Raw genomic sequence first — 57,671 nt, forward strand, 5'->3', positions numbered from 1 at the left:
GGAAAATCCCTAGAACCCCATTGTGATACTTGGTAATCATTCCCCCCACGAAATTTATTGCCATTAACTGAAGTAATAGCACGTTTTAACTGATGGTATGCTTCACCTCTGTTCAAGGCTTGCTGGACGTAATGACGCAACGTTGAATTATCAACATACTCCAAAACATAAATAGATTTAATTAAACGGTCGTACTCATGCAATGCTGACAATCTTCGGCTCTTGCCGTTACTCAACTTTCTAATGATTGTGCTTTGAGTGGTGGTTTTACGACTCAATGAACAAACAATATGCTGAATATTGTCCCATTCTTCAGCAATTAGCTTATGATTAATATCTTTCTTTAATTGAATACGGCCTCCGTTCTCTTCAGTCACTTCAAATAGCTCAAAAAACACCTTTTTCATTTTCGCGTATCGAGGGGCGAATGTGTAACCAAAGAAATCTAATATAGCGAAGTTAACATTATTGGTACCATGCGTATCGGTCGATAAGGTATTAGGCTGTATATCTGAAGAGTTGTTATAGAGTAAGTCAAAAGCAAAGTGACCTTCATATTCGTTAGCGCCAATGACTTGCGTACTCACCGGAACATGACGTGGTCAACCAAAATTGACCAACCCAGTTAAGCTACTTTTTTCAATTTCTTCATGTCCGCCTCATATTGATTTGAAATTTCCATACTTTATCTAATTCATGTTTTTCTAAATTAGCTAAAATGCAACTCAGAAATGTCCAGAAGTGAGTTGTGTGGTGTCGAGTGGAGATTGTACGATTAAGCCCCTAAGTAATTAGTCCGTCAGTCTCCCTCGGTAATCAAATTAGTACATCTTAGCGATCAAATTGGTAAAAAATTAGACATGTAGATGAATGCCCACCTTAAAAAATAGACAGCGGGTTGGGCTGGGTGATTTTTCTGGTGTTAGACGCCAGCAACCCATGCGGCAGAATGGTTGCTCACTTACTCGTCTATTTTTAGCGGGAATTCTTAGCCAACTGTATGAACTGTATGCGGATTTGAGCAGTCGAGTGATGCGCACTTTGGAGGAGATGGCACCACGAGTAGAGGTTTACTCCATTGACGAAGCGTTTTTAGATTTAACCGGTATTGAGTCTGTCCTATCCCTTGTCGAGTTCGGACAACAAGTGCGAGAGCGCATAGGCCACTGGATTGGGATCACCGTCTGTGTAGGCATTGCACCGACTAAAACACTCGCCAAGCTGGCTAACCATGCCGCCAAGAAATACCCCGCCACTCAGGGGGTTGTAGATCTAACCAATCCAGATCGGCAACGTCGATTGCTCGCATTAGTCCCGGTTGATGATGTTTGGGGCGTTGGTAGACGGCTTTCTAAGCGTTTAAATGCCTTGGGTATCAGCACAGCCTTAGACCTCGCCAATGCCTCACCTAGAGCCATCAGAGACCAGTTCTCGGTGGTTTTAGAGAGAACCGTCAGAGAGCTCAATGGTGAGTCGTGCATTGAACTTGAAGAGATCCCACCAACTAAGAAACAAATTGTCTGTAGCCGTTCATTTGGCGTAAAAGTAACGCACTTTGAATTGTTACGTGAGGCCGTATGTGAATACGCAACCCGCGCCACTGAGAAGCTACGCAAAGAACAGCAGCAAGCCAAAGTGATGACCGTGTTCATACGTACCAGCCCCTTTAAGGACAACGAGCCGCAATACAGCAACTCTGCATCGGGTGAGTTGCTGATCCCCAGTTGCGATACTAGGGATTTTATCGAGCTGGCCAGTCATTTACTCAAGCGGATATGGAAGGATGGTTTTCGTTATGCCAAAGCGGGCGTCATGCTGTCTGACTTTTACGATCCTGGCATGTTTCAGCCAGGACTATTCGATGACGTATCGATCCGCTCTAATAGCCAACAGTTAATGTCTGTATTGGACACCATTAACCAAAGTGGTGCCGGAAAGGTTTTCTTTGCTGGACAAGGTACGAAGAAAGATTGGTCGATGAAGCGAGAGCATTTATCTCCCGCTTATACAACACGCTGGGACCAGTTGCCGCGAGTGAAGTAGCGCCGAGAATTCAGTAGGCATTCACTCTGCGACGCAGCATGTTGAGCTTATCAACCTGGCGTCGAATATCACTGAAAAATTCCTCTTTCTCCATGGCCAGCGCTAACTCCCATTCTTTGGCCAAACCTTGGCAGTCCAAAAATGAGTATCTCAGCTTCGTCTTTGAGATACGCAGTCCTTTACTAAAGACTACGCGCTTGCCTCGTTGACCGTGAAAGCTGTTGATGTACCACTCAATGCCAAAGCCATACTTAAAGTCTCTGATACGGACACCAAGCAGCCCCCAATCTTTAAATGGCTCATTTTCACGAACCTTGTAATGGGTAACCCAAAAGTCATCAACTTCAGCTCGTGCCAGCGCTTTTAGCCTGTCCGTTTCTTGCTGAAGTAAATCTGATATCTCTGCTTTCCATTGTTCATTGACGATTTCTACCAAACCAATTTCCCCATCCAATTAACCCCAAAAGCCAAAACCACTATCCGTTTGGCTTTTGGATCGAAACGCCAAACGTAAAACTGCCGTAACAATCGCTGTTTGGCGTCTCGATATAAATCAACTCGCGCAATCCCATACCTGACAAGGGATGCAGCCCGATTTCACTTAAAAACGCCTGAAAAGACGTATCGTCATGAAGATACAAACCGTTTGGCGAGTTCAGGCCAGAAGGCAAACGACGTTTGGCGTCTCGATTTTTTTGGCTTAGTCATCCGCCGCCAAACAGAGCCTATTCTCATACTTTTGCGAAAATGCAATAGGCAGATAGATGAAAGGATTTGTCACCTTTCTGCCCACCGCCAGTGCACCGAATCCTGATAATGACATTTGAGTGAACCGCCAGAGCACTTGGAAATGCCCAAGCGTGACCTGAGCGGTTAGTTGAAAACCGTTAGAGCACTTTGAGTGCACAGGAGATAAGTATGTTTGTACTAGGCGTAGATATCGGTTACTCGAACCTGAAGCTGGCAATTGGCCAATCAGGCAGTGAACCGAAAACTATTATTCTGCCTGCGGGGGCCGGTCCTGCGGATCGTATGCCGGAGCGTATCGGTGGAGGCGATGATGAAACTTGTTTGTATGTGTCTGTCGAGAATGAGCGTTGGGCCGCTGGTGTGCCTGCTGGACGCCTTCAAGGTTGGGAACGGGAGCTTCACCCAGAATATCCCACCACAAAAACCTATAAGGCGCTTTTTCATGCCGCCTTGTTAATGGCTGAAACAGAATCCATCGATTTGGTTGTCACTGGATTACCGGTTTCCCAGTTTCATGAACCACAACGTAAGTCAGACCTTGTGAAGCGTTTAAAAGGTATTCATCAAGTAACGCCTAAGCGCAGCATCACCGTTCATGACGTCAAAGTGCTGCCGCAGCCTGCCGGTGCCTATATGGATCTGGTTCAAACAGGTGGAGATTTGGGCTTGATTGAAGAAGGTCGCGTCGTCGTCATAGATCCAGGCTTTTTTTCTGTTGACTGGGTTGCCCTTGAGGCCGGAGAAATTCGCTACAGCTCATCAGGAACCAGTCTTCAGGCAATGTCCGTGCTACTGGAAACCATTGATAAGCTGATTTCGGAAGATCATGGTGCCAAAGTGGGTATGGATCGACTTGAAAAAGCCATGAGAACCGGCGACTTGCAGGTGCTGCTATTTGGAGAAAAAGTCGATATTTCACCTTATCTGAATGCTGCAATGAAAAAGGTAGCGCCTGTTGCTCTTACAGCCATGCGCCAATCTATGCGCGACGAAAGCATCAATGCGGACTTGGTATTGATCGCCGGAGGTGGAGCCTTGGCTTATAAGGAAGCGGCCAAGGAGATTTTTTCACGAAGCAAGATCATCGTGCCGGAACAGTCTGTTTTGGCGAACGTCCGAGGCTTCTGGTTTTATGGGGCCTGATTATGAGAGTTGTCGTCAACATTCCCCCAGGGAGCCACCCTGAACTACTCAAAGAATTGGAAAAGACGCCGCCACGGGAACGCGCTGAGCGTCTGCGGATGCTGGCCACCTTTGGGTTAATTCACATGAGCCAACCCAATCTATCCACGACATCTGCACCGGTGGATGGCCATGCACCAGATGGTGAAGTGACTTCTATGAGTACAGCGCCAGAACCCAAAGCAGAATCACGTAAACAATCATTAAAATCAAAACTAGGGCTGGGCTTATAACATGGCGTTATCAGTTAGCTGGCTCGATGCCAGGTTAAATAAAGAAGCAAAAGAAACCGTAGTAAAAGCCGACCGAGATGGGCTAAGTGCTCGGGTATCACCCAAGGGCAAAATTGTTTTTCAGTTTCGTTATCGTTTCGATGGCAAGCAACAACGGGTAGACATAGGTACTTACCCACTTATGAAGCTTGCTGAAGCCAGGAATGAGCTAGATAGGTTAAGGGCAGTACTTGATCAAGGCCGAAACCCCAAGCTCTACCTACAGCAAGAACGGGCCAAGTATTCTGCCAATCAAAGCTTCGAATCGATTTTTCGAGACTGGATAGACTCTGCCGGTAAGCAAGGGCTAAAGGAGAAAACGTGGCACTACCAAAAACGCAGCAGTGAAATATATTTGCTGCCCCGACTTGGTAAGTACCCATTAACTGACATCAATGAATTGTCCTTAAGAAACTGTCTTCGTGAGGTTTCGGAAGCGTCTCCGTCAAACACAGAACGTCTAGTGTCTGTGCTGCATAAGTTTTATGACTGGCTGATAGATGAACAGATTTTGGAAATTAACGCTGCCGCTGGGATCACTGCAAAGAAGGTCGGCGGTAAGAAAGGCAAACGAACTCGGGTGCTAAATGACAACGAGATCAGGATACTTTGGCGCTATTTGCATGAGTCAAAAATCACTGAGAAGAATCGCATCTACATAAAACTGCTTCTCTTATTGGGAGGGCGCAAGGGCGAACTCATTCAAGCTGAAAAGCATCACTTTGACTTGCAATCTGCAATGTGGACAGTGCCCATAGAGATCCGCAAACAAGGTGAGAAAATTGGAGCGCCGATCATGCGGCCATTGATTAAGCCAGCTATTGAGCTGATTGAACTAGCGATGCAGATGAGCAAATCAACTTACTTGTTTCCCGCGAACGGACAAGAAGAGCTTGCCACAAATGGCTTTGATACCACTATTCCTAACAATGTGAAAATCTGGGCTCGCAGATCGCTTAGTGTTGAGATGGAACATTGGTCTATGCATGATCTTCGCAGAACGATGCGAACGCGAATGTCAGCCATCACCACGCAAGAAGTTGCCGAGTTGATGATTGGCCACAGCAAAAAAGGGTTGGATGCTATCTACAACCAATATCAGTACCTGGATGAAATGCGTCATGCTTACGACGTTTGGTATCAACAGCTAGAGACCATCATCGAGCCGACAGGCTTTTCATTCAACTGGCGTTTCGGACAATAAAATAAAAGAAAGAGGCTCAGTCCTCTTTCTTCTCATACTCCTCCAAGTCTTCAATGTGCCACAGCTTGTTTCGTGTATTTCGGTTGATGCGAGGTTGCGGCAAGCTGCCATCTTTTATTCTTCGCCAGAGCGTCGTATAGCTAATGTGGTAACGAGCCATCACTTCGTAAGATGTTAGAAAAGGGGTTGCCTGGTGCGCTACTGCTGTCATCTGCATTCTCCTGAAAATCAATGTAAAGCTATCATCGCCTGATTCATCACTAGTTGATGGTCAGAAAGATGCATGATTTGTTCAGAAGATCAGCCTTATCAAAACACAAATGTTGCTATTAGGTACTTTTCAGCTCAAACCTATGAATAACAAGGGCTACAAGGCGGTTTGTGTCATGAATAGCAATCAACATGCCTAACGAGAAAAATTTGTACACACTGTTTGTACACTCGCAACGATGACACATCAAAAACCACAATGACGAACCCTTTAAATTCATAAGCTTACAAACATAAAACTAGAGATGATCGCATTTATTCCGCTTTTGTAATGTCGAAACCAAAGTACCAAAAGCAGAAGGCACTTTCTTCATCAAACCCAGTAACCACAAGGCCTACAGCCAGATTTGTGTCATGGAATTTTCGCCAAAGGCCTCTAAAACGGAATTTGTACTCAAGTTTGTACACACTTTCCGAGGTTACGCTTGAACATCATTGAAAAGCAAAGAAACGAGAAAAAGACAAAAAGCCTTTAAATTCAGTACGTAGAGATGTGATTGTGGTGTGCAATGAAAGGTGGTTTTAAGCGTTGAAAGGCTGGGCGGCATCAGGGTGAGAAATGATCGCGAAAGTTCTACGTTTAGACACTTCGCCAAGAAAAGTGGTATTTGACATCAAAAGTTCTTCTTCTGTCTGGTTACCAGAAGGTAAAAATCAGTTAGCCTGACTCTTCTGGGTGTTCGATTCAATTTTGCGCGGTATTCTCTCTTATATTCACGTGGGGGGCAACTTCAACGGCAAAAATGACACTTTAGCCTCGTCATTTAGGACAAGAGGTAAAAGTAACGCAGGATATGAGCTATAAGTATAAGTAGTAGAGGGAACTCAATTTGACGATGCATAAAAACAAAAGAATACATTCTCTTGCTGTTAGGCAAGCAAAAACTGTGTTTTTGGTTTCAGTCATGCTCGGAGTCTGCTTTAGCTTGTATCACATCATCGTCGATCTTCATCAGGAACAAGATCGGATAGAAGACTTTTATCAAGTTAAACTGCTGCAGAACTACTCCAATGCCAGCCAAGCCGCGTATCACTTAAATTCATTATTAGCCGAGCAAGTTGCTTCGAACCTAATGATGGATAGCGCTATCTATAACGTAAAAATCATCGATGACTTTGGCGATACCCTGACTCACAAAGTCAAAAATCCAGCCACTCAAGGGGCATTCACCCGGTTATTGGCCGATTATCTAATCCCAGAAAACCCGGTCTACACCACCGAATTGCACCAGCCAAATTCGCACATCGTTGTCGGAACGCTGAGTTTTTCGGTCAACGGCAACAGTATTGCCAACGCGTTTGTCGCCAAGACCAGCAAAGTGTTGTTATTCGATTTGCTGCGGAACATTATCCTGACCTCTATCCTACTGCTGTTCTTCTACCAGAAACTATCTAAACCACTGGTAACCTTGATGAACTGGGTGAAATCGCTGCAGGATTATAAAAATCATCTGCCTCCACCAGCTCAATATCGTGATGATGAAATTGGCCACCTTGCCGAAACCATCCATACCTTATGGCGTGAACGTGAAGCGGCGGAAGACAAACTCAATCAACTCGCCTACTACGACTCATTAACCGGATTGGCCAATCGCAGCCTGTTGATGAAACTGCTCGCGAATGAAATAGAAGCATCGAAAGCACATCACCAAACGGGGGCACTTTTTTACCTCGACCTCGACCGATTTAAAACCATCAACGACTCTCTAGGTCATACCATCGGTGACAACTTACTCAAGGCGATTTCTCGGCGCCTGAAGAGTTGGCTACGACGTGAATACTCCGCCGCACGTATTGGTGGTGACGAGTTTGCAATCCTATTGCCAAATACCTCTGCCGAAGAAGCGCGCGAACTGGCGCAGCAACTGATGAGCCTGATCTCAAATCCCTATACCATCGATGGTCACCAACTGTATTGTTCAATAAGCGTCGGCGTAGCACTGTTTGCCGATAATGACCTTTCCAATATCGACGTTTTGCGCCAAGCGGATACCGCGCTTTATCGTGCGAAAGTCGCAGGGAAAAACAAATACGTGTTTTACGAGGTGGGCATGCATGCGCAAGTTGAGTCATTCCTCGAAATTGAGCGTGGGCTGCATGAAGCACTCAACAACGAACAACTTGAGCTCTTCTATCAGCCGCAAGTCGACAACCAACATCACATTGTCGGAGCGGAAGCGCTCATCCGTTGGCGTCACCCCGAGAAGGGCTTGCTCTACCCCGATCTATTTATGCCCATCGCCGAAGAAACCGGACAGATCATGCCAATTGGCAATTGGATCATCGAAAAGGCGTGTTATCAGTTCGCTAGTTGGAAAAACTCGGGTTGCCTGCCAGATTCTTTCCAGCGCTTGGCAATCAACATCAGTCCGCTGCAGTTCGCTCAGGATAGCTTTGTTGAACACATCAGCGGTGCACTAGCTCAGGCTGGCATCACTGGTGACAACATTGAACTTGAGATCACCGAGAATCTCTTGCTCGAGAACGCTGAAAGCATTATTGAAAAGATGCTGAAGCTGAAAGAGTTGAACGTCAAAATATCCATTGATGACTTTGGTACGGGCTACTCGTCACTGCGCTACCTCAAACACCTTTCGGTTGATGTGTTGAAGATCGACCGCTCGTTTGTCACGCAACTGCACTTGGATGAAAGCGACCAGGCGATCGTCGATACGATCATCATGACAGCGAAACGACTCAATCTAGACGTGATTGCAGAAGGTGTGGAAGACGTCCATGAGCTTGAAACACTCAAGCAACTCGGTTGTTATCATTTCCAGGGATATTTGTTTGATAAGCCACTACCCGCAACCGAGTTGGAACAACGCTTCCAACATAATCTCTATGTGGTTGAAAGCGCGCAAAAGCAGAGTATCAATAGCTAGGCGAGTTAGAAGAATATATAGCTCATGATGATGGCGTCTTCTTTGCCGTTAGCACTCGGGTAGTAATTGACGCGGCGGTCTACTTCATTAAAGCCAATCGCCTCATACAAGCCAAATGCGGTAACGTTACTTTCCCTTACCTCGAGCCAAGCACTTTCTGCATTGAGGTTTTCACACATTTCGATAAACGCGTTCACCAAACGCTTGCCGTATCCTTTACCCTGATGCTGGGGGTCAACCGCGATATTCAGTAAAGTTACTTCACCGACGATGTTCTGCGCGTAGAAATACCCGACGACTTGCTCGTTATCGACCAGGACATGATGACATGCACCGCGAGAGTTTACGTCTCGGATCATGCTGCTTGACCAAGGATGACTATGAGCACGCGGCTCAATGGCTTCAACTTGGTCTAGGTGAAGCTCGGCTAAAGGTAGAATTTGAGACATATTATTGATAGGAACAAATTTGTTGCCACAGCGCACGACGCTGGGCGTTATTACCGTCGATCTGACTTAGTGCAGGAGAGGTCAGAACTTTCGCTGTTACGCCTTCTTGAGCCTCACACCCCGCGAACCAAACCCATTCCAGTTGGTTCTCAGCAAGTGAATTGACCTGTTGCGGAAAAATATGACGAGCCTGTTCAAGTGGGATATTGATGCTTTTTAACACGCGCTCAAACAACAGCGCCGTCTCTTGCGTCGGCAATTGAGGAGAAACAAGCAGCAGTTGGCAAGATTCAGGCAACGTGAGTTTCGTCGCTTGGTAGCCTTGTAACCTTTCAGGATGCGCCAGCTCGTAGCACTGGATACCCATTTCTTGTAAATACTGATTCTCGTATTGAGGCATAAAAAATCGTCACCGTGTTGAACGCAGCAATCCTAACATAAAACTAAAAAGCGCCACAGAATCTGTGACGCTTTATTTTATTCATCGGACTTATCTTCGAGCTTAGAAGCTTGCTTTCACCGCATCAGCGATTTTCAGTGCAGAGGTTTGTACCAGTTCTGCATCTTCACCTTCAACCATCACTCGGATCAGTGGCTCAGTACCTGACTTGCGCAGTAACACACGCCCTTTCTCACCCAGTTCCGCTTCAACTTCTGCCACTGAAGCTTTCACCGCTTGCGCTTCTAATGGGTTAGAATCACCTGAGAAACGTACGTTTTCTAGGACTTGCGGGTAAAGTGTCATGCCTTGAGACAGGTCAAACAGTGACATATTGCTGCCAACAACAGACGCTAAGACTTGCAGAGCTGCAACGATAGCATCACCGGTGGTCACTTTGTCCAGTAGGATCACGTGTCCTGAGTTCTCAGCACCAATTTTCCAACCTTTCTCGAGTAGTTGTTCCATTACGTAACGGTCACCTACCGCAGCGCGAACAAATGGAATACCTAGTTGTTTCAGGCCGTTTTCCATCCCAAGGTTAGTCATCAAAGTACCAACGACACCACCTTTTAGTTCACCACGACGTAGAGCGTCACGAGCGATGATGTAAGCAATCTGGTCACCGTCGACTTTGTTGCCAAGGTGGTCAACCATGATGATTCGGTCACCGTCGCCGTCAAATGCAAGACCTAAGTCTGCTTTTTCTTCGAGCACGCGTTTTCGTAGCGCGCGTACATCGGTCGCGCCCACTTCGTGGTTGATGTTAGTACCGTTTGGCTCAACGCCCATAGTAATCACATCAGCACCCAGCTCAGAGAATACCGCTGGTGCAATGTGATAAGTCGCGCCGTGAGCACAATCGACTACGATTTTCAGCTCAGCTAAGCTCAGTTGAGACGGGAACGTGCTCTTACAGAATTCGATATAACGACCCGCAGCATCAGTAAGGCGAGAAGCTTTACCCAGTAGCGCCGATTCAACACATTCGATCTCTTTGTCTAGCTCTGCTTCAATCGCGAGTTCAACTTCATCCGGCAGTTTAGTTCCTTCTGAAGAGAAGAATTTAATACCGTTGTCGTAGTATGGGTTGTGAGATGCAGAGATAACAATACCTGCTTCCGCGCGGAAGGTTTGCGTTAAGTAAGCAACAGCCGGCGTTGGCATTGGACCAGTAAACGTCGCTTTCAGTCCCGCTGCAGCTAAGCCTGCTTCCAGCGCCGATTCCAACATGTAGCCAGAGATACGTGTATCTTTACCGATAATCACTTTTTTCGTGCCCTGTTTTGCCAGCACACGACCTGCAGCCCAGCCAAGCTTAAGTACGAAATCAGGGGTAATTGGGTACTGACCCACTTTACCGCGTACGCCATCTGTACCAAAGTAACGTCTTGTATTAGACATGGTTATTCCTTTTATTATTGTCTAGCACTCAATGATTTGCTTTCACCATTGAGACAACTTTCATCGCATCTAGAGTTTGTTCGAAGTCATGAACGCGGATGATCTGCGCCCCTTTCAACGCCGCAATCGTCGCGCAGCTTACACTCGCTGCCGCGCACTCTGCAGGCGCTTTATCAAGTAACTTGAAAATCATCGATTTACGCGACATACCCGCAAGCAAAGGTAGTCCAAATTGGTGGAACTGTTCCAGATGCGCCAACATATGATAATTGTGTTCTAACGTTTTACCAAACCCAAAGCCTGGGTCTAGAATCAGTTGCTCGCGTTGAATGCCGACAGCTTGGCACGCTTCGATGCGCTCTTGAAGAAATTCCTCAACTTCTTTAAGTAAGTCTTTATATTGAGGCGCATTTTGCATTGTGCGTGGTTGGCCTTGCATATGCATCAGGCAAATAGGTAGACCGACTTCCGCTGCGACTTCAAGCGCACCCGGCTCTTGCAGTGCACGCACGTCATTGATGATGTCCGCTCCTGCAGCAGCAGCTTGGCGCATCACTTCGGCTTTGCTTGTATCAATCGAAATCCACACGTCGTATTGTGCACGAATCGCTTTGATAACCGGAATCACACGTGCCAGTTCATCTTCCAAACTCACGTCTGGAGCGCCCGGGCGCGTCGACTCACCACCGATATCGATAATCGACACACCGGCATCGATCATACGTTTAGCTTGGGCAAGTGCGTTATCAAGAGAATTAAACTTACCGCCGTCAGAGAAGGAGTCAGGGGTAACATTGAGAATCCCCATCACCTGTGGTTGTGATAGGTTTAGAGTCTTATTATTTGCTGTAATGATCATAATAAAAATACAAAAACCCCGAGTTGCCCCGGGGTTTGATAATACGTTTAATTATTCAGAGTCTTTCTTCTCTGGAGCTTCTGGCGTAACGTTGTCATCAGATTGCTCTTGCTCGTTTGCCTGTTCAGCGTCAGCCGATTTCTTAGCTTCTTCCTTTGCAGGTTTCACTTCAGGTTCTGCTGTTTGCTTGTTGCTTGGGTTATCACCCCAACCAGCTGGCTCACGAATCTCAGACTTACGTTCCATCAAGTCATCAATCTGACCTGCATCGATGGTTTCGTACTTCATCAGCGCATCTTTCATTGCGTGCATGATATCCATGTTGTCTTCAAGGATCTGCTTCGCACGCTCATAGTTACGGTCGATGATTTGACGAACTTCATCATCAATTAGCTTCGCTGTGTCATCAGACATGTGCTTAGTCTGAGTCACGCTGCGGCCAAGGAACACTTCACCTTCGTCTTCTGCGTACAATAGAGGACCCAATTTTTCAGAGAAGCCCCACTGAGTCACCATCTTACGAGCAATTTCAGTAGCACGTTCGATATCGTTCGACGCACCTGTTGACACTTTCTCTGCGCCGTAGATAAGTTCTTCCGCTAGACGGCCGCCGTACAGGCTAGAAATCATAGACTCTAGATGCTGGCGAGACATGCTAACGCGGTCTTGCTCAGGTAGGTACATAGTCACACCCAACGCGCGACCGCGTGGAATGATCGATACCTTGTACACTGGATCGTGCTCAGGAACCAAGCGACCAACAATTGCGTGACCCGCTTCGTGGTAAGCCGTTGACTCTTTCGTCTCTTCAGACATCACCATTGAGCGGCGCTCAGCACCCATCATGATTTTGTCTTTCGCTAACTCGAACTCAACCATAGAAACGTTACGCTTGTTACCACGTGCAGCAAAAAGTGCCGCTTCGTTTACTAGGTTAGCCAAATCCGCACCAGAGAAGCCTGGTGTACCACGTGCAATCAATGATGGTTCAACATCACCCGCTAGTGGCACTTTGCGCATGTGAACTTTAAGAATCTGCTCACGACCACGTACGTCTGGCAAGCCAACAACGACTTGACGGTCGAAACGACCAGGACGCAGTAACGCAGGGTCAAGAACGTCAGGACGGTTAGTCGCAGCGATAACGATGATACCTTCGTTACCTTCGAAACCATCCATCTCAACCAGCATTTGGTTTAGTGTTTGTTCACGTTCATCGTGACCACCACCAACACCAGCACCACGCTGACGACCTACCGCATCGATCTCATCGATAAAGATGATACAAGGCGCTGCTTTCTTCGCTTGTTCGAACATGTCACGTACACGAGATGCACCAACACCAACGAACATTTCTACGAAGTCTGAACCTGAAATAGTAAAGAATGGTACTTTTGCTTCACCAGCAATCGCCTTCGCAAGCAATGTTTTACCCGTACCAGGAGGACCAACCATCAGAACACCCGTTGGGATCTTACCGCCCAACTTCTGGAAACGGCTAGGATCACGCAGGTAATCCACTAGCTCTTTCACGTCTTCTTTTGCTTCGTCACAACCCGCTACGTCGTTAAAGGTCGTTTTGATTTGTTCTTCGCTCATCATTCGAGCTTTGCTCTTACCGAAAGACATGGCGCCTTTACCGCCACCGCCTTGCATTTGGCGCATGAAGAAAATCCATACACCGATCAGTAAGATCATTGGGAACCAAGAAATGAAGATGGTTCCAAGTAGGCTTTGCTCCTCTGGAGGCGTGCCTTGAACTTTCACGTTTTGGTTAATCAGGTCATCCAAAAGCTTTTGGTCGTAGACCGGCATGTAAGTAACATAACGCGCGCCGCCGCCACGACGAGTGAAGGTAATTTCACCGTCTTTAAATGTTGCTTCCTGAATCTGGCCTTGGCCAACTTCCTGTACAAATGTCGTGTAATCAACCGCTCTGCCGTTACTTTCACCAGGGCCGAAGCTCTGAAATACCGACATCAACACTACGGCGATCACAAGCCACAGAATTAAATTTTTTGCCATGTCACTCAAGGTGTCAGCCTCGCGATAACTAATTGTAATTAAAAGGTAGGGTACTACAGTTTCTAGGCTGTAGCTAGATTGTTAACTGCTTCTAAAAAAGCCAAATAGTTAACCTTTGTAACCAGTGGCTACGATATACACTTCTCGAGAACGAGCTCTTGAAGAATCTGGTTTACGGATCTTCACGGCTTTAAACATATCGCGAACATCTTTTACGTATTGGTCGAAACCTTCGCCCTGGAACACTTTGACCACAAAGCTACCATTTGGCGCAAGAACTTGTCGACACATATCTAATGCTAGTTCAACAAGATACATTGCACGAGGTTGATCTACCGATAAATTTCCTGCCATATTCGGTGCCATGTCAGACATCACGATATCAACCATATCTGGTTGGATTCGCTCAAGTAGTGCATCAAGCACCGCTTCTTCACGAAAATCGCCCTGCAGGAATGCTACACCAGCAATAGAGTCCATTGGCAGAATGTCACATGCAATAACTTGACCTTCATCACCAACAATTTTCGCTGCGTACTGAGACCAACCACCAGGAGCCGCACCTAAATCCACAACAGTCATGCCAGGTTTTAGTAGCTTATCCTTCTCTTGGATCTCTTCTATTTTGAAAATAGCGCGCGAACGGTAGCCTTTTTTCTTCGCTTCGTTCACGTATTTATCATCAAAATGCTCTTTCAGCCAACGGCCTGAGCTCGCAGAATGTTTTTGTTTGCTCATTTGATTCCTAACAGATAGAGGGACCAACATACCCAATAAATTATAGTCTTCAGGGATAGATGGCGTTAAAATGGTATTTTTCAACCCTTATATTAAAGAAAATTGGCCGCAGAATGAACCTAAGCACTAAACAAAAGCAGCATCTAAAAGGCCTAGCGCACAGTCTAAAACCTGTTGTGCTTATGGGCGCAAATGGACTAACTGAAGCTGTTCTAGCGGAAATCGAAATCGCTCTTGATCACCACGAGCTAATCAAAGTGAAAGTGGCATCTGAAGATCGCGACACTAAGAACTTGATTATTGAAGCAATCGTGCGTGAAACTGGCGCTGAGAAAGTTCAAGTGATCGGTAAGACACTCGTTCTTTTCCGTCAGACAGACGATCGCAAAATCGAGCTGCCACGTAAATAACCAATTCGTTATTCACTGAGCACTAAAAAAGGTCGCAATTGCGACCTTTTTTAATTTATTCAACATCGCCAAGTTAGATGTACTCAACTCGGTCGATTTCAAAGTCGCGTTCACCGCCCGGCGTAGAAATGACCACTTCGTCACCTTCCATCTTGCCGATTAGACCACGCGCAATTGGCGAGCTTACAGAGATACGGCCCGCTTTGATGTCCGCTTCATCGTCGCCAACGATCTGGTAAGTTTTTTCTTCTTCAGTATCGCAGTCGATTAGCGTCACCGTAGAGCCGAAAATAATCTTACCTGTGTTGTCCATCTTGGTCACATCGATAACTTGTGCCACTGATAGCTTGTACTCAATATCGCGGATTTGAGCTTCACAGATGCCCTGCTCTTCACGAGCCGCGTGATATTCAGCATTTTCTTTAAGGTCGCCCAGTTCACGAGCTTCTGCAATCGCTTCAGAAATCTGTGGGCGAAGCTTTAACAGTTTGTCTAGTTCTGCACGTAGCTTTTGTTCGCCACGTATTGTCATTGGGACTTTTTCCATTGTGTACCTCATTCCAAAGCTATCTTTGGACAAAACAAAACTACCCAATCCTGCGGATTAGGTAGTGAGTAAATGAATCGCTTTGTCCTAGTGTAAACAAACTTAGCGACTAAATCATCAAAATTCCACTCGGGTGATTTTTAGTCGCAAAACCCTTTCACTATTAATCTAAAGCTCAATAAAAACAACACTCATACACACGATAAATAGATAAAAAAAGCTAAAACGTGCATAGATCACACTTTAAATCAAAATCAATATAAAAGCTTAAATTACAGCAAGATAGAACCTAAAAACACCAATAAAACACCGTTCAAAACGCAAATTTATATTGTTTTACTACCGTGTTGGGGAACTTTAACGTTAAAACAGTGCTCGTCGATTGCTAACTGAGCGTTCATCAATACCTTTCATATATTTGACACAGTTCTTGTTTATGAATATTGATTCACGCGAGCAATAAATAGAGTATACCCTGAGTAAGAGGTATCACTCGCAAAATAATGTATGGACAGTAATTTAGGATATATAAGATGAACAAGACTCTGATTGCTCTAGCAGTATCAGCTGCAGCAGTGGCAACTGGCGCAAACGCGGCAGAAATCTACAACCAAGATGGCACTACTCTAGAACTAGGCGGCCGTGCTGAAGCTCGTCTATCTCTACAAGACGGCGAAGCTAACGACAAAACTCGTGTACGTCTAAACTTCCTAGGTAAAACTCAAGTAACTGACAACCTATACGGCGTTGGTTTCTACGAAGGCGAATTCACTACTGACGAACAAGGCGACGTTGACAACAACAACGACCTAAACACTCGTCAAGCTTGGGCTGGTCTAGGCGGTGAGTTCGGTGAAATCGGCTATGGTAAAATCGAAGGTGCACTAGGTGTAATCACTGACTTTACCGATATCATGGCTTACCACGGTAACTCTGCAGCAGACAAACTAGCTGTAGCGGACCGTACTGACAACATGATCGCATACAAAGGTCAATTCTCTGACCTAGGTCTAAAAGCAAGCTACCGCTTCGCGGACCAAGACACTTCATCTGGCTCATTCGACAACAACGATGAAGACGGTTACTCACTATCTGCTATCTACGCTCTAGGCGACACTGGCCTTAAACTAGGTGGTGGTTACGCTGATCAAAACGACAGCAACGAATACATGCTAGGTGTTTCTTACGCTATCGGCGACCTATACGTTGCTGGTCTTTTCACTGACGGTGAGAAGAACTTTGATGGCAACCAGTTCAGCTCTACTAACTTCACTGGTACACAAGACTACACTGGTTACGAATTCGCAGCAGCATACACAATCGGCAAAACTGTACTAAGTACTACGTACAACAACGCTGAAACTGACAGCGATACTTCAACTGATAACGTTGCAATCGATGCAACGTACTACTTCAAGCCTAACTTCCGCGGTTACGTATCATACAACTTCAACCTACTGGATGAAGACGACGATCTAGGTACTGGCACTGTAGGTGACATCAAAGCTGAAGACGAGCTAGCTCTAGGTCTACGTTACGACTTCTAATTTTGGCTTAATGTCTTAAATGAAAACGCCTGCTGTATAGCAGGCGTTTTTTTTACCCGTTATACTGACACCTGTTTCGTACCTAACCGCCTTCGATATTATGCCTTTAACTTTTCGACTCTCTCTGCTGCTCGTCTTCTGTTTTTCAAGTGTCTCTTTTGCCTATACGCCACTCAATACGCTTCCTCAGGGCTCACGCACTAGCTTAGTAGTAGAAAGTCTTGCTGAGCAGAAAAGCCTGCTCTCAACCAACACCGAGCAGTATTTTCCACCAGCCAGCACGTTAAAAGTGGTCACAGCGTTAGCCGCGAAACTGGAACTGGCGGATGATTTTAAGTTTGAAACCCGCCTAGAGCAGTATGGAAACAACTGGGTTGTGCGCTTCTCTGGCGATCCAACGTTACAGACCAGTGATTTAAAAGCCTTGTTCGCGACCGCTCGCAGCAAAGGTCTGAAAAGAATTAAGGGCGATATTTGGCTCGATAACTCAGTCTTTATCGGCTATGACCGTGCCGTAGGTTGGCCGTGGGATATTCTTGGTGTGTGTTATAGCGCTCCAGCCAGTGCGGTGACGTTGGATGGCAACTGCGTTCAGGCGTCGATTTACACCGAGAAACAAGGCAAAACCCGAGTGTACGTACCGCCGCATTATCCTGTACACGCTTCAACCGAAGTCAGAGCGGTCAGTGAAGCGGAACAAGAAAGCTCTCAGTGTGACCTTGAGTTAGAGTCGACAGCTAATAACCACTACCGCCTAAAAGGCTGTCTACAGAACCGTAAGAAGCCGCTGCCACTTAAGTTTGCGGTGCAGAACCCTGAGCTGTACACGCAAAAGATGCTGGCTAAAGAACTGGCTCAGCTTGGCATTAAGCTCGACGGACAAATCCGAGTCGGAAAGCCAAACGCAACCAAAACCAAACTGATTGCAAGTCATTACTCGAAGCCGTTAACTGAACTGCTTGAAGAGATGCTGAAAGATTCAGACAACCTTATCGCCGATAACCTAACGAAAACTTTGGGCGCGAAGTTCTACGTTCAAGCAGGTAGCTTTCGCAATGGTACCGAAGCGATCAAACAAATCATCCATACACGAACAGGGATTGATTTAAGCCAGATGCCACTTGCCGATGGTTCAGGGTTATCTCGCAATAACCGTTTTACCACAGGCGCAATGGCGCAAATCCTTCATTACATCTGGAAAAACGACCGCGACTTACAGTTAATCGCGTTGATGCCGACAGCGGGTGAGAACGGAACATTGAAATATCGCAGAAGTATGCGTAAAGCACCGGTCAAAGGCGCTATTGTCGCCAAAAGCGGCTCGTTATACGGAAGCCTAAATATGGCTGGCTACGGTTTAGATAGCTCTGGAAAGCCGAGTTCACTGTTTGTCCAGTACGTAACGGACTACCACCCAGAGAAGCCCAAGACGGATAAGCCCGTCGAAGCACCAATTACGCTATTTGAAACGCGCTTCTATCAAGATGTGGTGAAGTTCAGCCACTCACTTGAGAGCAAGTAACTCAGGTAGCGAACACCAACAACAAAAAAAGCGCCCGAAAAGGCGCTTTTTTAAGTTCAATTGCGATTACTTAATCGTAATACGCGCAAACTTACGTTTACCAACCTGGAATACGTAAGTACCAGCTTCAGGTGCAAATTTAGCATCCGCAACCTTCTCGCCTTCAATCTTAGCCGCACCTTGTTTTACCATGCGCATCGCTTCAGAGGTTGAAGCACACAAACCCGCTTCTTTTAGCAAGTTAGCAACCGGTGTACCTGCATCAAAATCAAACTCAGGCATTTCGTCTGGGATTTGGTTCTTAGCAAAACGGTTAACGAACTCTTGCTCCGCCGCATCGGCGTCCGCTTCGCTATGGAAACGCGCGATGATTTCTTTTGCTAACAATACTTTGATATCACGTGGGTTTTTACCCGAAGCAACGTCTGCTTTGAACTGAGCGATTTCTTCCAGTGGACGGAAAGACAACAGCTCGTAGTAGCTCCACATCAGGTCATCAGAGATCGACATGATCTTACCGAACATTTCGCTTGGTGCTTCGCTGATACCGATGTAGTTGTTTGCCGATTTAGACATCTTCTTCTCGCCATCTAGACCAACAAGAAGAGGCATCATCAATACAACCTGAGGCTTCTGACCGTGCGATTTTTGTAGCTCACGACCCATTAGTAGGTTGAACTTCTGGTCCGTACCGCCTAGCTCCACGTCAGTTTCCATCGCAACCGAGTCCCAACCTTGCAAAAGTGGGTACATGAATTCATGGATAGCGATTGGCTGGCCGCCTGCGTAACGCTTTTTAAAGTCGTCACGTTCAAGCATGCGCGCCACAGTTTGGTTAGCAGCTAGACGAATCATGCCTTCTGCACCAAGCTCAGATAACCACTCAGAGTTAAACTGAATCTTAGTTTTTGCAGGGTCTAGAATCTTAAACACCTGCTCTTTGTACGTTTCTGCGTTGCGTAGCACGTCTTCACGACTTAGTGGTGGACGCGTGCTGTTTTTACCTGTTGGGTCGCCAACCATTGCGGTGAAGTCACCAATTAGGAACGTCACTTCATGGCCTAACTCTTGGAACAAGCGAAGCTTATTGAAAATTACCGTATGACCTAGGTGGATATCCGGTGCCGTTGGATCCGCGCCCAATTTAATGCGCAGAGGACGACCTTCTTTTAGTTTTGCGATCAGCTCTTCTTCTGGAATCAGCTCTTCAACACCGCGCTTAATCTCGGCTAGTGCAGCTTCAATGCTCGCCATTCTTGTTCACTCCCACAGATTTGGCAAAAATTTGATAGTTTGACATCTTACTTGAATAGCGATGCTTTTTGAAACCAGTTAGACTAAACGGCTATGCATTTTTATCGATTTTTTTAGAACGGACATACGATGTTGTCGCTTTTCGCTCGACTCCCATGGATTCACCGAGCTCTTATTGCATTCTTCAGTGCCTTAATAGTGGTCGCGCTATTTCTTCCGGCACCTCAGGATTTACGTCAGGACGAGCGTATCTATCAAGTAGGCAAAGCCTACCCTATTGATATTAATTATGAGGCGCTGGCGCTTCAGGAAACGCTTCCGACGCTTTCGGTACTTCGCTGGGAAACGCACACAATCGGCTCAGGCGACAGCATGGCATTACTGTTTCAACGCGCAGGTTTGTCTTCTCGATTGCTTTATACCCTCACCTCCACCAGCAAAGAGATTGCCAATCAACTGACGAGAGTTCGCCCCGGCGACAGTTTTCAGTTTGGTTTTGATACCGACAACAATCTGCTACAAATCAAACGTAAGCTAAACGAATACGAAACCTTTTTGATCACTAAATCAGAAAATGGCTACACCTCTAGCACTGATACCAAAGAGGTGTTCTACCAATACAATTATGCACGTAACACAATTACTTCTAACTTCTGGAATGCAGGGCTTGGCGCTGGGCTAACCGCCAACCAAATCATGGAGTTAGCGGGTATTTTTGGCTGGGATATCGACTTCGCCCTCGATATTCGTCAAAACGACAGCTTTGAGATCCTCTATCAAGAGAAAGTTGTCGAAGGTGAAGTTGTTGGTCGCGGCAAGATCATCGCAGCCATCTTTACCAACCAAGGCGATACGTTTAAAGCGATTCTAGACGACAGAACCGGCAACTATTACGATGAAAACGGCCGAGCGATGAAGAAAGCCTTCTTGCGTTCACCACTCGATTTTCGTCGCGTCTCGTCTAACTTCAACCCAACACGTCGCCATCCTGTGACAGGCAAAGTTCGCGCGCACCGAGGCACCGACTACGCCGCACCAGTCGGCACACCAATCTGGGCAGCCGGTGACGGTATCGTGCAGAAGTCGAGTTACAACCAGTTCAACGGTAACTACGTGTTTATCAAACACAGCAATACTTACATTACCAAGTACCTGCACTTAACTAAGCGTATGGTTAAAACGGGCCAGCGCGTAAAACAGGGCCAAACCATTGGTACGCTAGGCGGTACGGGTCGAGTGACTGGTCCGCACTTGCACTACGAATTCTTGGTTAATGGCGTACACAAAAACCCAAGAACAGTGAAGTTGCCGCAATCGAAGTCTCTAACGGGCCAAGCAAAAGCAACCTTTATGGCCAATGCAGCAATCCGACTGAAAAACTTAGACCGGTACGGCAAGTTACTCGCCACCGACTAAACAATAAAAAGCCCCGCTTAAACAAGTGGGGCTTTTTCTATCAAGGTAATTTCAATCAGCTCTTATCGGGCTTGTGCGCCCTACCGAGCATCAATAGACAAGGCGTTAATACCAACGTCAATACCGTAGCGAAAGCCAGCCCGCCCGCTACTGCTGTCGCGAGTTGCGACCACCATTGAGTACTTGGCGCGCCAAATTCAATCTTCTGGTTCATCAAGTCGATGTTCATTTCCAACACCATAGGTAGCAGGCCAAGAATCGTCGTGACCGTCGTCAGTAGTACCGGGCGCAAACGCTGCACACCAGTTCTCAGTATTGCATCACGTTTGTCCAATCCACGTTTGAGTAGCTGGTTGTAAGTGTCGATCAAGACGATGTTGTTATTCACCACAATCCCTGCCAAAGCGATCACACCGATACCGGACATGATCACGCCAAACGGTTTCTGGAAGATCAACAAGCCTGCAAACACCCCGACCGTCGAAAACAGTACCGCACTGAGGATAAGAAACGCTTGGTAGAAACTGTTGAACTGAGTAATCAAAATCAGCGCCATCACCACCAGCGCGACCATAAACGCGTTGATCAAGAATGCAGAGGAGTTCTCCTGCTCTTCATTCTGACCTCGGATCTTAAACTCAACACCCTCTGGCAAGGCTAACTCGTTCAATGCTTCTGCTACTTTCGGTAGTTCAAGCGCCAAGTTATAGCCTTCTCTAATATCTGCGAAAACGCTGATCACTCGGTGGCCGTCGACACGGCGAATTGTATCCTGCTTATGTTCAGGAACGATGCTGGCAAAGTTAGTGATCGGCACCAGCCCTGCAGCAGTCTTAACTCGCAGTTGGTCAAAGCGGCCAATATCGCGCTTATCTTCTGGATAGCGAACCAAGATATCGACTTCTTCGGTTGAATCATCCGGCAGGTAATCGCCCAGTTTTAAACCGTTAGTAACAAACTGCACCGTGTTACCAACCAGTGTTGCGTCAGCCAAGAAGCGCGCCGCATCGTCACGACGAATGTCGATCTGCCAGTCGATACCATCTTTACTTGAGTTATCACTGATATTGGTAAAGGCTGGATATGCATCCGCCCAGTGACGAACTATTTTCGCGCCCTCATCTAGGCCACTGAGTGTCGAGCCAGACATCTCGATGACTAAATCGTGCTCGGTAGGAGGCCCCGCTTCCGGAAACTTGTATTCAATTTCCACCCCAGCGTATTGGTCTGTGGTTTGTTTTAACTCATCAATGATGGTTTTGACCTTGCGACGGTACTGCCAATCCACTGGCGTGATTTGAATTAAACCAATCTCGTCATCGCCACCAGTTTTGGTGTAGACGCTTTCAAATTCATCATGCCCTAACATCACGGCTTCGACGTCACGCATGATCCGGTCTTTCTCATCGATAGATAAATCGCCATAAGAGCGCACTTTAACGGTAAAAAATGGTGGGTCGACTTCGGGGAAGAACTCGGCCCCCAACCCCGCTTTCACGTAAGTAAAACCAACGGCAACCGAGAGTAAGATCGCGCTTAACAAGATCTTTAACGGATGACGCAGTGCAACATTTAGCGTGTGGTAATACAGCTTAGTAATGCCTGTGGCTTTATCGTAATCACCTTCATGTAATGCGAGCATTTCCTCACGTTGAACTGGTGAGACGTTCTGCGGTTTGCCAATCAGGCTTCCCAGTACAGGCACAAATAACAGCGCCATCGCCAACGAAGCCGCCAGCGTCGCGATCAACGTCAGCGGAAGATACCTCATAAACTCGCCAGTGACATCCGGCCAAAACAGCAACGGAGCAAAGGCGGCTAATGTCGTCGCGGTCGAAGCAGTGATCGGCCAAGCCATGCGTTTGGCTGCATCGCGATACGCTTCTTTACGTGGCGTCCCTTCTTGCATGCGCCGGTCGGCAAACTCCGTAACAACGATAGCACCATCAACCAACATACCGACCGCCATGATCAGCGAGAACAACACAATAATGTTCACCGTCAGACCAAATACCGCCAGTACCAACAAACCTGTCAAGAATGATCCCGGAATCGAAATACCAACCAATAACGCGGTGCGAACGCCTAGAATCGCGATAATCACGATCACAACCAAAATGATCGCCGACAAGATGTTGTTCTGCAGGTCATTGAGCATCATCTTGACATCATCTGACTGGTCCCAGGTGTATTTCACCAGCAGGTTATCCGGCCATTGTTCACGGTTCTGCGCTTCGGCCATTACCGCTTTGATAAGTTCAACCGTCTCGATGATGTTTTCGCCCGCGCGCTTTTTCACGTCGAGTACAATCGCCGACTTACCGTCTAAACGTGCGTAACTTTCTGGGTCACGAAACGCGCGTCTTACCGTCGCCACATCACCAAAGGTAATCACTTGCTTGCCGTCAACTTTCACTGGCAACTCAAGTACATCTTTTAATGACTCAAACACCGACGGCACTTTGACCGAAAAGCGGCCGTAACCGGTATCCACGAAACCTGCTGCGACCACACGGTTGTTTAACGCAATCAAGTTGTAGATATCGGCCTGATCAAGGCCATAACTTTCCATTAAAAGTGGATCGACGATGATCTCGACGATATCTTCGCGGTCACCCGCGATATCCACTTCCAAGACCTGCCGGTAGCTTTCCAGTTTGTCTCGCAATTGGCGTGCAAGATGGACGATGGTTCTTTCCGGCACAGTACCGTAGAGCACTACTGATAGCGCAGGCTCTTCAGAAGCTAAGGTCACTTCATTAACGGTCGGTTCATCACTATCGGCGGGCAGTTTCGGCTTGGCTAAATCTACCGCGTCACGGACTTCGGCCATCGCTTGGTCAAGGTCAACGCCTACGCTGAACTCCAACACAACTGAGGCATGCCCTTCCGAGGCCGTAGCAGTCATCTCTTTTACCCCTTCGATAGAACGCAACTCTTGCTCTATCGGGCGTACGAGTAAACGCTCAGCATCGGTAGGTGAGATCCCTTGGTGACTCACAGAAACGTAGATAATCGGGATTGTGATATCAGGGCTCGATTCTTTAGGAATCGTCAGATAGGTAAGTACACCAGAAATCAGAACAAACACCAGCAGCACCATCATAGTGCGCGTGCGTGATAAGGCGGCGTCGATCAAACGTAACATATCGCCCCCACCTACAATTCTTGTTTCACGGCAATCACTTCATCACCGTCACGCACAAAGCCCTGACCAGTGGTGATAATATCAACTTTATCCCCCAGCCCTGTTAACCAAACACCGTCCTGTTCAGCTTTGACTAACTGAATCGGGATAAACTTGACCTTTTGATTCTCTAAGGTTTTGACACCTAAGTTCCCCGCTTCATCGAGTGCAAGCATCGCTGGGGTTAACTTGATCGCTGGCTGCTGCTTGAGGTTCAAATCCACCTCGGTACTGATCCCCGCAGGAATCAACTGTTGAGGGTTTGGCAATAGGATCTCAATCGGGAAAGTATTGGTCGCTGGCGAAGATACACGTGAAATATAGCTCACCGTACCTTCAACGGTTTCACCGGAGATAAACTTCACTTTTGCCGGTTGATCTAACGACAAGTCCTGAATGTGTCGCTCACTGACATCCGCCTCAATCACTAGATTGGTTAGATCAATAATGGTTGCAACCGGATCGCCAACCCCGACGAAATCGCCCGTCTCGATAAACAGGTGGTCGACAATGCCACTAAAAGGCGCGGTAACATTGGTATTTCTCAAGGCAATTTTCGCGTTTGTCACTTGGGCTCGCGCTTCGACTAAAGAGGCTTCTGCATTGCTGAACGCGACTTCCCCTTGTAGGCCTTTATTCTTCAGCGATTGAGCCGCTTTGAACTCTTTCTCACGAACTTTGAGCAATGAACGCGCACGCTCCAATTGGATATCGAGGTCGCCTTTATCAATTTGCGCAATTACTTGACCTTGCTTAACCGACTGACCTTTTTCCACTTTGAGGGCGATAATCTTACCGGCGATTTCCGCACCTAGATTCGCTTGTCTGTCTGGCGCGGTACGACCGTAGAGTTCGATTGCTTTATAAGTATTTTGCGCGGTAAAGGTTCGGTAGGAGACTTTTGCCAGAGGGATCTCTTGCAATGAGCTCTGGGGGGGGATGTCATCAGCTTGTAAGGAACCAAGTCCTAACCAAGCAGAGAGCAGTAAAACAATGAACAACGACACTATATAAGGTCGTTCAGCGAAAAATCGCGTAAATGAGAAGCTAGCCATAACAATCCTTTGCGTTAAGCAATGGTGGGAGGATTAATTCATAAAACACAGCAATCCATATCGAATATTAATTCATGATACGAATTAACTATCAAAAATGAAAACAGTAAAGGCTTGGATTCTTAGCTAGGTCTCAGTTTCAGGAAATTTAACAGTAAATAAAACAAAGGCTGCAAAAAATGCAGCCTTGTGAATAACTTATCTGTGAGATTAGACGCTGAATGACGCCCCACAACCACAAGTTGTTGTCGCGTTCGGATTGTTAACGAAGAAACGGGAACCTTCTAGACCTTCGGTGTAATCTACTTGACCACCAACAAGGTACTGCAAGCTCATTGGGTCAACAACCAAAGTCACGCCGCTGTTTACAATCGTCGTGTCACCTTCGTTGACGTTTTCATCAAACGTGAAGCCGTATTGAAAACCACTACAGCCACCACCGGTAATGTATACGCGTAGCTTTAGGTTTGGGTTTTCTTCTTCAGCAATCAGAGCGCCTACTCGTTGTGCGGCCGCATCCGAAAATGTTAGTGGGATATTTACTTCGCTCACGATGACCTCTCTCACTCGTGTAAATCCAATCGCATCGCGCGATGGACAAATCATCTTTATATAATAAACGGATTATCTAATACCTGAGTGAAGCGTTCAAGTATTCACCACTAATGAAGGCTTTTTTTTGCTTATTGACCCATTTCTTGGTGTAAAACTGCCCATTATGAGGCACGAAGCATTTTATTGTACTGGTTTGGGCAGGTACAATGCCTGCCAAATTGGTCCGAGCAATCAAAAGAGGATATATCAATGACCAAATCAGCAGAACTTTACGAGAAGGCACAGAAAACCATTCCTGGTGGCGTGAACTCTCCAGTACGTGCTTTCAACGGCGTTGGTGGTGCACCTGTATTTATTGAACGCGCAGATGGCCCATTAATTTTTGATGCTGATGGTAAAGCTTACATTGATTACGTTGGTTCTTGGGGTCCAATGATTCTTGGTCACAACCATGCCGTGATCCGCGAAGCTGTTATCGACGCAGCACAACGCGGTTTAAGCTTTGGCGCACCGACTGAGATGGAAATCAAAATGGCGGAGCTCGTGTCTGAGCTGGTTCCTTCAATGGAGCAAATCCGCATGGTGAGCTCGGGTACAGAAGCGACCATGAGTGCAATTCGCCTTGCTCGTGGATACACAGGTCGCGACAAGATCATGAAGTTTGAAGGTTGTTACCACGGCCACGCAGACAGCCTACTCGTAAAAGCAGGCTCTGGTGCTCTGACACTTGGTCAGCCAAGCTCTCCTGGCGTACCCGCTGACTTTGCGAAATACACGCTAACGGCAACATTTAACGACCTTGATTCTGTGCGCGAACTGTTTGCGGCAAACAAAGGTGAGATCGCTTGTATCATCGTTGAACCTGTAGCGGGCAACATGAACTGTATTCCGCCAGTAGAAGGTTTCCACGAAGGTCTACGCCAGATCTGTGATGAAGAAGGCGCACTACTGATTTTTGATGAAGTAATGACGGGCTTTCGCGTTGCACTAGGCGGCGCACAAGGTTACTACAACATCAAACCTGACCTAACGACGCTAGGTAAAGTCATCGGTGGCGGTATGCCAGTGGGTGCTTTTGGTGGTCGTAAAGAAGTGATGCAATACATCGCACCAACAGGTCCGGTTTACCAAGCGGGCACTCTATCAGGCAACCCAGTCGCGATGGCTGCGGGCTACGCGTGTCTAAACCTTCTAAAAGAAGAAGGCAACGAAAAGCGTCTAGCAAATAAAACCAAGCAACTTGCGGATGGTTTTAAAGAACTAGCCGATCGTCACGGCATTCCACTGGTGGTTAACCAAGTCGGCGGTATGTTTGGTTTCTTCTTTACCGACCAAGCAAGCGTTACTTGCTACGAAGACGTGACTAAGTGTGATATCGAGCGCTTTAAGCGTTTCTTCCACCTAATGTTGGATCACGGCGTATACCTAGCGCCATCAGCATTTGAAGCAAGCTTTACTTGTCTTGCTCACGGCAGCAAAGAAATTGACGCGACACTAGAAGCAGCAGAGCGCTGTTTTGCAATTTTAGCTGCAGAAGCTTAATTATAAAAACAACTAAAAAGGCTGCACTCGCAGCCTTTTTTGTCTCTATAGGAAGCGTGTTATTGCCAGTTCAGCGCAACTAACACCACCAGTCCTACAACAATTAAAGCGAACCAAGGAATTGAACGCTTCGGCTTGCCCTTACTCGAGCAACCTTTCTCATTATCACAACATCCCATTCATTTAACTCTTCTTTGATAACATTAGATTTTTTGCGTTGAAGAACCCGCGCTTTAGAGCCATTATACTTAAACAACGTCGAATAATTGGACAAAAACGTGTCAGATAAAATTAAAATCACTTCCAGCCATTGGGTTTTGGTGATTGCGCTCCTCGCATCAGCGTACACCTGCTACTTGCTTGTCGAGCCGTATATCAACTCGATCGTCATGGCATTCATAATTTCATTGCTGATGTTCCCTATCCATGACTGGATTGAACAACGCATTCCCACTCACAGAAACATCGCCGCTCTGGTGTCGTGTGTGGTACTGACCTTTATCATCGTCGTACCTTTGCTATTTGTCTTTGCGGCCATAGTTCAGCAAGGCTCAACTTTTTCGCAGAACGTCTACCAGTGGGTTACCCACGGCGGCATCCAAACCATTTTTGAGCATCCTTGGGTCGTCAAAGGCTTGTCGATAGTTAACACCTACTTACCTTTCGACTCAGTTACACCACAGGAAATCGCTCAGCGCATTGCCAAGTTCGCCACTTCGTTTGGTTCAAACTTGGTTGGTTTTAGCGCGCAGATATTGGGGGATGCGACCTCGTTCTTGATGGCGTTTTTCCTGATGTTGTTCGTATTGTTTTTCTTACTCAGAGACCGCGAAAAAATCATCACCGCGATTCGCCATATTTTACCGCTTTCACGCAGCCAAGAAGACAAGTTGCTCGACGAGATAGAACAAGTGTCTAAGTCTGCGGTAATGGGCTCTTTCCTTACTGCGATTGCTCAGGGGATTGCCGGTGGTATCGGTATGTGGCTAGCAGGATTCCCGGGACTATTCTGGGGAACCATGATGGGTTTTGCATCATTCATTCCCGTGGTCGGTACCGCACTGATTTGGATTCCGGCGGCGGCTTATCTATTTTTGACCGGTGACACCACCTGGGCGATCTTCCTAACCGTTTGGAGCGTGGCAGTCGTTGGCTCAATCGACAACCTATTGCGACCGCTACTAATGCAAGGCAGCGCAGGGATGAACACATTGATGATCTTCTTCTCGCTGCTTGGTGGTCTGCACTTATTTGGCTTGATGGGTTTAATCTACGGCCCACTGATTTTCGCCATCACCATGGTTTTATTCAATCTGTACGAAGAAGAGTTCCAAGACTTCTTAGATCGCCAAGATCAGAACTAACGCGAATAGCTTCAAGAATGCGGGGGATTATGCGAAAATCCCCCGTCATTTTTTCTGATCGAGTCCAACATGTCTGCTTATATCGCTCCTAGCCAAATCGCCGAAAGACAACTTGCTTACTTTGAAGGTAAACATGTGCTTGTCGCTGGCGAATCGGAAGACCTCTTCCCTGTCGAACTGGTGAAACACTGCGAATCAGTGACCGTATTTACTACTAACTATGGTTACTATCGTCAACTTGCACCGTTTGAGCAGATCAAAGCGGTATTTGGAGCCGAATTTGACCAATCCACTCAAGCAGATATGGTGCTTCTCTACTGGCCAAAAGCCAAAGCAGAAGCTGAGTATTTACTGGCGATGCTGATGGCAAAGCTCGGCGTTGATACTGAGATTGTCGTGGTGGGTGAAAACCGCTCGGGGGTCAAAAGTATTGAGAAAATGTTCAAGCAATACGGCCCAATCAATAAGTTTGATTCCGCACGTCGCTGTTCGTTCTATTGGGGTAAATGCTTAGAGTTGGTTAAACCGTTCAAGATTGACGAATGGTTTAAACAATACCAGGTCAGCTATCAAGCACACCAGCTCACAATCATGAGCCTACCAGGTGTGTTTAGTCATGGTCAGTTTGATATCGGCAGTAAATTACTCCTCGATACCCTGCCTACACTATCTGGCAAAGTCCTCGACTTTGGTTGTGGTGCCGGAGTGATCGGCTCTGTCATGGCGAGCCTTTATCCTGAAATCGAACTCGAAATGTGTGATATCAGCGCGTTGGCGGTTGCTTCAAGTAAAGCCACACTGACAGCAAATGGCTTGACGGGTAAAGTGTTTGCGTCTGATGTGTATTCTGATACCAGCAAAGATTACCGCTTTATTATCAGCAACCCACCGTTTCACTCGGGGTTAGATACCAGCTACAGCGCGACAGAAACGCTGCTCGCAGACGCACCTAAACAACAAAATGCTCAGGGCGAACTGCTCATCGTAGCAAATAGCTTCTTGAAATATCCACCGATTATTGAAAAAGCATATGGTAATTGCGAGACACTAAATAAGACCAACAAATTCGCTATTTACCACGCTAAGAAATAGTCATTTCGCCCAGTTATGCTGCAATAACTGGGCTTAATTTGCACTCCATGTGGTAAATTTGCGCCTCTCACCACGCTTTCCCAGCAACTTACTTGTCAAAGTAAAAAAACTCGTTAATTTTGTCATTTCTAAAATTAACGTTTTTATTCTCGCTCTGTAAAAATCACCTTTCTAGCTTTAACTGCTCGAACGCGACAGAGCTGTATTCTCACGGAAAGCCTAGTCAGAACATGTTTAAGTTGTACAGAAAACAAAGATTTAAGCGTCTGCAAAATACGTTGATGCTGGCGTTTCTTGTCGTCAGTATCACGCCTTTGACGATCATTGCGTTATTCTTTTTGCACTCGCATACCACCGATCTGCAAGAACAAAGCACCTCTCACTTAGTCTCAGTTCGCGATAGTAAAAAGCAGCAAATCATCGATTATCTCAACGCAAAAGAGTCGGAAGTGATGGGTTTTGTCCGTTCAGAGTTGGCTTACGCCAGTGGCGGGCGCTTTTACGGCCTAGTCAACGCGTTTAGCAACCTAGGACTCGATATTGAACAAGCGCGAGAATACGCACAAAAACGTTATATTCAAGGTTCGGGCGACCAGATCAAAACTTCGATCCTGCCACAATCGAGTAACTATAACGGTACGGAAAGGTATCGATTACTACACAAACGCTATCATTGGGCATACCTAGAACTGCTGAAACGTTCTGATTTTGATGACATTCTTTTGGTCGACCGCGACGGCAACGTCACTTACTCAATCTATAAATACGACAACTACGGCACTAACCTGCTAACAGGTAAATATACCGACGACAACCTCGGTAAAACGTTTAAAAAACTAAGAAACCTAGTGAATGAAAAGCGTAAAACCAACGAAGATTTCACTCCGGTTGTCATCTCTGACTTTACCGTAGAACAAGGCAAATCGGTCGCTTGGCTCGGCGCACCAATCATCCAACAAGGCTACTTGCACAGTTACGCCATGTTCCGTTTACCTAACAATGGCATCACCAAACTGATTGCTGACCTGCGTGGCAACGCCTACACCAGAACATTATTAGTAGGTAAAGACCATTACTCGCGTACTTTAGCATTCCAACAAGAAGATATTGACCGCAGTATTGAAGTGGTCGATTACGGTCTAAACGGCTTAACGAATGTCGGCACCTACACTAATACTGAAGGTGAAGAAGTCATCGCCGCCTATACACCCGTTTCCGTCAGTGGTATCGACTGGTCTTTGGTGGTTGAAGTACCGGAGAAAGTCGCGTTTGCCCGAGTCCATCAACTCGAGAAGATCTTTATCGTCGCGATGTTGATCGCCATTTTCTTAGTTGTCATGGCGTCACACTATCTGTCTAACTTTATTACCTCCCCACTGCTCAAACTAACCTGGGCGGCAGAGAAAGTCTCCGCTGGCGATATGGAAGCGAGCATGATCAACACCGAGCGAAAAGACGAAATTGGTCGACTTGCGGTCAGCTTTGAACGCATGCAGCGCTCTATTCGCGAGAAAATTCAGCTCATCAAACACCAGAATGAAGAGCTCGAAAGCAACCTGCACCTAATCCAGAAACAGAACGATGAGTTGCAACTGGCGAACAAGCTAAAAGATGAGTTTCTCGCGACGACCTCTCACGAATTACGAACCCCATTACACGGTATGGTGGGTATTGCCGAGGCTTTGATCTCAGGAGCAAACGGCCCGATTACTGCGGACCATAAGTACCAGTTGGACATCATTATTAGTAGCGGTCAGCGACTCGCGACCTTGGTTGATGACCTACTCGATTACCACAAAATGCGTTACGGCAACCTAGATATTGAAACCAGTGCGGTGGATATCTCTGGCGCAACGCGTTTGGTACTTGAACTCTCTTCGCACCTGCTAGGCAATAAGCCGCTGCGCATCATTAATCAGGTGCCAACAGAGCCTGTTTGGGTGAGCGCCGATCCTCAGCGACTGGAGCAAGTGCTGTATAACTTGATTGGCAACGCGATTAAGTACACTAGCGAAGGGAAAATTGTCATCTCTGCTACGGTTATCGACCAACAAATCCGCGTCCAAGTCGTCGACACTGGCCAAGGCATTCCTGCTGATCAGCTCGATCATATTTTTGAACCTCTGATTCAGGCAGGTAACGATGCCAGCCGCTACCGCCAAGGCGCCGGATTGGGTCTATCGATCAGTCGTCAGTTAATTGAACTGATGAAAGGTTCTCTTTACGTTAGCAGCCAACCGATGGTTGGAACGACATTTAGCTTTACGCTGCCGATTGCCACCGACGAGCAAATCGCCCATGCCACGCACTACGAAACGCCACATTTCCAAGCACCAGATAGTGGCGAGTCTGAGCTAGTAGAGCCGACAAGTCTGCCAGAGAACCCTGAAGGTCCATTACTGCTGATCGTCGACGATGAACCCGTCAACGTCAGAGTTCTCGATAGCTTCTTGCGCTTAGAAGGCTACCGTGTGCGTACCGCAAAAGACGGATTGGAAGCGCTGGAAAACGTCGCCGCTGAAAAACCTGAACTGATGCTACTCGACATCATGATGCCGGGTATGAGTGGTTACCAAGTGTGTGAAAAGTTGCGTGAAGAATACGACCACGCAGAACTACCAATCATTATGTTAACAGCATTGAATCAGGCCAATGACCGAGTAAGAGGGTTTAACGCTGGGGCGAACGACTACTTGTCAAAGCCGTTCAATAAGCAAGAACTCGCGGCCCGAATCCGCGCGCACTTAACCGCTAGTAAGGCAGAGCTGCGTCGTATCGAAAACCAGCAACTCCAATTAGAACTCAAAGAGCGTGCGCTAGTTGAAGCGAGCTTGCTAGAAACGCAAGGGCGGCTACTCGAGCAGTTAGAAACCGCACCAGAAGCGATTATCTGTACTCGAGAGGATAATAAGATCCGCTTTGCCAACGACGCTGCCTCGAAGCTGTTTAGGCGCTCGACCGAACAGTTGAAACGTTCATCAGCAGAGGAGTTGATTGCGCCTAAGTTTATCCATGTCGAACAAGAGCACTACTGCGGCACAATTGACGTCTATGTAGAAGATGTACGTCAGCATATCTCTGCGGATATTCTCAAGCTACCAGAGGGCTCTGGACTGCGCTCAATGTATATCTTTAACGTTGGTGGCAGTATCAACGCTGGACGCATCAACAATCTAGAGAGAGCAATAGAAGCACTTTCAAGCTACGCGTTCGATGGTGACAAAGCTAAGCTTCAGGAATTAAAAGAACTTGGTGGTGAGTTCACCCGTTTGGCAGATAAAGTCTCCTCTGACAGTAAGAGCAAACAGGAAGTAATGCGTGAAATCTTAGTTGATGCGATGACAAGTGCGCTTGATTACTGGGAGCGAGTAACTGGACAAAGCAAGTTTACCTTTGCTGAGCAAAGTGGATTGTGGCGTGTCTATCTCGATAGAAGTACCCTACAGACGCGAACGTTAGACAAGTATCTACGCGTTGAGACACTACCTAAAACTCCGCGCTGGAGAACAGTACTAAGCTCACTGGAGTACATTTTAGAACACTGCAACGAACAAAGCCCTGAGCGTACACACATCGAAGCCCTCAAAAATAAACTGCAGCATTTACTCACCAGTTAACCTGCTTAAATCCACTAGATTAAGCCCAACTCATGTTGGGCTTTTTTATTCCTACGAATCTGAGCAGCACGTCGTTTTGAGCTTTTTACGCTTAATAAAACAAGCTCAATCACACCCAATTATTTCTGACGTAAACTTAGTTATTTTTAGCCTTAAAAGGACTATCACCATACTTTTTACGCGACAATAATCGATATTGCGAAGCCAGTCACAACAATTCGGCAGATTTTATTTAGCCGCATAAATTAACACCTTAGTTTAGAAGTGATTAAGATCTCAGTTGTCCTCAAAGCGAAGCAACCCCATTTATAAACAAGGCCAATAGAGTTAGTGAATACTTACACAGGCACCTCAACCGCTCAGCATATGCGAGGCAGATCACCCGCAAAAAATCGAACAAATATTGTCCTAAAATAGGTTGATTGACGTTATTGACGAGAGATAATGATGTTTTAACGTTTTTAACGGGAATAGCGATTGCGAAAATTGACGTTAGAGTGTTTTCTTACTGTGCCTAAGGCCTACAGGCCACTCTAGAGCCAACGTTCTCCTCCGGACAGAAGCTCGAAGTTAGAGGTGGGCCTTAGAGAGTGTTTATCAATTGATGACATTCCATTCCGTAAGTGAAATGAAAGCAAATAGTAAGGAACAGCTATGCTTGCCAACATTAAAAAAACAGCACTAGCAACAGCAATTATTGCTACAGCGACTACTGGCTTTGCTTCAGTAGCGACAGCAGCTGAACGCAGTGAACTAACTATCCACCCGAAAGAGTTCACCACTTTTGTACGTAACTTTAACCCGTACCTAGGTGCAACGAACTTACACACAACAACAGACTTCCTATACGAACCTCTTGTTGTATTCAACGAAATGCACGGTAACACCCCTGTATTCCGTTTAGCTGAAAACTACACCATGTCTGACGACCTAATGAGCGTAACTTTCGATATTCGTAAAGGCGTGAAATGGTCTGACGGTCAAACGTTCGATGCGAACGACGTAGTATTCTCGTTCAACCTAGTTAAGGAAAAACCTGAGCTAGACCAAAGCGGTATCAACTCTTGGGTTGCAGGCGTAGAAAAAGTTAACGATTACCAAGTTAAGTTTAGCCTGAAAGAAGCGAACTCTAACGTTCCTTACGAAATTGCTAAGGTTCCTGTTGTACCAGAGCACATCTGGAAAGACATCAAAGACCCTGCAACTTTCACTAACGAAAACCCTGTAGGCTCAGGCCCATTCACTGAGATCGATACTTTCACTCCTCAGCTTTACATCCAGTGTGCTAACCCGAACTACTGGGATGCAGACAACCTAGACGTTGACTGTCTACGCGTACCTCAAATCGCGAACAACGACCAATTCCTAGGCAAAGTAGTTAACGGCGAAATGGACTGGACTTCATCGTTCATCCCAGACATCGACCGTACTTACGCCGCTGCAAGTCCTAACCACCAGTACTGGTACCCGCCATCAGGTACTCAGGCGTTCGTAGTTAACTTCAAGAACCCAGATCCTGCGAAGAATGAAGCGCTAACTAACGTTGATTTCCGTCGTGCGTTCTCTATGGCTCTTGACCGTCAAACTATCATCGACATCGCGTTCTACGGCGGTGGTACAGTGAACGACTTCGCATCTGGCCTTGGCTACGCATTCGAAGCATGGTCTGACGAAAAGACTCACAACAAGTTCAAAGGTTTCAACACGTACAACGTTGATGGCGCGAAAGAACTGCTTAAGAAAGCGGGCTTCAAAGACGTAAACAAAGATGGTTTTGTTGACACTCCATCTGGCAAATCTTTTGAGCTGCTAATCCAATCTCCAAACGGTTGGACTGACTTCAACAACACAGTACAGCTAGCTGTTGAGCAACTAGCAGAAGTGGGTATCAAAGCGAAAGCACGTACTCCTGACTTCTCTGTGTACAACCAAGCAATGCTTGAAGGCACCTACGATGTAGCTTACACAAACTACTTCCACGGTGCGGATCCATACACTTACTGGAACAGTGCTTACAACTCAGCACTACAATCTGGTGAAGGTATGCCTCGTTTCGCAATGCACTTCTACAAGAACGACAAACTAGATGGCCTTCTAAACAGCTTCTACAAAACAGCTGATAAGAACGAGCAGCTAGCAATCGCTCACGGTATTCAGAACATCATTGCATCTGACCAAGTAACGATTCCTGTAATGTCTGGCGCTTACATGTACCAGTACAATACAACTCGCTTCACTGGTTGGTGGAACGAAGAAAATCCAAAAGGCCGTCCAAACATTTGGGCTGGTATCCCAGAGCGTCTACTTCACGTACTGGACCTAAAACCAGTTAAGTAATCGTTCTATCTTCGCGGCGTACTTTCGTACGCCGCATAATCCCAACGCTTTGTATGTTTAAAGTATGGCGCCAGTCGTCAGGGGATTGTTCGCTCTAAATTTTTATAAGTTCGCTAGGAGCGACCTGAAACCAGAAACAGGGAAAATCTGGGTCAGTAAGGTGTGAGTTATGGGTTATTTTTTAAGACGTTTGTCGTTTTACTTTGTCGCGTTATTAGTTGCTGCGACGTTAAACTTCATTATTCCTCGTGCGATGCCGGGCGATCCGGTAACCATGATGTTCGCTAACGCTTCGGTACAGGTAACACCGGAACGTATCGCCGCAATGAAAGAGCTACTAGGCTTTGTCGATGGCGGTTTGTTTGTTCAATATATTGCCTACATGAAGAACATTCTTAGCTGGGAATTAGGGACTTCGATTCAGTTCTACCCACTATCTGTGAATTCATTGTTAGGGGGAGCCTTTGGTTGGTCTCTATTCTTAGCAGGCAGCGCAGTAATCCTTTCGTTCTCGCTAGGTTCTGTTTTAGGTATCTTCGCAGCTTGGAAGCGCGGCAGTAAATACGATGCTTTCATCACTCCGGGCATGCTTATCATCCAAGCAGTTCCTCAGGTTGTTATCGCAATGATGACCCTATTCGTTTTCGCCATCGGCTTGAAATGGTTCCCGACTGGCTACGCGTATACCGCAGGTACACTGCCAGATTGGACAAGTTGGGAGTTCTATAAAGACCTCGCGTACCACGCTGTTCTGCCTCTATTCTGTGCGTCAATTATTCAAGTGGGTGGCTTCTTGGTGAACATGCGTAACAACATGATCAACCTGCTAGCAGAAGACTACATCACGATGGCGAAAGGCAAAGGCTTAAGCGAAAACCGCGTGGTGTTTAACTACGCTGCACGTAACGCACTACTACCAAGTGTCACCGCACTTTCTATGTCTTTGGGTATGGCTATTGGTGGTCAGCTAATCATCGAAATCATCTTTAACTACCCTGGTCTTGGTACTGTGCTACTAAACGCAATTCACGCTCGTGACTACCAAGTACTTCAAGGTCAGTTGATCATCATGACGCTATTCATGCTGTCTTTTAACTTGATTGCCGACATGCTTTACGTAGTACTTGACCCTCGCCTTCGCAAGGGAGGTAAATAATTATGAAAGACTTATTCAAACTGATACTAGGCAACGCGTATGCGCGTACAGGTTTAGCGATTGTCACGCTATTCATATTTGTCGCGATAGCAGCACCATTACTCACTAAACACGCACCAGACAAACGCACAGGTAATCCTCACGAATACCCAAGCTTTGTGGTGAAATCGGCACAAGCGAATCCAGATGGTTGGGTTGCAGAAAACCTCGCGACAGACCGCCGTACAATGTTGTTGTCTAAGAAAGCGGACCACGTAATGGGTACCAGCCGCATGGGTCGTGATATCTGGTCACAACTTGCTTACGGTGCACGTATCTCACTCGGTGTCGGCTTCGGTGCGGGTATTACTGTGTGTTTCCTTGCAACGGTTATCGGCATCTCAGCAGGTTACTTTGGTGGACGAGTGGACGACGTACTCACAGCAGCCATGAACATCATGCTGGTAATTCCTCAGTATCCATTGCTGTTTGTATTGGCAGCTTTCATCGGTGAGGCAGGGCCCCTTACCATTGCAATCATTATCGGCTGTACCTCCTGGGCTTGGGGTGCAAGGGTTATACGCTCACAAACTCTAGCTCTAAGAGAAAAAGAGTTCGTAAAAGCAGCAGAGGTACTAGGTGAGTCTTCATTCCGTATCATTTTCGTTGAGATTCTGCCAAACCTTATCCCTATCGTAGGTGCAAGCTTCATCGGTTCGGTGATGTACGCCATCGGTATGGAATCCATCATCTCGTTCCTAGGTCTGGGTGACCCAAGTACGATTAGCTGGGGCATCATGCTCTACAACGTACAAACGTCATCAGCGATGCTAATCGGCGCTTGGTGGGAAGTCATCGCACCGTGTGTGGCATTGACCATCCTAGTAACAGGCTTAGCACTACTCAACTTCGCTGTTGATGAAATCGCTAACCCTCAGCTTCGCTCTCACAAAGGTATGAAGCGCTGGAAAAAACTAGCAAAAAGCGACAAAAAAGAGCGTGAGCCAGAACTACCACCTCAAAATGCACTTTGGAGCGGAGAAAAATAATCATGACTGAACCACTCATCTCTATCCGCAACCTTTGCGTAGATTACATTACAGACGCGGGCGACGTTCGCGCTTGTAACAACGTTAGCTTTGACATCGCACCAGGCGAAGTGTTTGGTCTGGCAGGCGAATCTGGCTGTGGTAAATCAACCGTTGCCTTCTCGCTAATGCGTCTACACAAGCCGCCTGCATTCATTACTGGTGGTGAGGTTATCTTCAACGGTGAAGATATCCTTCAGTACAGCGACGAGCGCATGCAATCATTCCGCTGGAGCGAAATGTCGATGGTGTTCCAGAGTGCGATGAACGCTCTGAACCCAGTACTGACAATGGAAGAGCAATTCTGTGACGTGATTATGCGTCACACCAATATGACTCGTGAACAAGCGCGTAAACGTGCTGAAGGTTTATTGGAGATTGTAGATATCCACCCTAGCCGCTTGACCGACTACCCTCACCAGTTCTCTGGTGGTATGCGTCAGCGTTTGGTTATTGCGATTGCTCTAGCGCTAAATCCGAAAATGATCATTATGGATGAGCCGACGACCGCACTTGACGTAGTGGTACAACGCGAGATTTTGCAAAAAATCTACGCGCTAAAAGAAGAGTTCGGCTTCTCTATCTTATTCATTACTCACGATATCTCTTTGATGGTCGAGTTTTCTGACCGTATCGGCATCATGTATTCAGGCGAGTTGATCGAAGTTGCTCCATCAAAACAGATATTGGAAAGTCCTTACCACCCTTACACCAAAGGCTTGGGTAGCTCTTTCCCTCCTTTAACTGGTCCAAAAACTAAGCTAACGGGCATTCCGGGTAACCCGCTTAACCTATTGGAAATTCCTCAAGGTTGCCGCTTCCAAGCTCGCTGTGACCGCGTGCATGAAGCGTGTACTCGAGTACCTACTCAGCTTAGACAAATTGAGCCAAATCGTTTCTCAAACTGCCACCTTTACGGTGAGCCAATTGCTCAGAGCAAACTCTAGCGATAACGCGAGAAAAGAAATAAGGATTACTGGAGACAATTATGAGTAAAGATTTTGGCCAACTACTGGTTGAAGGCAAGAACCTAGTTAAGGACTTCCCTATCAACAGTAACGCCCTAAACCAACCAATGATGCGCGCAATCAACGACGTATCATTCAAAATGTACAAAAGCCGCGGACTTTCAGTGGTCGGTGAATCGGGTTCAGGTAAATCAACTACAGCCAAAATGATCGCCAAAATGTACGCACCTACCGATGGCGTTATCGAGTACAAAGGCCGTGACATTGAGACGATCAAATCACGCTCTGATCTGATGGCGTACCGCGAAGGTGTACAGATGGTTTGGCAAGACCCGTTTGGCTCACTGAACCCAACGCACAACATCTTCCACCATATCGCTCGTCCACTTTTGATTCACAAAAAAGTGTCGCCGGGTAACAAGAAAGAGCTGGAAGAGCGTGTTTATGACCTATTGGAACAAGTAGGTCTTATCCCACCAAAAGAGACAGCACAGAAATTCCCCCACCAGCTTTCTGGTGGTCAGCGTCAACGCGTGAACCTAGCAAGAAACATTGCGGTAGGTGCAGAAGTGGTGCTGGCAGACGAACCGACGTCAATGCTAGACGTTTCGATTCGTGCTGGTGTCTTGAACCTAATGGAAGAAATGAAGTTTGAGAAAGAAATGTCTCTGCTTTATATCACTCACGACATTGCAACCGCGCGCTACATCGCTGAAGACCTTGCGGTTATGTACGTTGGTCACATGGTGGAATGGGGGGATACCGAAGAGATCATTCACGATCCTCAACACCCGTACACACAGTTGTTGGTTTCAGCGGTACCGGATCCAAGTAAATCGATCCACGAAAAGCTTAAGGGTAACAAAGGGGAAATTCCGCTTTGGACACCGGAATCACTAGGCTGTCCATTTGCAGGCCGATGTGAACACGCAACTGACGAGTGTCGCGAGAAGTTACCTGAAGTCACTCAACTATCCGACAACCACTTTGTTCGTTGTTACCTATACGAAAACTAATAATAAACGAGCCAAGGGCCTGCGCTCTTGGCTCCAACTGCAACAATAATTACCAGATTTTCGGAGTATTTGATGCTGCTACTTACTAACCATCTTGGTTATGAATCCCTTGGGCCAAAGCAGGCCGTATTGATGACTAGCAAGCCACGCCTTTCTTCAACCACTGCGCTATTGGTATGTGCCGACAGCCATCAAACTGTTGCTAACTTTAGTATTGATTCTGGCACTAAGGTTGCGAACTGGCACCAAGGGAATTTTTTTCGCATTGATTTCTCTGAATTTAGCCAAATCGGCCAATTCTATCTGCGCGTAGATAACCTACGTTCAGAACCGTTTAACATTGAGCAAGGTTTGTTGCTCAAACATACCCTTTCCGATGTTTTGCACTACTTCAAATCACAACGTTGTGGTGGCCGTTTCGATAAACAAGACCACAATGTTCCTTTACTGGGAACCGACACTACCGCAGATGTACACGGTGGCTGGTATGACGCCTCCGGTGATGTGAGTAAATACCTCAGTCACTTATCTTACTCAAACTACCTCAACCCTCAGCAAACGCCGATGGTTGTGTGGAACATGCTGCGTAGCCTGGAGATAACCGCCAACAACGAACAAGTTCCACTGAACACCAAAGTTCGTTTAGCCGAAGAAGCGCTATACGGTGCAGACTTCCTAGTGCGCATGCAGAACGAGCAAGGGTTCTTTTACATCACGGTGTTTGATAAATGGTCGAAAGACATCAAACAACGCGAAATCTGTGTGTTCGCTACTCAGGAAGGCCATAAGACCGACGACTTCCAAGCGGGCTTCAGACAAGGCGGCGGAGTTTCAATTGCAGCGTTGGCCGCAGCCGCGCGTCAGGATGAATGCGGCGAATACACTCAAGAGCAGTATTTGCAAGCCGCCGAAAAAGGCTACTGGCATTTACGCAAGTTCAACCCGCAATACCTTAACGACGATGAAGAGAACATCATCGACGAATACTGCGCATTGCTCGCCAGTGTTGAGCTTTACAAAACAACCCAAAAAACAGATTACCTTGACGAGAGCCGTTACTGGGCGAACAAGCTTCAACGCCGCCAGCAAAGCGACGATCAATTTAACCACTTCTGGGCGGCAGATCTGGACGGCTCACGACCTTATTATCACGCGGCAGAAGCGGGCCTGCCTGTGATCGCTCTGTGTGCATATCTAGACATTGAGCAGGACGCGTCACTATCGGCAGAAACATTAACCACGATTGAACAAGCCGTCAATTTCGAACTAGAGATTACTCAAGCGGTAGAAAACCCGTTTGGTTATCCGCGTCAATACGTAAAAGGGGTCAATAGTGCCAAACGTGATGCGTTTTTTGTCGCACAAGACAACGAAACAGGTTACTGGTGGCAAGGCGAAAATGCACGCTTAGGTTCTTTAGCGTCTATGGCGTTCATCGCCCTTCCTTACATCAAAAATCAGCAGCTACAACAGCAACTACTGTCGTACTCGCAAAACGCCCTCAACTGGGTACTGGGTTTAAATCCCTACCACATGTGCATGCTGGATGGTCACGGTTATAACAACCCAGATTACCTACCCCACCTTGGTTTCTTTAACGCCAAAGGCGGGATTTGTAACGGCATTACGGCAGGCTTTGAAGACGAACAAGACATCGCATTCAACCCTGCGGGACAAAAAGATGACATGCTACAAAACTGGCGCTGGGGTGAACAATGGATCCCTCACGGCGCTTGGTATTTGTTAGCCATCGTCACGCAATTTAATCACTTTAACGAGCACAAGGATTACTAACATGACACTTTATTATGTTGGCATTGACGGTGGTGGCACTTCTTGCCGTGCTCGCATTCGTGATGAGCAAGGCAACTTTATCGGTCAAGCGAAAAGCGGCAGCGCAAATATTATGCTCGGTGCCGAAATCGCAATGGAATCGATCCTAGATTCAATCACTCAAGCCGCACAACAAGGTGGCTTATCTGAGAAGCAGTTCGCCCAAATGCACGTTGGTTTGGCGCTAGCTGGCGCAGAGCACAAATCATCATGGCAAAAATTTATGGCGCTCTCTCACCCATTTGCTTCTATCGTGTTAAATACCGATGCCTACGGTGCTTGCGTCGGTGCCCACAACGGTGATGACGGAGCGATTATGATCGCCGGAACAGGCTCTTGCGGCATCTACCTGCAGGGAAGTGAGCAGCACGTTGTAGGTGGACGCGAGTTTCCAATCTCTGACCAAGGTGGCGGCGCTGTCATGGGGCTACGCCTAATTCAGCAAGTGTTATTGGCAGAAGATGGTATCGGTGAAAAGACCCCACTCGCCGAGCACGTAATGGCACATTTTGATAACGACGTCGACCAAATCGTTGCATGGTCAAAAACCGCTCTACCTCGTGACTACGGACAATTTTCGCCAGCCATTTTTAAGCATGCAGAGCAAGGCGACAGCTTAGCCATCGCGATGCTTAAACAAACCGCAGCTGACGTAGAAATGTTTCTTGTGGCACTCAACCGTAAAGGCGCTACGCGTATTTGCTTGATGGGCAGTATCGCAGAACGCATCAAAGCGTGGCTCTCGCCACCCGTGCAAAGCTGGGTGGTAACACCTCAATTCGATGCTATCGAAGGTGCGCTGATGTTTGCCGGCAAACCAGCGCATAATCTGTATTGAGGGTTGAATAATGAGCTTTCGTGTCGAACTCGCGGTCTTGTCAGAGCACAAGCACTATTGTCGCTTTGGCTTAACCGTCCACAATTTAACCGATCAAGACCTAAACGATTGGCAACTGCAGTTTATTACTGACCGTTATATCCAACCAGACAGTTTCACCAATGGTCACATCAAACAAATTGGTAGTTTTTGTACGGTCACTCCAAGTAATAACTTGTTGAGTGCCAACCAGCACTATTACTGCGAATTCAGTATTGGTAATGCGCCGCTGCGTTTCTATACCGATGGCCTAAAAGACGCCCTAATCCTTGTAGAAGGTAAAGCGATAACGAGTCCCGTTACATTGACACCGATTGCCTTGGCGTCACCGTACCGAGATCGCAGTGAGCTTCCGGTCGTCGAAGCGAGCACTTTGGCATTGATCCCGATGCCAAATAAGCTTGAGCAACGTGAAGGATTTTTTAGGTTATCGTCATCGAGCCAAATCACGTTACAAGCCGCCTTATCGGAAAAAGCCGCGACTTGGCTACAGCAGGAGCTAAATAGATTATTTGGCTTTACCAGCAAAACGATCGGACAGAGCGACATTCTATTTCGCAATAACCCAACTTTGGATGAAGGCGAGTATCAGCTTAGCGTTTCCAGTTCGGGAATACGCCTAGAATCAGCATCAGGCGTTGGTTTTGTTCACGCCAGCGCGACGCTATTGCAATTGATTAAGAGCTCCGACAAGTCTGAGTTGCACGTCCCATACGTAAAAATCAGTGACAGCCCTCGTTTTAAGTATCGTGGAATGATGCTCGACTGCGCACGCCATTTTCACCCGGTTGAACGAGTCAAACGCCTCATCAACCAGTTGGCACATTACAAGTTCAACACTTTCCACTGGCATCTCACCGATGATGAAGGTTGGCGTTTAGAAATTAAAGCCTTTCCACAGCTCACCGCCATTGGGGCTTACCGCGGTAGCGGCACACCATTGGAGCCTCAATACAGCCATCTAAGCAGTGTTTATGGTGGCTTTTATTCGCAAGAACAAGTCAGAGAAGTGATCGCTTTTGCTGAAGAACGTGGCATCACCATCATTCCAGAAATTGATATTCCTGGCCATTGCCGCGCGGCGATTAAGTCACTACCTGAACTGCTGCAAGACCCACAAGACGCTTCGCGATACCGCAGTATTCAGCACTACAACGACAATATTCTTTCGCCAGCACTTCCAGGGACGTATGAGTTCCTCGACAAAGTGCTGGAAGAAGTGGCTGAGCTGTTTCCGTCCAAATGGGTACATATCGGTGCAGACGAAGTGCCTGACGGCGTTTGGATTGAAAGCCCAGCGTGCCAACAACTGATGGCACAGCACGGTTACCAAACTGCAAAAGAGCTGCAAGGTCACTTGCTTCGCTACGCCGAACAAAAACTTCGGACGCTTGGTAAACGTATGGTCGGCTGGGAAGAAGCCCAGCACGGCAATAAAGTCAGCAAAGATACTGTGATCTATTCATGGTTGAGTGAAGAAGCTGCGTTGAACTGTGCCAAACAGGGCTTTGACGTCATTCTTCAACCAGGTCAATCGACCTACCTCGATATGACTCAAGACTACGCGCCAGAAGAACCTGGTGTCGATTGGGCAGCCGTAATCCCATTGGAAAACGCTTACCAATATGAACCTCTAGCGGAAGTCCCTGACAGTGACCCGATCCGTAAACGTATTCTCGGTATTCAATGCGCTTTATGGAGTGAAATCATCATCACTCAACAACGTATGGATTACATGATTTTTCCACGCTTAACCGCAATGGCAGAAGCATGTTGGACCGAAAAACAGCACCGTAACTGGGAAGATTATTTGTCTCGATTGAAAGGACACTTGCCACTCCTCGACAAGCAGAACATTCAGTACAGACAACCTTGGAAATAACACGTGGCCAATGAGCAACTTATTAAAGTTTTCACTAGCTTAAAAATTTTGGCTACCAATGTGGTAGCTTGGTAAAAAGGAAATTAACATGAAATACGGCTATTTCGATAACGACAATCGTGAATACGTCATCACTCGCCCAGACGTTCCTGCGCCATGGACTAACTACTTAGGCACAGAAAAATTTTGTACTGTTATCTCCCACAACGCAGGGGGATACTCATTCTACAATTCTCCTGAATATAACCGTGTTACTAAGTTCCGCCCAAACGCAACCTTCGACCGCCCAGGCCATTATGTTTACCTGCGCGACGATGAAACGGGTGACTACTGGTCTATCTCATGGCAACCGGTAGCAAAAAGCCTAGACGAAGCGAACTACGAAGTTCGTCACGGCTTGTCTTACTCTAAATTCAAGTGTGAATACAGCGATATTAGCGCGACGAAAACACTCTTCGTACCAAAAGGTGAAGACGCTGAGATTTGGGATGTGGTGATTAAAAACACCTCAGACAAACCGCGTACTATTAGTGCGTTTTCATTTGTTGAGTTCTCGTTCAGCCACATTCAATCAGACAACCAAAACCACCAGATGTCTTTGTACTCGGCTGGTACTGCTTACAAAGATGGTGTGATTGAATACGACTTATATTACAACACCAACGACTTCGAAGGTTTCTACTACCTAGCGTCAACATTCGACCCAGACTCATACGATGGTCAGCGTGACAGCTTCCTAGGTCTGTACCGTGACGAAGCGAATCCTCTGGCTGTAGAACAAGGTAAGTGCTTCAACACTGCGCAAACGTGTTACAACCACTGTGGCTCGCTGCATAAGCAATTTACTATCCAGCCGGGCGAAGAAGTTCGTTTCGCTTACATCCTAGGTATCGGCAAAGGTAATGGTGAGCGTCTACGTGCGAAGTACCAAGACCTAGCGGAAGTAGATAACGCGTTTGCAGGCATCAAAGCACACTGGGATGAGCGTTGTGGCAAGTTCCAAGTGAAATCGCCAAACGAAGGGCTGGATACCATGATCAACGCTTGGACGCTATACCAAGCAGAAACATGTGTGGTTTGGTCTCGTTTTGCATCCTTCATCGAAGTCGGCGGGCGTACTGGCCTTGGTTACCGTGATACCGCGCAGGACGCGATTTCAGTACCACATGCAAACCCAGCGATGACACGCAAGCGCATTGTTGACCTACTACGCGGCCAAGTGAAAGCAGGTTATGGCCTACACCTATTTGATCCAGATTGGTTCGACCCAGAAAAAGCTGACGTTAAACCGTCTAAATCTCCAACGGTGGTTCCTACGCCATCTGATGAAGACAAGATCCACGGCATCGAAGATACCTGTTCTGATGACCACTTGTGGTTAGTGCCAACTATCTGTAAGTACGTGATGGAAACGGGTGAGCACAGCTTCTTCGACGAAGTGATCCCTTATGCTGATGGTGGCGACGCAACTGTGTATGACCACATGAAAGCCGCACTAGACTTCTCAGCTGAATACGTGGGTCAAACCGGTATCTGTAAGGGTTTGCGTGCAGACTGGAACGACTGTCTAAACTTAGGTGGCGGTGAGTCTTCAATGGTGTCGTTCCTACACTTCTGGGCACTTCAAGAGTTCATCGACCTAGCAAAATACCTAGGCAAAGACGCTGACGTAGAGAAATACACCGAGATGGCGGCAAACGTCCGCGAAGCGTGTGAAACTCACCTGTGGGACGACGAAGGCGGTTGGTACATCCGTGGTCTAACCAAAGATGGCGATAAAATCGGTACTGCGCAACAAAAAGAAGGTCGCGTACACCTTGAGTCAAACACGCTAGCAGTTCTGTCTGGCGCGGTATCTCAAGAACGTGGTGAAAAGGCGATGGATGCAGTCGATGAGAACCTTTTCTCTGAGTACGGCCTGCACCTTAACTCTCCATCATTTGCGACACCAAATGACGATATCGGCTTCGTCACACGCGTATACCAAGGCGTAAAAGAAAACGGTGCAATCTTCTCTCATCCAAACCCTTGGGCATGGGTAGCGGAAGCGAAATTGGGTCGCGGTGACCGTGCGATGAAGTTCTATGACGCACTTAACCCATACAACCAAAACGACATCATCGAGAAGCGTATCGCAGAACCGTACTCGTACGTGCAGTTCATCATGGGGCGTGACCATCAAGACCACGGTCGTGCAAACCACCCATGGCTAACGGGGACATCAGGCTGGGCTTACTTCGCGGTAACTAACTTTATCTTGGGTGTTCGTACTGGTTTCGACGGCCTGACCATCGACCCATGTATTCCAACTAACTGGCCTAGTTTTGAGGTGACTCGCCAATGGCTTGGCGCAACTTACAACATCAAAGTAGAGAACCCGAATTCCGTCAGTAAAGGCGTGAAATCTATCACCATCAACGGTGAAGCAGTATCTGGCGCGGTGCCTGTACAAGCAGAAGGCAGTGTCAATGACGTTGTCGTTGTTCTTGGCTAATTAAGCGCGGAGCCTCCTCGTGAGGCTCCTACTATGAATTAAGGATTATAGATATGATCAAATTCGGAACAGGTGGCTGGCGCGCATTTATTGGTGAGGAATTTACCAAAGATAACGTACGTCTTGTCGCTCAGGCAGTGGCCAACATCATCAACGCTGAAAACGTTGCACAAAAAGGCTTTGTGATCGGTTATGACCGCCGTTTTTTATCTGACAAAGCTGGTCGTTGGTTTGCAGAAGTTCTCGCGGCAAACGGCGTAACCGTCAGCTTTATCGATAAGTTTGTCCCAACACCGATTGTGATGTTCAAGGCAAAAGAGATGGGCTGTGCTTATTCGGCGTGTATTACCGCTTCTCACAACCCTGCTGATTATAACGGCGTCAAAATATTTATCGAAGGTGGCCGTGACGCAGACGAAGTGATCACACAGAAAATTGAATCACAGATAGCTGTGCTGAGCGCTGACAAAGTTCAAAGCGTCGACTTCGAACAAGCGGTAGAAGACAAGTTGATCGAAGTGATCAATCCAATGAACGAGTTCGTCGATTCCATCATTAACTTTATCGACATCGAAGCGATCAAAAAGGCCAACTTGCGCGTGTTGATCGACCCAATGTTTGGTGTAGCGAAAAACGCGCTACAAACGGTATTGATCAATGGTCGTTGTGACGTAGACGTGATCAACGATGGTAAAAACCCAGATTTTGGTGGCCTAATGCCGTCACCGAGCGCTGCGACACTTTACCGTTTGATGCACCTCGTCGCGGAGCAAGGTTACGACATTGGTATCGGTACCGATGGTGACGCGGACCGACTCGGTATCATCGACGAGAAAGGTCACTTTATCCATCCAAACGAAGTATTGCTCCTGTTGTACTACTACTTACTCGAGTACAAAGGCTGGTCGGGTTCTGTAGTGCGTAACATTGCCACCACTCACCTGCTTGACAAGATTGCAGAGGACCACGGTGAGAAGTGCTTTGAAGTACCAGTAGGCTTTAAGCATATCAGCTCGCAGATGGAAGCAGACGACTCGCTAATTGGTGGTGAAAGTTCGGGCGGTTTAACCATTCGTGGCCACATTAAAGGCAAAGATGGCGTATTTGCCTCGAGTCTATTAGTAGAAATGATTTCAGTCACGGGTAAAAAGCTCTCTGAGCTACTGGACGAAATCTACGCCAAATACGGTTACGCTTACATGGCGGAAGGTGACTGCAAGTTCAAACCTGCACAGAAAGAAATCCTGCACAACCGCATCTACGTTGAGAAGCAACTACCTGACTTTGAGTTTGAAATTGAAAAAGTCAGCTACGAAGATGGGGCAAAAGTCTACTTCAAAAACGGTGGCTGGATCATCGCAAGATTCTCGGGAACCGAGCCATTGCTGCGTATCTTTGCCGAAATGGCTGATAAAGAGACCGCAGAACACGTGGTGCAGCAATTTAAAGACTTCTTACAGCTGTAACTCTCGTCAGTTTAATAAGCACAAAACAAAAGCCCTGCATATCGCTGGGCTTTTCTATTCACAAAGAATGATTCGATTAAAAGGCAAGTACGCCTTGCGTTTCCACTTTGACTGAAACCATTTGACCAATAGACAGTGCCTCTGCCGAACTCGCCAATAGCTTGCTGCCACCCGCATCAATTACATAACGACAGTGGTCACCCATAAACTGCTGCTCAAGTACGGTCACGCTGCTCTCTTCAGTCGCAGCGATCTGTACGTGTTGAGGACGAAGTAACAGTTCACAGTTTGCCTCAAGCTCAATATGTTGTTGCGCTTGCGCTTCCACCACACCCAACTCGGTCGAAAATTCAGATTCTGAAATTCGTTTCGCCGCTAAGTAACTACCACCGCCAAGAAAATCGGCCACAAACTTACTCGAGGGTTTATAGTAAAGCTCGCCAGCGGTACCGTATTGCTCGATCACGCCGTGATTCATTACTGCCATCTTATCGGCGAAAGCAAACGCCTCTTCACGGCTGTGAGTAACAAAAATCGCCGTTACGCCCTGCTTCTTAAAGATCTTGCGGATCTCACCAATCAGCTCATGGCGAACTTGGGTATCAATATTAGAAAACGGTTCATCGAGCAACAACAGGTCTGGTTTATACGCCAATGAGCGAGCAATCGCGACACGTTGCTGTTGGCCGCCAGATAGCTGATGCGGGTAACGCCCACCGAAGTCCTGAAGGTGTACAAGTTCAAGCATTTCAGCAACTTTACTGCGTTTTTCTTCAACGCTACAACCTTTCAAGCCAAACGCCACGTTTTGTTCCACGGTTAAGTGAGGAAACAGCGCGTAATCTTGGAAGATCATACCGATATTGCGTTGCTCTGGTGGCGTCCAGTTTTCGCCATCATCAATGGTCATGCAGTTTAAGCTCATCGTGCCTGAACTGAGCGGTAGTAATCCGGCAACTGCTTTAAGTAGTGTAGTTTTTCCGCAACCACTGGCACCAAGTAGACAGACGATCTCTCCATGCGCCACTTCTAATGACAGCGACTCCAACACAGTCGTGTTTTGGTCGTACTTACAGGTCAAATTTTGAATCGAAAGTGCGCAGCTCATTAGTGTGTATGCTCCAGTGAACGGTTAATCAAAACCAGTGGAATTAATCCCACCAAAACCAACAAAACAGCAGGAAGAGCGGCCAGCTCCAAGTGCTCGTCTGAGGCAAAGTTGTAAACGTAAGTCGCTAATGTCTCGAAGTTAAATGGACGTAATAGCAAAGCTGCATTCAGCTCTTTCATCGACTCGATAAACACCAGTAGACCGGCGATCAAGGCGCCGCGACGTACCAACGGGAAATGGACACGCCACAACATCTGGTTGGAGTTACAACCCATAGTGCGAGACGCCATATCCAACGACGGAGAAATCTTGCCTAAACTACTCTCGATACTGCCAATCGCGACCGCAGAGAATCGCACTACCATGGCGAAAATAATCGCAAACATCGAACCAGAGAAGATTAGTCCCGGCCTGCCCCACTCCATGGCTTTCGCGATATCGTTGACCAAATGGTCCATAAATAGCACAGGGACCATAACACCAATCGCCAACACCGTACCGGGCACCGCGTAGCCCATCGATGCCAATCGCATAAACGCTAAGCTCTGACGACCTGGGTTTAAGCGTTGGCAGAAGTTGACCAATAGCGCGACTGACACACCGATGATGGCGGCGGCGATTGAAACATACAGGCTGTTTAACGCAAACTCGCGGAACTCACTCGTCCAGCTTTGAGCAAAATATTTGTAGGCGTAAATCAGTAACTGGCCAAGCGGGAAAATAAACGCCACACACACCAATCCCCAACACCAGGTTAATGCCAACCACTTTTTCCAACCATTCAGTTCATAGCGGAAATCTTCGCGACTGTTGAACTGGCTTTGGAACAGCTTTTGTCTACGTCGGCTAAAGCGCTCTGCGCTAAGAAGCAGAATCACAATGACCAACATAATCGCTGAGATTTTAGCTGCAGCAGTCAGGCTTGAGTAGCCTAGCCACGTATCGTACACCGCAGTGGTTAAGGTGTTGACGGCAAAATAACTCACGGTGCCAAAATCCCCGACGGTTTCCATCGCAACCAACGAAAGCCCCACGGCAATGGAAGGGCGAGCCAAAGGCATAGAAATACGGCGGAAACTCTCCCATGGCGAGCATTTCAGTAGGCGAGCAGATTGCAACAGAGAAACGTTTTGCTCCATGAACGCCGCGCGAGCAAGCAGATAAACGTAAGGGTACAGCACCAAAGAGAGAACAAACATCGCCCCTGTTAACGTGCGGATGTCTGGGAACCAGTATTCACCCGGTCCCCACCCCGTGAGATCACGTAGCAGGAGTTGTATCGGCCCAGCGAAATCAAACCAATCGGTGAAGATGTAGCCGACGATATACCCAGGCATCGCCAAAGGTAATACCAATGCCCATTGCAGTATGCGCTCACTTGGTAAACGGCACATCGCCATTATCCAAGCAGAAGGAATACCAAACACCAACGCTAACGCCATGGTGCCAAGCACCAATACAATGGTGTTATAGGTGTAAGTAGGCAGCACGGTCGACATCAAATGCGCGAACAGATCGTCGGTTTCGCCTACTGCGGTAAAAAATATCGCTAAGATCGGTAAAACCAGTAGCAAAGCAAAAGCTCCACTACTGGTTTTCCATAAATAATTCTTTTCTTTCATCGCCTAATTACAGCCAGGCTGAGTGAGAGATAAATGCATCTGCAAATACATCTCATATCCTTTTAATCGTTTAGGGCTAGTTATACCCTTATAAACAAACAACCTCAAGTTACCCTGATAAAAGAGCGACTTGAGGCTGTAAATTTATCATCGGTGAGTAAAGTTCTCACCGAGTCAAATCAAACTAACGATTAAAGGTCGAATTTAACTTCGTCTAGTAGCTTGATCGCCGCTTCGTGGTGGTCAGCGATTTCGTCTAGAGAGATAGTATCAGCTTTAAACTCACCCCAAGATGCTACTAGCTCTGAAGGTTTCACATCTGCTTTTACTGGGTACTCGAAGTTTACTTCTGCGTACATGCTTTGCGCTGTATCGCCCGCTAGGAATTCCATCAGCTTAAGCGCGTTCTCTTTGTTTGGCGCGTATTTCGCCATTGCCATACCAGAAATGTTTACGTGTGTACCCGTAGTGTTCTGGTTAGGGAAGTTGATGTATACCGCGTCAGCCCAAGCTTTTTGCTCTTTGTCGTTAACCATCTTGCCTAGGTAGTAGCTGTTACCAAGAGAAACGTCACATAGACCTTCTTTGATCGCTTTAACCTGTGCACGGTCGTTACCTTGAGGTTTACGAGCTAGGTTTGCTTTTACGCCTTCTAGCCATTCTTTAGTCGCTGCTTCACCTTGGTGAGCGATCATAGAAGACACTAGAGATACGTTGTATGGGTGTTTACCGCTACGAGTACAGATTTTGCCTTTGAATTCTGGCTTCGCTAGGTCAGCGTAAGTGAAGTCATCACCTAGTTTGCCTACGCGGTCACGAGAAGAGTAAACGCTACGAGTACGAGTTGTTAGTGCAAACCACTCGTTCGCTGAATCTTGGTATTGAGCTGGAATGTTCTTTTCTAGAACTGGGCTCTCAACAGGTTGAACCACGCCTTTCTTCGTTAGCTCTGATAGACGCGCGATATCAACAGTTAGAAGAACGTCAGCTGGGCTGTACTCGCCTTCTTGAACTAGTTTCTCTGCGATACCTTCTTTAGCAAACTTAACGTTTACTTTAATGCCGGTCTCTTTAGTAAACTCTTTAAACATAGGTTCAACCAAGAATGGTTGGCGGTATGAGTAAACGTTCACTTCTTCAGCAGCCATAGCCGTTGGAGCCAGTGTCGCACAAGCTAAAGCAGAAAGAGTTAGCACTTTTTTCATGGTTCAATCCTTTAAGTATTCGTAATGATAACGTTTATCAGTTGCGTTATTATATTCATGTCGGCTTTAAAAACAATCTCCAAATAACAAAAAACCTGCCTTAGTTGGCAGGTTTTTGATCTCGTTAAGCGTAACTGATTGCAATGCTATTGATTTACTTCACAGTGACGAACTCAGGATAAGCTCCAACGCCACAGTCGTGCATATCCATACCTTCCATCTCTTCGTCTTCCGATACTCGGATACCGATGGTGTACTTCAATACCGCCCAAACCGCCAGACTTGCACCAAATACCCAAGCAAAGATAACCGCAGCACCTAGTAGCTGGGAACCAAAGCTCGCGTCACCATTACTTAGTGGCACAACCATCAGACCAAAGAAGCCACATACACCGTGTACTGAGATAGCACCAACTGGATCATCAATTTTCAGTTTATCTAGGCCGATGATGCTAAATACAACAAGCGCACCTGAAACCGCACCGATAGCCACTGAATATAGTGGTGAAGGAGATAGAGGGTCTGCCGTGATAGCAACTAGGCCAGCTAGCGCACCGTTGAGGATCATAGTTAGGTCTGCTTTACCCCACGTGGTTTTACATACCAATAGAGCTGCAATTGCACCTGCCGCCGCTGCTGCGTTGGTGTTCAAGAAGATTTGACCCACTGCCGTCGCATTCTCAAAGTCAGAGACCATTAGCTGAGAACCGCCGTTAAAGCCGAACCAACCGAACCACAAAATGAACGTACCCACAGTTGCTAGAGGCATGTTTGAACCTGGAATTGGGTAGATTTCACCGTTTTTGCCGTACTTGCCTTTACGAGCACCCAATAGTAATACACCAGCTAGCGCCGCTGACGCACCCGCCATATGCACGATACCTGAGCCCGCGAAGTCACTGAAGCCCGCTTCTGATAGGAAACCGCCGCCCCAAGTCCAGTAGCCTTCCATCGGGTAGATGAACGCCGTTAGTACAGCAGAGAAAATTAAGAATGACCAAAGCTTCATACGTTCTGCTACCGCACCTGACACCACCGACATTGCCGTTGCAACAAATACTACTTGGAAGAAGAAGTCAGACTCTAGCGAGTGATCCGCACCTTCCGCTTGCGTACCGATCAGTGCACCAAAAGATGGCAACCAGCCGCCTTCATCGTTGCCAACATACATAATGTTGTAGCCAACGATGAGGAATGTAGTACAAGCGATTGCGTACAAACAAAAGTTTTTAGTTAAGATTTCAGTGGTGTTTTTAGAGCGAACTAAGCCCGCCTCCAGCATCGCAAAGCCTGCTGCCATCCACATGACTAACGCACCTGAAATGAGAAAGAAAAAGGTATCCAGTGCATATCTAAGTTCTGTTACGGTTGTTGTTAATTCCATTTTATCGTCTCCAATCCATCGAATTCTTACAGTGCTTCTGCGTCCATTTCACCGGTACGGATTCGTACTGCTTGGCTTAGGTCATATACAAAGATTTTCCCGTCGCCAATTTTTCCGGTGTGTGCCGCTTTGGTGATCGCTTCAATCACGTTGTCGACATTGTCGGCATGCGTTGCGATTTCCAATTTCACTTTCGGTAGAAAATCCACTTGGTACTCCGCACCGCGGTAAAGTTCGGTATGACCTTTCTGACGGCCAAAGCCTTTGACTTCTGATACCGTCATACCCTCAATACCGACTTCGGCAAGGGCTTCACGTACATCGTCCAATTTGAATGGTTTAACAATCGCATTTATTAATTTCATCGCATCCTCTCTGAGCTGAAGCTATCTTCCTTTTACTCAACATAATCCAAGGTGCGTGCCAGTTTTTTAACTCTTTGTTATATAAGGACTTACCTAATCTTGATTGAATAAAAACAAAAAGGGCGCACCAATAAGGTGCGCCCTTTTCACAAAAATAAAGCAAGCCATCAATTTCGGTGCAACGCCAAAACTTATCGGCTAACGAACAACTGCCACTGAGCGATCAATTGCTGAAAGTCTTCCAGACCACAGCTTGCGACGCTTTCACACTCATACAGTTCGAACTCGCTGTCTTCATCCTGTTCGTAACCGTGCAGCAACGCATTGTCTTGCACCGTGACCTCGTCGCCACAAATCATCAAACTGATCTCGCGGCCCAACAGAGTGAACTCTTTGGCTGGGCTAGCTATTGCTGAGTCAATCAACGCAGTCACTTGAGCGATGTTCTCTTGCTGCTTGCCGATTTCTTCTTGCAGCCAACGGCCGACAATTTCGTGGTCCATGGAGCAATGGCAATAGTAGCTGCCATCAAGGGTGTTTTTCTTAAATTCGTAATCCATGTTTTTCTCTATTGATAACGAGATCAGGTACTATTATCGATAATATTCTTCTAAGGCACCATTCTCTAGCATGAAACTGAACGAAGCGATTGCTCGACAGATCGTCGAGCGCACTATGAAGATCATCCCCTACTCTGTCAATGTTATGGATGAACAAGGACGAATCATAGGTTCGGGAGATCCTTCTCGCTTGCAGCAAAAGCATGAAGGCGCGGTTTTAGCCAGCGCCGAGCGTCGCGTGGTTGAAATCGACCAAGCCACCGCCGCGCATCTCAAAGGGGTCAAACCTGGGATCAATTTACCTATCGTGCACCACCAGCAAGTGCTTGGCGTGGTCGGTATTTCTGGTGAGCCCGCTCAAGTTCACCATTATGGTGAGTTGGTAAAAATGACCGCGGAGTTGATCGTCGAACAAGCGGAGTTGATGGAACAAGTGCAGTGGGATAAACGCCATCGAGAAGAATTGGTACTGCAGTTAATTTCTGCCGAAGAGAGTGATACTCAAAAGCTGTCGACTATCGCACAAAGACTTGATATCGATATCAATGAACCGCGCATCGCGACGATCATTAAGCTGACTCCACTGGGCGATAACACGCTGACCTTAGAGCACATGCAGCACCTTGTTCACTTACTCGAATACCCAGAGCGCAACAACCTTGTTGGTATCCTATCGGTGTCGGAACACGAAGTCGTGGTACTTAAGCCTGCATCTTTAACTGGAGAGGTATGGAATCCAGATAAAGAGCGCCAGCGTGTCAAAGCATTACTCAAGCGGATTAATAAAGAGGCAGGCTTTCGAGTCCGTGTCGCAGTAGGCGATTATTTTCCGGGTATTGATGGCCTAACCCGCTCATACCAAAGCGCCAAGACCACACTGCAGGTAACACGTAAGCTAAAAGGAACGATTTTCTTTTTTCACGACCACCAGCTGCCGGTGTTGCTCAGCGCAATGCAGTACCAAAACTGGCAACGAGAAAAGCTACTCACCCCTTTGTTGGAACTGCAACAGCATGACCGTCAAGGTCAGTTACAAAAGACCATCGAAGCATATTTGTTACTAAATTGTGATCCAGTTAAAACCTGCCAAGAGCTCCATATTCATCGCAACACGCTTCGCTATCGACTTGAGAAGATTAACGAACTTACCTCAATAGATATCAATAAGTTAGAAGATAAAATCCACTTATATTTAGCATTAAAATTGCACTAATTTAAATCACCAAATTGTCACTTTGCACAATTTAGCCAGCAACTAAACGTTTAACTTTGTACATTTGCACAATTCAATTTGTCTCAAATCCACGATAATGCGCCTAGCTAGACAGAAATAGACAAGATAACAAACACCTCTGATTAGCTAGATAACCGCCGAGCCGACAAGCTCGGTCAACATACTTACCGTCCCTAACCTTACTCGGAGTTTTCACATGGAGCTGATACTCATATTGTTGGCGGTGATTGGCTTTATCGTCATCGCTACCACCAAGTTTAAATTACACCCCTTCCTCGCCTTGATCAGTGCAGCGTTTATCGCGGCATTCGCTTACGGTTTACCAGCCGATAGTATCGCGAAAACCATCACAGGCGGTTTTGGCGGCATCTTAGGCTACATCGGTCTGGTGATTGTCTTAGGTACCATCATCGGTGTGATCTTGGAAAAAAGTGGCGCGGCTATCACAATGGCCGATAGCGTGATTCGCCTTTTAGGTGACCGCTTCCCAACCCTGACTATGACCATTATCGGCTACATCGTTTCTGTCCCTGTTTTCTGCGATTCTGGCTTTGTCATCCTAAACTCGCTGAAAGAGTCACTCTCTAAGCGTCTACGTACTTCAAGCGTTGCAATGAGTGTTGCACTGGCGACAGGTCTGTACGCAACGCACACGTTCGTACCACCAACACCAGGCCCAATCGCTGCGGCGGGTAACCTTGGTTTGGAATCAAACCTTGGCCTAGTGATTGGCGTCGGTATCTTCGTTGCGGCAACAGCGGCACTCGCGGGTATGTTGTGGGCGAACCGTTTTAAAAACGTAGAACCTGACAATATTGATGAAGAGCATCAAGAGCTAAGCCAAGACTGGCAAGCACTGAAAGAGTCATACGGCAAACTACCAACAGCGGGTCAGGCGTTTTCTCCAATCTTTGTGCCAATTCTATTTATCTGTTTAGGCTCAGTCGCGAAGTTCCCTTCTTACCCTCTGGGTCAAGGTGTTGTCTTCGACGTATTAGCTTTCTTAGGGCAACCACTGGTCGCACTGTTTATCGGCTTGCTACTATCGATTCGTCTCCTTAAATCAGACAACAAAGCAGAAGAGTTTGGTCAGCGTATCAGCCAAGGCATCACATCTGCAGCGCCTATCCTGCTAATCACAGGTGCTGGTGGTGCGTTTGGCGCAGTATTGAAAGCAACCGAACTAGGCACATACTTAGGTGAGACGTTGTCTGCCTTTGGTGTCGGTATCTTTATGCCATTCATCGTTGCGGCGGCACTGAAAACAGCGCAAGGTTCTTCAACGGTTGCTCTGGTTACCACATCTGCACTTGTCGCACCGATGCTGGCACAACTAGGCTTAGATACAGAAATGGGTCGTGTACTAACGGTAATGGCGATTGGTGCGGGTGCCATGACAGTATCGCACGCCAACGACAGCTTCTTCTGGGTGGTATCTCAATTTAGCCGCATGAGCGTAGGTCTTG

General features: G+C 47.0%; 44 protein-coding genes and 2 pseudogenes (1 of these 46 running past the window's edge). 25 read left to right on the top strand and 21 right to left on the bottom strand.

From position 1 onward, the window contains the following. Nucleotides 1-596: pseudogene (locus AKJ31_RS08355) on the bottom strand (Tn3 family transposase); the annotation flags it as partial. A 274-nt stretch (nucleotides 597-870) separates the two neighbouring features. Here AKJ31_RS08355 and umuC point away from each other — a divergent pair. Then, the gene (gene umuC / locus AKJ31_RS08360; RefSeq protein ID WP_008845658.1) at nucleotides 871-2,043 is read left to right on the top strand and encodes a translesion error-prone DNA polymerase V subunit UmuC; all 1,173 of its coding nucleotides are present in this window, start codon (nucleotides 871-873) and stop codon (nucleotides 2,041-2,043) included. A 10-nt stretch (nucleotides 2,044-2,053) separates the two neighbouring features. Here the strand turns inward: umuC and mobI are convergent, their stop codons facing one another. Then, the gene (gene mobI, locus AKJ31_RS08365; protein WP_040523231.1) at nucleotides 2,054-2,497 is read right to left on the bottom strand and encodes a conjugative transfer protein MobI(A/C); all 444 of its coding nucleotides are present in this window, start codon (nucleotides 2,495-2,497) and stop codon (nucleotides 2,054-2,056) included. Nucleotides 2,498-2,961: 464 nt separating this feature from the next. On the opposite strand from mobI, the gene AKJ31_RS08370 reads away from it, so the two are divergent. From AKJ31_RS08370 to AKJ31_RS08380, 3 genes are read left to right on the top strand one after another with little or no spacing between them, the layout of a single operon-like run. Further along, nucleotides 2,962-3,936, top strand: a complete 975-nt coding sequence (locus AKJ31_RS08370; RefSeq protein ID WP_008845654.1) for a ParM/StbA family protein — start codon at nucleotides 2,962-2,964, stop codon at nucleotides 3,934-3,936. A gap of 2 nt (nucleotides 3,937-3,938) precedes the next feature. Next, entirely contained in the window at nucleotides 3,939-4,208 is a 270-nt protein-coding gene (locus AKJ31_RS08375) for a hypothetical protein (protein WP_040523228.1), read from the top strand. A gap of 1 nt (nucleotide 4,209) precedes the next feature. After that, complete coding sequence (locus tag AKJ31_RS08380; protein ID WP_008845652.1) at nucleotides 4,210-5,451, top strand: tyrosine-type recombinase/integrase; 1,242 nt, start codon at nucleotides 4,210-4,212, stop codon at nucleotides 5,449-5,451. A 16-nt stretch (nucleotides 5,452-5,467) separates the two neighbouring features. On the opposite strand, the gene AKJ31_RS08385 is transcribed toward AKJ31_RS08380, so the two are convergent. Beyond that, the gene (locus AKJ31_RS08385) at nucleotides 5,468-5,662 is read right to left on the bottom strand and encodes a helix-turn-helix transcriptional regulator (protein ID WP_040523226.1); all 195 of its coding nucleotides are present in this window, start codon (nucleotides 5,660-5,662) and stop codon (nucleotides 5,468-5,470) included. Between the two features lie 596 nt (nucleotides 5,663-6,258). Next, nucleotides 6,259-6,336, bottom strand: a pseudogene (locus AKJ31_RS22555) (peptide chain release factor 3); the annotation flags it as partial. 221 nt (nucleotides 6,337-6,557) lie between these two features. On the opposite strand from AKJ31_RS22555, the gene AKJ31_RS08390 reads away from it, so the two are divergent. After that, nucleotides 6,558-8,606, top strand: coding sequence for a putative bifunctional diguanylate cyclase/phosphodiesterase (locus AKJ31_RS08390; RefSeq protein ID WP_053408656.1), 2,049 nt, complete (start codon nucleotides 6,558-6,560; stop codon nucleotides 8,604-8,606). Nucleotides 8,607-8,611: 5 nt separating this feature from the next. On the opposite strand, the gene rimI is transcribed toward AKJ31_RS08390, so the two are convergent. From rimI to rlmE, 6 genes are all read right to left on the bottom strand, one after another. Beyond that, entirely contained in the window at nucleotides 8,612-9,055 is a 444-nt protein-coding gene (gene rimI / locus AKJ31_RS08395; protein ID WP_053408657.1) for a ribosomal protein S18-alanine N-acetyltransferase, read from the bottom strand. Nucleotide 9,056: 1 nt separating this feature from the next. Continuing rightward, entirely contained in the window at nucleotides 9,057-9,455 is a 399-nt protein-coding gene (locus tag AKJ31_RS08400) for a DNA polymerase III subunit psi (protein ID WP_053408658.1), read from the bottom strand. Between the two features lie 102 nt (nucleotides 9,456-9,557). Further along, the gene (gene glmM / locus AKJ31_RS08405) at nucleotides 9,558-10,898 is read right to left on the bottom strand and encodes a phosphoglucosamine mutase (protein WP_053408659.1); all 1,341 of its coding nucleotides are present in this window, start codon (nucleotides 10,896-10,898) and stop codon (nucleotides 9,558-9,560) included. 28 nt (nucleotides 10,899-10,926) lie between these two features. After that, nucleotides 10,927-11,757 carry a dihydropteroate synthase gene (gene folP / locus AKJ31_RS08410; RefSeq protein ID WP_053408660.1) on the bottom strand — a complete coding sequence of 277 codons (831 nt, stop codon included), beginning with the start codon at nucleotides 11,755-11,757 and terminating at the stop codon, nucleotides 10,927-10,929. 51 nt (nucleotides 11,758-11,808) lie between these two features. Further along, entirely contained in the window at nucleotides 11,809-13,782 is a 1,974-nt protein-coding gene (gene ftsH, locus AKJ31_RS08415; protein WP_053408661.1) for an ATP-dependent zinc metalloprotease FtsH, read from the bottom strand. A gap of 108 nt (nucleotides 13,783-13,890) precedes the next feature. After that, nucleotides 13,891-14,520: a 23S rRNA (uridine(2552)-2'-O)-methyltransferase RlmE gene (gene rlmE / locus AKJ31_RS08420; RefSeq protein WP_053408662.1), complete on the bottom strand. Its 630-nt coding sequence runs from the start codon at nucleotides 14,518-14,520 to the stop codon at nucleotides 13,891-13,893. Nucleotides 14,521-14,633: 113 nt separating this feature from the next. On the opposite strand from rlmE, the gene yhbY reads away from it, so the two are divergent. Then, entirely contained in the window at nucleotides 14,634-14,930 is a 297-nt protein-coding gene (yhbY, locus tag AKJ31_RS08425) for a ribosome assembly RNA-binding protein YhbY (protein WP_053408663.1), read from the top strand. Nucleotides 14,931-15,003: 73 nt separating this feature from the next. On the opposite strand, the gene greA is transcribed toward yhbY, so the two are convergent. Continuing rightward, nucleotides 15,004-15,477 carry a transcription elongation factor GreA gene (greA, locus tag AKJ31_RS08430; protein ID WP_053408664.1) on the bottom strand — a complete coding sequence of 158 codons (474 nt, stop codon included), beginning with the start codon at nucleotides 15,475-15,477 and terminating at the stop codon, nucleotides 15,004-15,006. Nucleotides 15,478-16,010: 533 nt separating this feature from the next. Between greA and AKJ31_RS08435 the strand changes: the two genes are divergently transcribed. Together AKJ31_RS08435 and dacB are read left to right on the top strand one after the other, a co-directional pair. Continuing rightward, nucleotides 16,011-17,024 (top strand): porin, encoded by a 1,014-nt coding sequence (locus AKJ31_RS08435; protein ID WP_053408665.1) that lies wholly within the window; start codon nucleotides 16,011-16,013, stop codon nucleotides 17,022-17,024. Between the two features lie 100 nt (nucleotides 17,025-17,124). Further along, nucleotides 17,125-18,546 carry a serine-type D-Ala-D-Ala carboxypeptidase gene (dacB, locus tag AKJ31_RS08440; RefSeq protein ID WP_053408666.1) on the top strand — a complete coding sequence of 474 codons (1,422 nt, stop codon included), beginning with the start codon at nucleotides 17,125-17,127 and terminating at the stop codon, nucleotides 18,544-18,546. Between the two features lie 66 nt (nucleotides 18,547-18,612). Here the strand turns inward: dacB and tyrS are convergent, their stop codons facing one another. After that, on the bottom strand, nucleotides 18,613-19,800 hold the full coding sequence (gene tyrS, locus AKJ31_RS08445; protein WP_053408667.1) for a tyrosine--tRNA ligase: 1,188 nt from the start codon (nucleotides 19,798-19,800) through the stop codon (nucleotides 18,613-18,615). A 129-nt stretch (nucleotides 19,801-19,929) separates the two neighbouring features. Here tyrS and shyC point away from each other — a divergent pair, with 129 nt between their 5' ends. After that, nucleotides 19,930-21,216: a peptidoglycan DD-endopeptidase ShyC gene (gene shyC, locus AKJ31_RS08450; protein WP_053408668.1), complete on the top strand. Its 1,287-nt coding sequence runs from the start codon at nucleotides 19,930-19,932 to the stop codon at nucleotides 21,214-21,216. Nucleotides 21,217-21,271: 55 nt separating this feature from the next. On the opposite strand, the gene AKJ31_RS08455 is transcribed toward shyC, so the two are convergent. The 3 genes from AKJ31_RS08455 to erpA form a co-directional block, all read right to left on the bottom strand. After that, a complete protein-coding gene (locus tag AKJ31_RS08455) occupies nucleotides 21,272-24,364 on the bottom strand; it encodes an efflux RND transporter permease subunit (RefSeq protein WP_053408669.1) in 3,093 nt (1,030 codons plus the stop codon). A gap of 11 nt (nucleotides 24,365-24,375) precedes the next feature. Then, nucleotides 24,376-25,458: an efflux RND transporter periplasmic adaptor subunit gene (locus AKJ31_RS08460; protein WP_053408670.1), complete on the bottom strand. Its 1,083-nt coding sequence runs from the start codon at nucleotides 25,456-25,458 to the stop codon at nucleotides 24,376-24,378. 210 nt (nucleotides 25,459-25,668) lie between these two features. Beyond that, nucleotides 25,669-26,010: an iron-sulfur cluster insertion protein ErpA gene (gene erpA / locus AKJ31_RS08465; RefSeq protein WP_006878298.1), complete on the bottom strand. Its 342-nt coding sequence runs from the start codon at nucleotides 26,008-26,010 to the stop codon at nucleotides 25,669-25,671. A gap of 252 nt (nucleotides 26,011-26,262) precedes the next feature. Between erpA and hemL the strand changes: the two genes are divergently transcribed. The 14 genes from hemL (at nucleotide 26,263) to AKJ31_RS08535 (ending at nucleotide 48,724) form a co-directional block, all read left to right on the top strand. After that, entirely contained in the window at nucleotides 26,263-27,555 is a 1,293-nt protein-coding gene (hemL, locus tag AKJ31_RS08470) for a glutamate-1-semialdehyde 2,1-aminomutase (RefSeq protein ID WP_053408671.1), read from the top strand. Between the two features lie 278 nt (nucleotides 27,556-27,833). Next, nucleotides 27,834-28,919, top strand: a complete 1,086-nt coding sequence (locus AKJ31_RS08475; protein WP_053408672.1) for an AI-2E family transporter — start codon at nucleotides 27,834-27,836, stop codon at nucleotides 28,917-28,919. A gap of 69 nt (nucleotides 28,920-28,988) precedes the next feature. Beyond that, complete coding sequence (gene rsmC, locus AKJ31_RS08480; RefSeq protein WP_053408673.1) at nucleotides 28,989-30,011, top strand: 16S rRNA (guanine(1207)-N(2))-methyltransferase RsmC; 1,023 nt, start codon at nucleotides 28,989-28,991, stop codon at nucleotides 30,009-30,011. 230 nt (nucleotides 30,012-30,241) lie between these two features. Further along, the gene (locus AKJ31_RS08485) at nucleotides 30,242-33,628 is read left to right on the top strand and encodes a response regulator (RefSeq protein ID WP_053408674.1); all 3,387 of its coding nucleotides are present in this window, start codon (nucleotides 30,242-30,244) and stop codon (nucleotides 33,626-33,628) included. A gap of 654 nt (nucleotides 33,629-34,282) precedes the next feature. Beyond that, nucleotides 34,283-35,965 carry an ABC transporter substrate-binding protein gene (locus tag AKJ31_RS08490; RefSeq protein WP_053408675.1) on the top strand — a complete coding sequence of 561 codons (1,683 nt, stop codon included), beginning with the start codon at nucleotides 34,283-34,285 and terminating at the stop codon, nucleotides 35,963-35,965. A gap of 169 nt (nucleotides 35,966-36,134) precedes the next feature. Beyond that, complete coding sequence (locus AKJ31_RS08495; RefSeq protein ID WP_053408676.1) at nucleotides 36,135-37,121, top strand: ABC transporter permease; 987 nt, start codon at nucleotides 36,135-36,137, stop codon at nucleotides 37,119-37,121. Between the two features lie 2 nt (nucleotides 37,122-37,123). Continuing rightward, on the top strand, nucleotides 37,124-38,149 hold the full coding sequence (locus tag AKJ31_RS08500) for an ABC transporter permease (protein ID WP_053408677.1): 1,026 nt from the start codon (nucleotides 37,124-37,126) through the stop codon (nucleotides 38,147-38,149). Nucleotides 38,150-38,151: 2 nt separating this feature from the next. After that, nucleotides 38,152-39,135, top strand: coding sequence for an ABC transporter ATP-binding protein (locus AKJ31_RS08505; RefSeq protein WP_053408678.1), 984 nt, complete (start codon nucleotides 38,152-38,154; stop codon nucleotides 39,133-39,135). 41 nt (nucleotides 39,136-39,176) lie between these two features. Next, nucleotides 39,177-40,172, top strand: a complete 996-nt coding sequence (locus AKJ31_RS08510) for an ABC transporter ATP-binding protein (RefSeq protein ID WP_053408679.1) — start codon at nucleotides 39,177-39,179, stop codon at nucleotides 40,170-40,172. Between the two features lie 72 nt (nucleotides 40,173-40,244). Further along, the gene (locus tag AKJ31_RS08515) at nucleotides 40,245-41,966 is read left to right on the top strand and encodes a glycoside hydrolase family 9 protein (protein WP_053408680.1); all 1,722 of its coding nucleotides are present in this window, start codon (nucleotides 40,245-40,247) and stop codon (nucleotides 41,964-41,966) included. Between the two features lies 1 nt (nucleotide 41,967). Next, entirely contained in the window at nucleotides 41,968-42,843 is an 876-nt protein-coding gene (locus AKJ31_RS08520) for a glucosamine kinase nucleotide-binding domain-containing protein (protein WP_053408681.1), read from the top strand. Nucleotides 42,844-42,853: 10 nt separating this feature from the next. Continuing rightward, entirely contained in the window at nucleotides 42,854-44,764 is a 1,911-nt protein-coding gene (locus tag AKJ31_RS08525; RefSeq protein WP_053408682.1) for a beta-N-acetylhexosaminidase, read from the top strand. Nucleotides 44,765-44,852: 88 nt separating this feature from the next. Beyond that, nucleotides 44,853-47,258 carry a glycoside hydrolase family 94 protein gene (locus AKJ31_RS08530; RefSeq protein WP_053408683.1) on the top strand — a complete coding sequence of 802 codons (2,406 nt, stop codon included), beginning with the start codon at nucleotides 44,853-44,855 and terminating at the stop codon, nucleotides 47,256-47,258. A 53-nt stretch (nucleotides 47,259-47,311) separates the two neighbouring features. Further along, nucleotides 47,312-48,724 (top strand): phosphoglucomutase/phosphomannomutase family protein, encoded by a 1,413-nt coding sequence (locus AKJ31_RS08535; RefSeq protein ID WP_053408684.1) that lies wholly within the window; start codon nucleotides 47,312-47,314, stop codon nucleotides 48,722-48,724. Nucleotides 48,725-48,800: 76 nt separating this feature from the next. Here the strand turns inward: AKJ31_RS08535 and AKJ31_RS08540 are convergent, their stop codons facing one another. The 6 genes from AKJ31_RS08540 to AKJ31_RS08565 all read right to left on the bottom strand — a co-directional run bounded on the left by AKJ31_RS08540 (nucleotide 48,801) and on the right by AKJ31_RS08565 (nucleotide 54,971). Continuing rightward, nucleotides 48,801-49,832 (bottom strand): ABC transporter ATP-binding protein, encoded by a 1,032-nt coding sequence (locus AKJ31_RS08540; protein WP_053408685.1) that lies wholly within the window; start codon nucleotides 49,830-49,832, stop codon nucleotides 48,801-48,803. Then, nucleotides 49,832-51,457 carry an ABC transporter permease gene (locus AKJ31_RS08545; protein ID WP_053408686.1) on the bottom strand — a complete coding sequence of 542 codons (1,626 nt, stop codon included), beginning with the start codon at nucleotides 51,455-51,457 and terminating at the stop codon, nucleotides 49,832-49,834. The genes AKJ31_RS08540 and AKJ31_RS08545 overlap by 1 nt, the downstream gene beginning before the upstream one ends. Before the next feature lie 191 nt (nucleotides 51,458-51,648). Further along, nucleotides 51,649-52,662, bottom strand: a complete 1,014-nt coding sequence (locus AKJ31_RS08550; protein WP_053408687.1) for a Fe(3+) ABC transporter substrate-binding protein — start codon at nucleotides 52,660-52,662, stop codon at nucleotides 51,649-51,651. Nucleotides 52,663-52,816: 154 nt separating this feature from the next. After that, nucleotides 52,817-54,046 (bottom strand): ammonium transporter, encoded by a 1,230-nt coding sequence (locus tag AKJ31_RS08555; protein WP_053408688.1) that lies wholly within the window; start codon nucleotides 54,044-54,046, stop codon nucleotides 52,817-52,819. 26 nt (nucleotides 54,047-54,072) lie between these two features. Further along, nucleotides 54,073-54,411 (bottom strand): P-II family nitrogen regulator, encoded by a 339-nt coding sequence (gene glnK, locus AKJ31_RS08560; protein WP_053408689.1) that lies wholly within the window; start codon nucleotides 54,409-54,411, stop codon nucleotides 54,073-54,075. Between the two features lie 191 nt (nucleotides 54,412-54,602). Continuing rightward, a complete protein-coding gene (locus tag AKJ31_RS08565) occupies nucleotides 54,603-54,971 on the bottom strand; it encodes a YacL family protein (protein ID WP_053408690.1) in 369 nt (122 codons plus the stop codon). A 70-nt stretch (nucleotides 54,972-55,041) separates the two neighbouring features. Between AKJ31_RS08565 and AKJ31_RS08570 the strand changes: the two genes are divergently transcribed. Continuing rightward, a complete protein-coding gene (locus AKJ31_RS08570) occupies nucleotides 55,042-56,184 on the top strand; it encodes a sugar diacid recognition domain-containing protein (protein WP_053408691.1) in 1,143 nt (380 codons plus the stop codon). A gap of 217 nt (nucleotides 56,185-56,401) precedes the next feature. Next, nucleotides 56,402-57,671, top strand: partial view of a GntP family permease gene (locus AKJ31_RS08575; RefSeq protein WP_053408692.1) — the 5' portion only. 86 nt of this gene lie beyond the right edge of the window; 1,270 of the gene's 1,356 nt are visible here — the first part of the coding sequence; the start codon lies at nucleotides 56,402-56,404; its stop codon lies off the right edge, out of view.

This window comes from Vibrio hepatarius (genome assembly GCF_001274785.1).
In the GTDB taxonomy this organism is placed as follows: Bacteria; Pseudomonadota; Gammaproteobacteria; order Enterobacterales; family Vibrionaceae; genus Vibrio; species Vibrio hepatarius.

What these genes read in the sequence shown, in the direction of transcription:
- yhbY (WP_053408663.1), top strand. Translation starts at nt 14,634, where the DNA reads ATGAACCTAAGCACTAAACAAAAGCAGCATCTAAAAGGCCTAGCGCAC.
- shyC (WP_053408668.1), top strand. Translation starts at nt 19,930, where the DNA reads ATGTTGTCGCTTTTCGCTCGACTCCCATGGATTCACCGAGCTCTTATT.
- AKJ31_RS08570 (WP_053408691.1), top strand. Translation starts at nt 55,042, where the DNA reads ATGAAACTGAACGAAGCGATTGCTCGACAGATCGTCGAGCGCACTATG.
- AKJ31_RS08400 (WP_053408658.1), bottom strand. Translation starts at nt 9,455, where the DNA reads ATGCCTCAATACGAGAATCAGTATTTACAAGAAATGGGTATCCAGTGC.
- tyrS (WP_053408667.1), bottom strand. Translation starts at nt 19,800, where the DNA reads ATGGCGAGCATTGAAGCTGCACTAGCCGAGATTAAGCGCGGTGTTGAA.
- AKJ31_RS08525 (WP_053408682.1), top strand. Translation starts at nt 42,854, where the DNA reads ATGAGCTTTCGTGTCGAACTCGCGGTCTTGTCAGAGCACAAGCACTAT.
- AKJ31_RS08495 (WP_053408676.1), top strand. Translation starts at nt 36,135, where the DNA reads ATGGGTTATTTTTTAAGACGTTTGTCGTTTTACTTTGTCGCGTTATTA.
- umuC (WP_008845658.1), top strand. Translation starts at nt 871, where the DNA reads ATGCCCACCTTAAAAAATAGACAGCGGGTTGGGCTGGGTGATTTTTCT.
- AKJ31_RS08530 (WP_053408683.1), top strand. Translation starts at nt 44,853, where the DNA reads ATGAAATACGGCTATTTCGATAACGACAATCGTGAATACGTCATCACT.
- greA (WP_053408664.1), bottom strand. Translation starts at nt 15,477, where the DNA reads ATGGAAAAAGTCCCAATGACAATACGTGGCGAACAAAAGCTACGTGCA.
- AKJ31_RS08485 (WP_053408674.1), top strand. Translation starts at nt 30,242, where the DNA reads ATGTTTAAGTTGTACAGAAAACAAAGATTTAAGCGTCTGCAAAATACG.
- AKJ31_RS08385 (WP_040523226.1), bottom strand. Translation starts at nt 5,662, where the DNA reads ATGACAGCAGTAGCGCACCAGGCAACCCCTTTTCTAACATCTTACGAA.
- AKJ31_RS08505 (WP_053408678.1), top strand. Translation starts at nt 38,152, where the DNA reads ATGACTGAACCACTCATCTCTATCCGCAACCTTTGCGTAGATTACATT.
- ftsH (WP_053408661.1), bottom strand. Translation starts at nt 13,782, where the DNA reads ATGGCAAAAAATTTAATTCTGTGGCTTGTGATCGCCGTAGTGTTGATG.
- AKJ31_RS08500 (WP_053408677.1), top strand. Translation starts at nt 37,124, where the DNA reads ATGAAAGACTTATTCAAACTGATACTAGGCAACGCGTATGCGCGTACA.
- AKJ31_RS08460 (WP_053408670.1), bottom strand. Translation starts at nt 25,458, where the DNA reads ATGGCTAGCTTCTCATTTACGCGATTTTTCGCTGAACGACCTTATATA.
- AKJ31_RS08540 (WP_053408685.1), bottom strand. Translation starts at nt 49,832, where the DNA reads ATGAGCTGCGCACTTTCGATTCAAAATTTGACCTGTAAGTACGACCAA.
- AKJ31_RS08515 (WP_053408680.1), top strand. Translation starts at nt 40,245, where the DNA reads ATGCTGCTACTTACTAACCATCTTGGTTATGAATCCCTTGGGCCAAAG.
- folP (WP_053408660.1), bottom strand. Translation starts at nt 11,757, where the DNA reads ATGATCATTACAGCAAATAATAAGACTCTAAACCTATCACAACCACAG.
- AKJ31_RS08565 (WP_053408690.1), bottom strand. Translation starts at nt 54,971, where the DNA reads ATGGATTACGAATTTAAGAAAAACACCCTTGATGGCAGCTACTATTGC.
- rlmE (WP_053408662.1), bottom strand. Translation starts at nt 14,520, where the DNA reads ATGAGCAAACAAAAACATTCTGCGAGCTCAGGCCGTTGGCTGAAAGAG.
- rsmC (WP_053408673.1), top strand. Translation starts at nt 28,989, where the DNA reads ATGTCTGCTTATATCGCTCCTAGCCAAATCGCCGAAAGACAACTTGCT.
- rimI (WP_053408657.1), bottom strand. Translation starts at nt 9,055, where the DNA reads ATGTCTCAAATTCTACCTTTAGCCGAGCTTCACCTAGACCAAGTTGAA.
- AKJ31_RS08375 (WP_040523228.1), top strand. Translation starts at nt 3,939, where the DNA reads ATGAGAGTTGTCGTCAACATTCCCCCAGGGAGCCACCCTGAACTACTC.
- AKJ31_RS08490 (WP_053408675.1), top strand. Translation starts at nt 34,283, where the DNA reads ATGCTTGCCAACATTAAAAAAACAGCACTAGCAACAGCAATTATTGCT.
- AKJ31_RS08555 (WP_053408688.1), bottom strand. Translation starts at nt 54,046, where the DNA reads ATGGAATTAACAACAACCGTAACAGAACTTAGATATGCACTGGATACC.
- hemL (WP_053408671.1), top strand. Translation starts at nt 26,263, where the DNA reads ATGACCAAATCAGCAGAACTTTACGAGAAGGCACAGAAAACCATTCCT.
- AKJ31_RS08435 (WP_053408665.1), top strand. Translation starts at nt 16,011, where the DNA reads ATGAACAAGACTCTGATTGCTCTAGCAGTATCAGCTGCAGCAGTGGCA.
- AKJ31_RS08390 (WP_053408656.1), top strand. Translation starts at nt 6,558, where the DNA reads ATGCATAAAAACAAAAGAATACATTCTCTTGCTGTTAGGCAAGCAAAA.
- AKJ31_RS08370 (WP_008845654.1), top strand. Translation starts at nt 2,962, where the DNA reads ATGTTTGTACTAGGCGTAGATATCGGTTACTCGAACCTGAAGCTGGCA.
- AKJ31_RS08380 (WP_008845652.1), top strand. Translation starts at nt 4,210, where the DNA reads ATGGCGTTATCAGTTAGCTGGCTCGATGCCAGGTTAAATAAAGAAGCA.
- dacB (WP_053408666.1), top strand. Translation starts at nt 17,125, where the DNA reads ATGCCTTTAACTTTTCGACTCTCTCTGCTGCTCGTCTTCTGTTTTTCA.
- AKJ31_RS08455 (WP_053408669.1), bottom strand. Translation starts at nt 24,364, where the DNA reads ATGTTACGTTTGATCGACGCCGCCTTATCACGCACGCGCACTATGATG.
- glmM (WP_053408659.1), bottom strand. Translation starts at nt 10,898, where the DNA reads ATGTCTAATACAAGACGTTACTTTGGTACAGATGGCGTACGCGGTAAA.
- AKJ31_RS08510 (WP_053408679.1), top strand. Translation starts at nt 39,177, where the DNA reads ATGAGTAAAGATTTTGGCCAACTACTGGTTGAAGGCAAGAACCTAGTT.
- AKJ31_RS08545 (WP_053408686.1), bottom strand. Translation starts at nt 51,457, where the DNA reads ATGAAAGAAAAGAATTATTTATGGAAAACCAGTAGTGGAGCTTTTGCT.
- AKJ31_RS08535 (WP_053408684.1), top strand. Translation starts at nt 47,312, where the DNA reads ATGATCAAATTCGGAACAGGTGGCTGGCGCGCATTTATTGGTGAGGAA.
- AKJ31_RS08520 (WP_053408681.1), top strand. Translation starts at nt 41,968, where the DNA reads ATGACACTTTATTATGTTGGCATTGACGGTGGTGGCACTTCTTGCCGT.
- AKJ31_RS08550 (WP_053408687.1), bottom strand. Translation starts at nt 52,662, where the DNA reads ATGAAAAAAGTGCTAACTCTTTCTGCTTTAGCTTGTGCGACACTGGCT.
- glnK (WP_053408689.1), bottom strand. Translation starts at nt 54,411, where the DNA reads ATGAAATTAATAAATGCGATTGTTAAACCATTCAAATTGGACGATGTA.